The following is a 57671-nucleotide window of genomic DNA, read 5'->3' on the forward strand; positions in this document are numbered from 1 at the left end:
ATGCTTACGCAGATATTTTTCAGACTGATTTTGGATAACGCCTACAACTTATGGGTATGATACTGCGTATTGCCTCAAGTCGCATAGTGGGGCAAGGGGATATTGTGGGCAGAAGTGGGTATTTCAGCCTCAATTTATCTGCTAATTCAGTGATGAGAGGACGTTTAGACGCAAGAAGGACGCTGAAGAGCTTAGTTGCGGATTTGAGGTTTACCTTTTCCATATCGGGAATGGCACAAATAGAATATGGAAAAACAGTTGAAATAAGTAAAGATGTACTGCTCGACAAAATTAAAGGAGGCTGGGCCGGACAAACCATAGGATGCACCTATGGCGGTCCTACCGAATTTAAATACAGAGGAGCGATCATTCATGAGAAAACTCCAATAATCTGGTATGATGACTATTGCAAGGACATCTTTGCAGAAGATCCGGGATTGTATGATGATGTATATATGGATCTTACCTTTCTGGAAGTAATGCAAAAAGAAGGGATAAATGCCCCTGCCGAATCATTTGCCAAAGCCTTTGCAAATGCAGATTATAAATTATGGCATGCCAACCAGGCAGCCAGATATAACATATTACACGGTATTATGCCACCGGCATCCGGACATTGGAAAAATAATCCGCACGCTGACGATATTGATTTCCAGATTGAAGCAGACTTCATTGGAATGATATGTCCGGGGATGGTAAATACCGCCTCCGATTTTTCGGACAAGATAGGACATATCATGAATTACGGCGACGGATGGTATGGAGGTGTATACATGGGAGCAATGTATGCATTGGCTTACGTAAATAACGACATTTATACAATTGTCACGGAAGCTCTTAAAACAATACCCGAACAAAGTAAATTTCACCGTTGCATCACAGACGTTATTAAATATTGGAAACAATATCCCGATGACTGGCGTAAATGCTGGCTGGAAATAGAAAACCGTCATGCTTTTGAGATTGGCTGCCCGGAAGGGGTATTCAATGCATTTAACATTGACGCCACTATCAATGCGGCTTACTGTGTGATGGGACTTTTATATGGCAACGGCGACTTTTTCAAAACAATGGATATAGCCACTCGTTGCGGACAAGATTCCGACTGTAACCCGGCAACTGCCGCAGGAATTCTTGGAGTCATACAAGGCTACAAGGCTATCCCCGAATACTGGAAACCGGCACTCGAAAGATGTGAAAATATTAAGTTCCCTTACACAGATATCTCTTTAAGTTCTGTATACGACATTAATCTCAAACTATTGAGTGATGTATTAAAAGCAAACGGAGGAAAAATAAAAGGAGATAAATACTATACCACGATTCAGAAGCCAAAAACCGTAGCATGGGAAGTTTCTTTTGAAGGCTTATATCCTTCTGAAAGAAGAGTTATCAAATATGATCTCGGTACAGAAAAAACATTTGAGTTCAATGGCAAGGGAGTTGTTTTAATGGGGATGATCAGACAAGATGTTAAAGATAGTAATGACAATTACATCGCCATCCTGGAGGCCTACATTGACGGCAAGAAAGTAGAAACCATAGAAATGCCTTATGACTACATAAAAAGAAAGTATGACATTTTCTATAATTATGATTTAGAGGAAGGACCTCACAAACTGGTTATTAAATGGATTAATCCAAATGAAAAATATGCCGTTCAATGTAAAGACATGGTGGTTTATTCATCCACACCGGCAGAGCCAATCAATCCTTATAAATAAAAGAGAGAAGCCATGAATAAAAAACTACTCCTATTATTAGCCTTATTATTATTTTCCTACGGATTGTCATCATGTTCGTCTGATGATAACAGTCCGTCCGAAGGCGAACAGACCGATACACCGGAACTGTTTACCAAACGCTATAATCCCGATCAAAGTTTTTACAGCAAAATATTAGGACAAGAAATCAAATATTCCGTATTACTGCCTCAAGAGTATCTATCGGAAAGTACGGGTAAATATGGAGTAGTTTTCCTTCTACATGGCTGGGGAGGGAACCAAAGTTCATGGGGACCTTCAGGTCTGAATATTCAAAGCATAGCTGATGCGCAAACCAGCAATGGTAGTATTCGCCCATTGATCTACATCATGCCGGAAGGTTTCAACACTTATTTTTGCAACCGCTATGACGGAAAGTTCAACTATATGGATATGTTCATTAATGAACTCGTACCCCTGATTGATAAGCGGTTCCGAACAACAGCCAGTAAGACGGAAAGAGCTGTTGCCGGATTCTCTATGGGAGGTTTCGGGGCATTAAGTATAGCATCGCAACATCCTGAAACATTCTCGGTATCAATAGGATTAAGTCCCTCTCTAAATACAGATGAACAATACATCTCTTTGTCACAAGACGGTTGGAATCTTCAATGGGGAAACAACTTCGGAGGAAGCGGCCAGACAGGAACAGGCAGGCTGACAAGCTATTATAAAAGCCAATGTCCGCTACACTTTTTCAAGGATAAACCAAGTTCCACATTTCAAACAGTACGGTATTACATAGACTGCGGTGATGATGAAGAAAGACTATATGCAGGAAACGGTGAATTACATTCTCTATTACGGGACAAAAATATCAAGCACGAATATCGTGTACGGAACGGTGCCCACACTGACAGTTATTGGCGTGAATCCATGAAAGAGGCACTGCCTTTTATCGAACGTTCATTCAAAGGAGAAAACTATCCGCAGGAAACTCTGAAAAAATTCACAGAGGAATTACATGCTACTAATAAAAACATAAAAGTAGGTAATTCCAATATCGAACTATGGTTACCGGATGACTACAATTCCGAACTAACTTACAAAGTTCTTTATTACAGCAAAGGAGAAGGTAATGTTGATCTTACAACAAAGAAGGTGGCAGTGGCATTAGATTCTCTTATGCAAATCAAACGTATGATAATCGCAGGTTTTAATGTGAAAGAAATGATTCAAAATGAAACAATTTTTTCAGCTATTACCGATGCTGTGGAAAAGACGGTTCATACGGAAAGCAATGCAGATTTCAGATTAGGATTAACATACGGTTCAGAAGCTGATTACTTATACAATCAGTCAACAGGCAATGCCCCTGCTATCAACTTTTTCTTTGCAGAAGACGCAGATATTATCAACCTTTCTGCCGAAAATCGTGCCAAAATCTATTATTTGGACATAACAGACGAAGGCAGCAACTACAATAGCATCTTTACTCTGTTCAATGGATTGCGAGGTGCAGAAGCTCCGGTGCAATATCGTGTCAGAAACGGACTGGATAGTGAACAGTCCGCCCAAACAGGTATTTATTCAATGAGTTATTATATTGGTGAACAGTTAATAAAGAAATAATATGAAGAAGATACTGTTATATATTATCCTATTTCTATCAGGTATAGATGGAGCTTGGGCACTTCCCATAGAAAAAGAAGGGATGAGTATTTACAGTCCGTCCCTAAAGCAAGAAGTCTCCTACTCCATTATCTTACCGGAAGGTTATGAACATTCAGATACAGAATATCCAGTCTTATACATGTTTCATGGAATAGGAGGTGATTATACCAGTTGGCTCGAATACGGCAACGTTGCCCGTGTAATGGACAAAATGATAAAAGAAGGAAAGATTCAACCTTTCATTATGGTTATTCCTGACGGTTACCTGTCTTATTACAGTGACACTTATGATAGCAGCTCCCTTTATGAAACTTTCTTTATCAAAGAACTGGTTCCATATATAGATAACAACTATCGCACTCGCAAGGATATTAATGGACGTTCGATCATTGGTTTCTCTATGGGAGGATTCGGAGCATTATCCGTTAGTCTGCGCAACCGCCACTTATTCGGCTCTGTCGTTGCGTTATCGCCATCCATCCGTACAGAAAAACAATACATAGAAGAAGGGCCACAAAAAGGATGGGACAATCAATGGGGACGGATTTTCGGAGGAGTGGGAAAGAATGGTAAGCAGCGCCTAACCAGTTACTATAAACAACATTCACCCTACCACATTCTTTCCACCCTCCGCAATTCCGATTTAAAAGGATTTGGCATCATGCTGGATATTGGAGATAAAGAAGGTACTCTTTGCGAAAGTAATGAAGAACTGCACCGATTATTACTGGAAAGACAAATACCTCATGAATGGGAAGTACGTTCAGGAGGACATGATTTCACCTGCTGGAATACTGCACTGCCCAAAGCATTCAGATTCATAAACGAATATTTCAATGGGAAGCAGTCAGGAAATAGTGAGAGTAGTCTTCCGAATGAGACTCCGTTTATCCAAACAGCCAATGCAACGGTCTATTATCCGGAACAGGCTCAAGGAAGCACAAGAAAATATCCTATTATCTATGTACAGGGAGAAATTAACGAACAACAGCAAAAGGTTCTCGTCAGTCAGTTTCATCAAATGGTAGATGAGAATAAAACATGGCCTGCAGTTCTTAGTTTCGTAAAAGCTAACACAGACCTGTCAGAAACAATTTCTGATATAGAAAAGCAACTCTCCGGCATCAGAGGTTCCCAACGTATGCGGGCTTTAATCACTTTGGGAGATAATATCAAAGAAGGTATAGAAGCCATTCAGAGAGAAAATTTGTTTACCGGCATAGTCTGTGTTAATGCCATCGGCAACGAGAATGATGCTCAAAATCTTATAAAAGCAGTCAACTCTTACAAAAGATATCCCAGATGCTGGATAGAGATACTCCCCGAATCAAAAGAATATGGTTTTAGTAGTAATATACATATCCTTTTGAAAGAATCGGACCTGGAACATGAGTTCCGGTCAAGAAAATGTAAGGAAGCCAATGTTTTCACTTATTGGGAAGATTGGATACTATATTTAAATAACAGAATTCATGTTTAACAATTAAATACTAATAGTATGTTCACAGTAAACAGTTATTTATTGGCAGTTATATTCTGCATCGTAACCATGATTTGTTGGGGTTCCTGGGGTAATACCCAAAAACTAGTTTCCAAAAATTGGCGTTATGAACTTTTTTATTGGGATTATGTGATTGGAATGGTATTGTTCACCATCTTACTAGGCTTCACAATGGGTAGTCATGGAGATACCGGACGTTCATTCCTGGAAGATCTGGGACAAGCATCAGGAGACAGCATTGGTTGGGTTATCTTGGGGGGCGTAATATTTAATGCTTCAAACATTCTTCTTTCAGCGTCTATTTCCTTGGCTGGTATGTCTGTTGCTTTTCCTTTAGGAGTTGGCATTGCATTGGTATTAGGGGTAATCGTCAATTATCTGGGAATTCCAACTGGTAATCCTTTGCTTTTATTTGGCGGTGTAGCTCTCATTGTTATTGCTATCATTTGCAATGGAGTGGCTTCCGGAAAAATGCAAAAGGGAGAAGAAAGCAGGAAAAACAACAAAAAGGGAATTATCATTGCATTAATTGCCGGTGTACTGATGTCTTTGTTCTACAGGTTCGTAGTGAAAGGTATGGACGTAGAAAACTTCAATTCTCCTGCCATAGGAATGATGACTCCTTACTCTGCTATCTTTGTTTTTTCAATAGGCGTATTACTAAGCAATTTTGTTTTCAACACATTAGTAATGAAATATCCTTTTGTCGGAGAAAAAGTCAGCTACTCCGAATACTTTAAAGGAAACACGAAAACTCATATATGCGGAATGCTTGGTGGAGCGATATGGGGACTTGGTTCCGCGTTCAGTTATATCGCATCAGGCGAAGCTGGTCCGGCGGTATCTTATGCACTAGGACAAGGCGCACCACTTATTGCCGCTATTTGGGGAGTATTTATCTGGAAAGAATTTAAAGGTTCAACGAAATCTGTTAATCAACTACTGGCCTTGATGTTTATCTTCTTCCTGGTTGGTTTGGGAATGATAGTAGTTGCCGGAAACTAATTATTAACCTTAAATAGAACAACATGAAAAAGTATTTTTACTTATTAGCCATGCTGGCAGTAGTACTAGGTACGACTGCTTGCAGTGATGACGACAATCATCCCAGTACAAACGTTCTGGATAAACCGGAAGTTACTGTTCCTGATGTAAAAGAGAGTTCTGCTGTTATTACATGGAAAGCCATAGGAAACGCAACAGCTTATATTTATAGTTTGAACAACGGTAGTGAACAAAGTACTGACCAAAATACAATTCAACTGACAGGTTTAGAGCCGGAAAAAAGTTATACATTCAAAGTAAAAGCTCAAAAAACCGGATCAATCTATTTTGAAGATTCAGACTATGCAGAAATCACTTTTACAACAACCTCTGAAGTAACAGTTTATCGGATAGCCACTTTTGCGGACGACTGGGATAAATGGTATTACGAATATAATGATAATGGTACTGTAAAACGTGTATACAGGTTATATGAAGGAGAATTGGATAGAGAATGGCTCTTTGCTTATGACGGAAATAATATCACAGTGACAGGTAAGAACGCATATAACATGACTTTAAATGACCAAGGTTATGTTGCAACTTTTGTAGATGGTTCCAACACTTACGAATATACTTATGATGAGAATGGCTACATGACCAAAGTTGAAAAGAATGGTAATATTGCATCTAACATCACCATAGAAAATGGAAATATTATGCAATGGACCAGATTTTCAGATGGAGTAGAGCAGTTTAAAGTTCAGACCTATTCTGCCGTACCTAATGTAAGCGGAGCACATTGCATCTATGCGGAAAGCAGTGGAGCTAGTCGTTGGCTGATTGAAACTGGTCTCTTTGGAAAAGCTTCGGCTAATTGCCATACGAGCAGTGGTTGGCAACATTCATCCAGTACAGCTACTTACACATTTGAATATGACGAGAACAGTTGTATCAAAGAGGAAAGCAAAAACTATGACGGATATATAGAAAATTTCTATTATACATATTTTTCCGAATAGCACTTTATAAAATAACTAATTCATGGAGGTGCGTCTAAAAGTCTGGCGCACCTCCATTTTTTATAAAGTTATTAGAGACTTTAAACAGTTATATCCAGTAAAACCTCTCCCCTTACATTCAGCACCTTAATCCTCAATTCATCGTTCTTCTTCTCCAGAATCATCACCGTAGCACTGTCCATCTTATATCCTCCACCAATAATAACTGGATAATTATTACCCAGTTCCCCTTTCGGATGGTAAGCGTATTTATGGGTATGTGCATTCAGGCTGATATTGAAAGGTGCTTTTTCTAATAATTTAGTCCAAAGATTCGCACAGAGATTCTTTTCATAATTACCGTAAAGCGGAATATGATGAATAAGGACACGTTTCTTTGCTTTCTTGAATTCTTTGGCAGACAGTTCTTTTTTCAGAAAATCAACCTGTTCATTACGCAATTGGGTAAAATCGTTCAAGCCATAATATACCCAATGGTCGTCCGGTTTATCTTCTCCACAATCCAACATGACGATACGGGTGTCTCCCCAGTTAAAAGAGGCATAAGTTTTATCTCCCACATAATCAAAATGATCACGCAAACCGATAGAATAGGCATTGCGGATTTCATGGTTGCCACGCATAAAGAAAGTCGGTATGCGATCGCCACACACTCCTTCGGTCAGTTCACTGATAAATGTGGTTGCCTGCTCGTGATCCACAGGATCATCCACACAGTCACCATTGAAAACAACAAAATCATACTTAACATCCTGTATTTGTTTACATAGAGTACGGAAAGTATTGGCATGTTGATGCAAATCATTAAAAACAATAGCGGTAAAAGACTCTGTATCAGCAACAGGAAGAGTAAATTCACTGAAGGTCGATTGTGCTGTATTTCCAAATACCTTTTTATATGCCTGATAAAGCAACATCTCTTGCGAACACACACGATAATAATATTTCTGTCCGGGCTGTAAGCCATCTATACGTATTTTATGCAGCTTGTTATTGCAGACCACCTGACCGTCAACAATCATACGCGCACGTTCCAGCCGGGTAGTATCTGTACCATATTCCACCCAGCAATAAGAAGGAACGGTTGTCTCCCACATCACAGTAATGCCATTACCCACAGGATTCTGTAAATAAGGTTTAGTACGGAATATCTTGTCTGCCTTTTCAGCAGTACGCAATTCCACAAGTATGGGACGATGGTCGGAAGCCATTGGCTCATTAACTACTCTCGCAGATATGACAGCAAATCCGGTAGTGTTTTGCTTTGATGCGGCAATATAATCAATGGTTTCTTTTGGATCGGGAGCAGGATAAGTATGCTTTTCCGGATTGGAGAGTATTTGAAAATCCTTTTGCAATTCTTTGATGAAATCGGATTCCGGTTCAGCATTCATATCTCCGGCTAGAAAAAGAGGCTTTTTATAGGAAGCAATCAATGACTTCACTATTTCCAAAGATTTCATACGATCTTCTTCCGTTAATGACAGATGAGTACAACAATAAATATAATCCTCAAATTCTGCCAGAATCAAGGTGCGAGCCTCTTCTCTACCAGGCAAAGGGATAGCTTGTAAACGTAGCGGAACTTGCTTTGTCAACAGTCCGATTCCATATTTGCCTCCATCAAACTCTATGGCAGGTGCAAAACAGGCATGCATCTGTGTACGTTCAGCTATCTCACCCAGCACATATTTCTGTCCGCTCCGACAGGTCATACTGTCTACCTCTTGTATAGCCACGACATCAGGAGAAGCATTATTTATCACATTGGCTACCCGTTGAAAACTGCAAATATCATCCATGCCGTTCGCATTTTTAATATTATAAGTCATCAGTCTCAATGTATGTTGAGCCTGTACTGGAAAAATAAATAGGATGACGGAAATGAGTAAAAAGATCTTTTTCATGTTCTTCATTTTTGGGGGTTATGTTAAGTTCCCCCAAAAGTAAGAAAAAAATAAAAAGCCACAAAGATATGGATTCATACCTTTGCGGCCTCTTATTGTTAAGAATAACTTTTCTCTAAATGGGGGGATGAGAATAAAGCTATATTATTTACAAGGTCGATTTATTATCTTATTATTTCTTTTGCCACTTTGCGGTAGTATCCCACATTTGCGGATCTACGCTATTAAAGTGCCAAAAACCGATTTGAGAGATTCCCAGTTCATCAGCTAGTTCAAGTAGCGCTTCCGTACTTCTGGCATCACTTGCATAAAACAGATGCCGATTACCATCAGTACCATCATACAGATACATGTTTACCTTTTCATAACATAACCAGGTAGGAGAAGGCAAAATTCCATTTATACTGTCAGGCACAGATTGGTAAATCTGCCTTCCTTTGATGCCGCCAGTTACAGCATAATCATTTGCATAAGCAGGCAACGCCATCACTAATTTATCATTTGGAATATGTTTCATCCAGAAAAGCATCGCCTCTCTAGTCCATAGATAATTAGACGTAGGCCCAATGCCCATACAATCATCCCTATGTTTGAGCTCGGGCTTATCTATCCCAGGTGCAAAATACATATCGTAACACATCACTCTAACTAAGTCGCAGGTAGTATTCAAAACTGCCGGATCGTGAAACATCTTAGTTTCGTTATCCTGATACAAAGCCGGATAAAAACTAACGCAATGGCTTAATTTCTTTCCAACAGCATGGAGTTCTTTTGAAGCCAGTTTCAGGAATTCGGTATATGCATCCTGAATATCAGGGCTCAAATGTTCGAGATCAAGATCTATTCCATCATATCCGTTTGCATTGCAATCGCTTACATACTTTTCAACAAGTGCCTTTCTTTTCTGTGGCGTATCAATCGTTTCTTCATTCCCACCTACAGCCTGATATACTTCGATATGATTCTGATGACATTCATCGATAAATGATTTCGGAGGATTCCCGAAAACGCTAATGGAACTAATAATCTCTTTCACTGGCTCTATATCCTTAAAAGAGCTTCCATCTATATAGACATACCAAGGAGCTACTTTCTTCTCCAGGGTGGTGGAAGAGAGTGTTTCCTGCTTGCAGGAAACACTCGTCATTACCAACATTACACAGCATATAGCTGTTCCAATTATGCTTAAATACCTCATTGAATGTAAAGTAAACTGTTATTCTTCATCATAATTATACTTCTTATATTCTATATAGTCATATTTGACTGTATATGTCTTTGCAGTAGGCTTATCTCCTTGCCAGCCACCTCCATCAGCAAAGGTCATCATTGAGAATCCAAATTTAAACTGTGCCGGAGTATACCAAGTAGTAAATGTTTTCGCCACTTCACCATCTATAATCCATGCCGCCCAATATGCACCATCTGCATTAAGTCTAAGGTCAATAGTCAAAGTGTGTTTACCCGGATCAATAGGTACACCGTAAACTCCCATAGCTTCCGTATAACAACGTACCAGCATCTGACCTGGAACAGGAGGAACCGTACAAGCCGCACGATCATTTTCAGTACCCGAGAAAACAAACATAGAGAATGACCTTTCTTCAGCGTTAGTTGCAGCGATATTACCACCTGCCAACCACTTTTCACCTACCCCTACCAAAGGAACATCTATTTCCCATGTATATTTTCCAGCTCCCACTTCCGGACTATAAACGAAGTTATTTCCGTTAGATAGATTCAAACTTCCATCCGCAATCGTTCCTCCATTGTTAGTCCATCCAACAGGAACAAAACCAGCTTCCTCAAAGTCCCACTTCACTGTTGTTCCCTCTGGTTCGGGAGGAAGTTGACCTTCGATAATCGGCTTCATTGAATAATCATAAGGAACATATTCAAGATAATCAAATAAGGCATAATTTTCTTGAGTTGCCGCATGATCGCCCATACCATAAAGATTCTCGACACTAGATATAGCACGGAAATAAGCCTCTTCACCATAATCTAATTGTGCCCTCTTTAAAACCTTACCATCAACCGACCATTCCGCCAGATATTTCTTATTCTCTAACTTCAAATCCAAAACAAATGTATGCCAAGCATCCCCCTTAATAGGCGTGAATTCAGAGAAAAAAGGATTAGCCTGACTAGTCACAAGGCACAGCATATCATCTGGTCCGGCACTATGTGCTGCACGGTCTGCAGCTGTACCGGAACAAATTTCAAAATCCAATTCATGCCCATCGTCAAAATATAAAAATGCTCCAATACTAGCCCGGTCATTCATTCCGAATTTAGTGACATATATCCTCCATTCATAACGACCTGATCCGAATTGCGTTGTTGTCTGCACCTTGAAACGGTCCCCATTAGTACCTTCATACTCTTCACCTGCCCGGGTATAGATTCTTAACGCTTTTCCATCTTCACATTCGTCATTATCTACGATAGTGATCGGATTGATCCCTGCCACAAGCCCCGTCTTTTGCAATCCAGTAAAGTCACCGTAATTATAAATGGTTCCTTTATAGCCATCCTGAATAACTGTGATAGTTCGAAGTTCAGCACCTTTCGCCGCTATGGTCAAGGTTGCACTGCGTTTTGGGCCGTTATTCTTATCAGCAGCAATTGTTAGCGTACCATTACCAGTTCCTTTCAAGGGAGAAACTGTAAGCCAATTACCACCTGCCTGATCCACTGCTACTTCCCAAGCTGCTTCTGACGTAATATCTACAGTCTGAACTTCAGTAGAAGAGACTCCGAATGTTAAAGCATTTGTAGAGATTCCGCATGCAACAATCTCTGTTTTCTCTTTGAAGCTATCACCGCATGATACTAAAGAGGCATTACATAATACACCTATTGCTAAATATAAATATCTTAGTTTCATAATGATTGTTTTTATTGTTTCATTCAGTTCTTCAAATTCGGATTAATAGACGAATCTACAAAAGGACGGGGAAGATACATTTTACTGTCATTCCACGTACCTGATACAGAAACAGCTTCTTTCCTGAAGACTCCGGGAGCCACTTCAATCTCCGGATTTAATTTTCTGTATTCAAAATGATCTTTAATGCGATTCATGCGAAACATATCCCTCGCTCTAGTGGCAATATTTCCCCAATAATATCCGGCTATTTCCCAACCATGTTCATTATAGGCAGCTTCTGCCAGTTCATCATACGACATGGTTGTCTTATAGATATCCCGCTCTGCAACAACAGATCCATTGGCACGGTTACGTACCTCATTCAATAAGTTGACAGCTTCCGTGATACTACCTGTTTTGGAACGACCTACAGCTTCGGCATACCAGCAATATACTTCTGCCAAGCGAATAATCTGATGCGTCTTTTCTCCATTCTGATTCATCGAAATCTTCGGATTCGTATAATCGAATTCTTCTCCAGTGGTCGTTTCTACTTTCTTCATGAAACAGGGAGCAACAACCACACGCGGCGCTTCCGGATTGGGGTCTTCCCACCAATCACGCAACTTCGTTTCATTCTTCAGTATGATTTTCGGGAAATAAGATGCATCTTTGCGTGAGCCTTCCGGGAAATCATACCAGAATTTAATTTCTCCGTTCGTATCTCCCCATCCACCGCCACCATAAGCATAGTCTGCCAGGAAATCAGCTAAAGGGGCATTGGTAAGTGCATCTATTCCCAAATTATAGTAAACGCCAAGTAACACTTCAGGATTATTTTTATTATACTCCATCGAATATACTTGCTTGTAATCAGGTAATAATTTGTAGTAGTAAGTACCTTTCTTCGCAGCATCGATTACTTCTTTTGCCTTTGCAGCGGCCAGTTGATAATATTCTGTTCCTTTGTTCAACGGCCATCCCGCCATTGCCATATACACATAAGCCAATGTTGCTTTTACAGCTCCTTGACTAACAGCAATGTTTACCCCATTTCTTGCGTAGGGTTCTTTAGTATAATTAGCAGGGACCATTGTTTCTGCCTTTTTCAGATCAGATACAATCAGCTCGTAAATTTCAGGAACGGTTGCCAATGGCATGTTGTAATTGATTTCATCTTTCACAACCATAGGTACCTCTCCCCAAGCCATTACAAAGTAAAAATAAGAATAGGCGCGCCAATAATAAGCTTGTCCAATGGCTGCATCTTTCTCTTCCTGGCTCACCTCCGGAGTTCGTCCGGCATTATCTATAATGAAATTAGCAGCTTTTACTAATCTCCAACGAGCTCCCCACAATTCAGTCACCCAAGTGTTATTGTCCGAAACATTATAAGTATCTACCTCACGCAACCCCTGTTTATTAGCTGCAGGGTGTGTAGAAATATCATCACCCATCACTGATTCGAAACCTGCCCAGATATTTGCATACATATCACTCGCAACTTTGGAATACATTCCATTCAGAGCCAAGTCCAGATCACCTTTTGAATTGAAGAAATTAGTTACCGCCAACTGCCCTTTAGGATCTTCTGTCAGTAAATCCTGGCAAGACACCATCCAAAGTGCTATCAATGCTAGTCCGACAGATTTGAATATTCTATATATTGTTTTCATATCCATGTATAGTTAAAAGATTAAAAGTTAAGTTTCATACCAAAAGTGAATGTTCTTGGAACAGGATAAGATCCCATATCCACACCATTAAAGCCATAATCGGATTCACTGTACACTTCTGGGTCCATACCTGTGTATTTCGTTAATGTAAACAGGTTTTGAGCACTGACCGACAGTTGAATATCGGCTACTTTCGTTATCTTCTTAGGAATATTATACGTAAGGCTTATATTTTTCAGTTTCACAAATGATGCATCTTCAAGCCAGAAATCGGAATCAGGATAGTTTCTATTATCTGAATTTTTATGACTTGCATACACAGCATCTGCTTTATTGGCTACTTTATCCCAACTTTTGTAATAAGCATCGGATAAAGAGATGAAGCGATATACACCTGTCATAGATCCCATCGCATAGCGGCTTACGTTCAGTCTATCTTGTCCTAATGCAGCATTGATAAAGAGATTGAGCGTCCAGTTTTTCCAAGTGAATGTATTATTCCATCCGAAAGTCCAATTAGGCTCGGCCTGCCCTTTAGTAACCAGATCGTCAGCACCCGGATTGGTTGTCAAACTTCCATTAGATTGATGTTTATACAAGTTGGCGCCCTGATCATTAAAGTTTGCCCATTCATAAAGATAGAAAGAACCAATCGGATACCCTACTTTCTTAATTTGAATGGGACCACCGCCAATACTTGTATAATTCTCCCCAACGATAAAATCACTACCTGCCAGATCGATTATCTTATTCTTTAAATAAGATGCATTCAGCGATGTTTCCCAACCAAATATATCTTTGTCTGTCAAAGGAGTAGCTGTAATGGTGAATTCAACACCAGAGTTTCTAACTTCACCTTGGTTGACCCAGAAAGAGCCACCTCCGTTATACTGAGGAGCAGGTTTGCGAAGCAACAGGTCCTTAGTATCCTTTCGGAACCATTCGGCTGTAAAACTCAAGCGACCGTCTAAAACACTGGCGTCCAAACCTATGTTATACTGATAGGTGCTTTCCCAAGTTACATCCGGTGTAGCGAGATTTCCAGTCCAATAACCGGTATGGATTGCATCGCTACCATAACCGTCATAATTTGTAGGAGCCAACATACCCAATGTTGTGTAAGCACCGATACTTTGATTACCAACAACACCAAAACTGGCTCTTAGTTTCAATTGCTGGACAATGTTTTGTTTGCTCATAAAGTTTTCTTTAGCAACATCCCAAGCAACAGCTGCTGACGGAAAATATCCCCATTTATTCTTCTTCTGAAACTTAGATGAACCGTCGGCACGGAAAGTACCTGTCAGCATATACTTCCCTTTGTAATTGTACATAATTCGACCAAGCCCGGACACAATAGCTTCTGCGGAATAGCCATTTTCTCCATCGCGTGTCTTTGCATTTTTTGCATTCCAATAACCAACAAATTCATTGGCTAAATCACTACCGGTCAGTTTTAGATTTCTGCCTTCGGCACCACTTGCTTCAAATACAGCGGTTGCAGTCAAATGATGATCGCCGAAACTTGTATTATAAGTCACATTATTGGTATTCTGCCAGAATAGATTCATCCTGCTCGCATTTTCCATACCACTAATTTGTCCGGGTTTTGCTAACGACGAGGTGAAAGAGTAACTCGGAACATGAGAGTAATTAGCGGCACCCTGTACAGACAATGTCAACCCTTTCATTATTTTGAAAGTCAAATCCATATTAGTATTCAAAGCATACACATATGAATCGCCATAATTTGCCACACGGGCACCATAAGGGTTTCCGTTTACTGAATTATAAGGGTCCATATTATAAACGCCCGTCACCGGATCTTTCATTTCCATCGTAGGAGAATAGTTCAGAAAGTTCATAATGTCAATGCCCCCATTGTGACTGTGAGTACGTGAAGCATTAATTTTGGTAGAAAGTGTCAACCACTTAGTGAGTTCATTATCCAAATTTATCCGCAACTGTGCACGTTGATACTTGGTCGTGATGGTCATGGCTGTCATATTCAATACATTGGCTGAAATAAGATACTTATTTTTAGCCGTTCCACCCGAAATACCTAATTTATAATCTTGGCTAATACCGGTCTGCAACATCAAATTCTGCCAGTCAATGCCTTTGGAACCATTCTTATAGGCTTCCATCTCATCATCTGCAAATGAGATACCATTATACTCCTTCAATGCAGTCGCATATTCATAAGCATTCAGTAAGTCATATTTTTTAAGGATGTTCGATACACCTATAGCCACATCTGCATAAATCTGCACTTTACCTTCCACCCCTTTTTTAGTAGTTACCAACACCACACCATTAGCGCCGCGTGAGCCATAAATAGCTGTTGCCGAAGCATCTTTCAGAACTTCAATAGATTGAATGTCGGCTGGATTTACATCCAGTCCACCAGACATAATACCATCAATGACATACAGGGGGTCATTGCTGGTATTAAGAGAAGTGGTACCACGAACACGAACTTTAACTGTACCACCAGGTAAACCATTTACGCTCGTCACTGCCACACCTGCAGTACGTCCTTGCAGAATATCTTCCACCCGCTTTACCGGCTGATCCTTAAATTGTTTGGAAGAAACAGAAGCCACAGCACCGGTTATATCTGATTTTTTCACTACACCATATCCGATGACCACTACCTCACTCAATTGGTTCTGATCCTCCTGCATTGTAATCTTCAAACTGGTATTCGTTCCCAGTTTAACCTCTTTAGTCACGTATCCGATATAAGAAAACAATAGTGTAGACCCAACAGGAGCACTAATCGAGAATTTTCCGGAAAGATCCGTTACGGTACCTGTTTGTGCGTCTTTAAGGGTTACGTTGACACCGATGACAGGTTCATTGCTGTCGGCATCCGTAACCGTACCCGAATACTGCTTTGCAACCTGTGCATAAGTAGATGTAACTGCTGCAAAAAGAAATAGTAGCAAGCAGCCAAGCGTTTTTCTTAGATTCTCCATATACTTTTCATTTAGTTAGAATATAATGATATTAGATTTTTAGGAATTTTAGATACAAGTCAAGGCATTTAAAATGTTCCCAACATTACTCCGCCTCTTCATTCTACAGTTTTAGGATGTATTCATAGTAAATAGTCTTTTTTTAAGGTTCAATACGTTTCGTATTTAGTGTTAACTGTGCAAATATAGGCGCAAAGCATGGAAATAGAGATCAAATAACATCCATAATTAGTCCGCTACTGTTCAAAAGGATCATTCTGAATATCCTTTCTAGCTATCTAATGAGCTTTGTGGACAAAAGAAGATGAAATCTATTGTACAGTTTCATAACTTCTTTTATATTTGCTCTATCAAAAGAACATAACTATGTCAAAAGCACACGTACTAAAGAGGTATTCTTTTCTAATCTGGATATTATTCTTTGTTCTTTCTACCAAGGCTGAACAACAAGACTACTACTTCAGACAAATTTCTTTGGAACAGGGATTGTCACAATCAAGAGTGCAGTGCATTTACAGAGATCATCAAGGAGTCATATGGATAGGTACCAAATGGGGATTAAATAGTTATGACCAATCTGAACTGAAAAGTTATTTTCATGACCGGGAGCAGCCCAACTCATTGCCCGACAATTTCATTCGTTTTATTACAGAGGATCGTTTAGGCGATTTATACGTTTCTACCAATAAAGGAATTGCCATCTACAATAAAGCAGAAAATCAGTTTCAGCCATTGAAATATAACGGGAAGCCATTTAACGCTTGGTCTTATCTTCAAATAGGTGACAATTTCCTGTTTGGAGGAGAAGAAACTTTATACCAATACAATCTGACGGATAAAAGTATTACGACGATCTTCCCCGACATCGATGGAGACAAGTTAAAATGTATCAACCGCATCTTTCAGTGGAGTCCCGATGTGCTGATAACCAGCAGTAAAAAAGACGGGCTTTGGATGTACGACTTGACAAAAAAGAAAATGTATCGATGTCCATTTGTAAAAGAGCGCGAGATAAACACCATATTTGTTGACTCTCAAAACCGGCTTTGGGTATCATTCTATGGCAAAGGAATAGCCTGTTACTCGAAAGAGGGGAAAAGGCTTTTCAGTTTATCCACCAAAAACTCCGGGCTCAACAACGATATCATTTTTGATTTTCTTGAAAAAGACAACCAACTTTGGATAGCTACTGACGGAGGAGGTATCAACATACTTGACTTCCAGACTATGAAGTTCTCTCATCTTAAACATATTTCCGATGATGAACAATCCTTGCCAAATAACTCTATCTACCGGCTTTATAAAGATCAGATGGACAATATATGGATAGGCAGTATACACGGAGGATTATTCGCCATTAAGAAAGTGTTCATCAAAACCTATAAAGATGTTCCACTGAACAATCCCAATGGAATTAGCGAACGTACCGTGGTTAGCATCTTTGAAGATAAGGATACATTGCTCTGGATTGGAACAGACGGAGGAGGTATCAACTCATTTGACCAAAAAACGAATACATTTCATCATTACCCTACTACATACGGGGAGAAAGTTACCTCTATCACAGATTTTTCTGAAAATGAGCTCTTATTATCATGTTTTAATAAAGGGGTATTTACCTTTAATAAGAGAACCGCACAGATGCAACCTTTTCCCATTATCAATGACTCTATTTCGAAAAGAGAATTTTCATCCGGTGATTTGGTAAATCTATATGCTACAAAAGATAATATTTACATATTAGGAGCAAAAGTCTATATCTACAACAAGCATACCCGGCAAACATCTATTCTCTACGCACCCCAAATAGACATTCAACGCCAAATAGCTATGCAGGCAATTTATTCCGACGATACGCATCTGTATCTAATGGGAACCAATAACCTGTTTAAACTAAACTTCAAAACTAACGAACTATCTTCATTAGTCAATATGAAAGAGGGAGATGATTTCACATCGGCCTGCCGGGATGATAAAGGTAACTTCTGGATAGGAAGTAATTTCGGACTGCTCTTCTATAATAAACAGACTGGAAAAACAGAAAAAATACATACCAACTTGTTCAACAGTGTATCCAGCCTTGCCTATGATAAAAAAGGAAAAGTCTGGATAGGAGCGCAGAACATGTTCTTTGCGTATATTATCAACGAAAAACGTTTTGTTATCCTGGATGAATCCGATGGAGTTCCTTCCAACGAATTGATATTTACCCCTATTCCTGCTCTTCGTACTCCCAATCTGTATATGGGAGGTACTATGGGACTGGTACGCATTAATACGGATATTATTTTCGAAAGTAATTCGTCTCCTATTCTCAAGCTACTTGAAGTAAAACTGAATGGTAAATCAACTCTGAAACAGGTTAATAATAACTGTATTTCGATTCCTTGGAATCATTCATCGTTCAACATTAAAGTGATTGCTGACGAAAAGAACTCCTTCCGAAAACACCTTTTCCGGTATGTCATCACAGGAAAAGACAAAATGGTGATCGAGAGTTATCTCCAGACACTCGAATTGGGTACATTAGCATCAGGAGAATATACCATCAGCGTATCCTGCGACACCTCCAACGGTGAATGGAGCCAGCCGATAGAGATCTTAACTATTATAGTCTCACCTCCTTGGTGGAAATCTATCTGGTTTATTATACTATGCATTTTCTTTGCATTTTTAGTGGCAGGAGTGGTCTTCTTTAGTTTGATAAGAAAAAAAGAAAATCGGCTGAAACGTGAGATGCGGGAACATGAGAAGAAGATATATGAAGAGAAAATACGCTTCTTAATCAATATCAGCCATGAGCTACGTACCCCTTTGACACTCATCTATGCTTCCCTGAAACGAATTCTAAATAAAGAGGTGAAGCAAGACGAGCTACCGGAATATCTACAGGGGGCATTCAAACAGGCAAATCAGATGAAAGATATTATCAACATTGTGCTTGATGCACGCAAAATGGAGGTAGGACAGGAAGTGCTACACATCTCTTCGCATCCTTTACACAAGTGGATACAGGAAGTGGCAGAAACATTTCAAACTGCATCTAAAGCCAAAGAAATTGAAATTACATACGACTTTGACGACAGTATACAATCTATCGCGTATGATGACACTAAATGCAAAGTTGTTCTTTCCAATCTGATTATGAATGCTTTGAAATATAGTCCTAATCAGACTCGTATTGTTATAAAAACCATCCGTACAAATGAAAGTATACAAGTACACGTACAAGACCAGGGAATCGGATTGGATAATGTAGATATAAAGAAGCTCTTTACCCGTTTCTACCAAGGCAAACATAATGAGGGAGGAAGTGGTATCGGTTTATCTTATGCTAAAATGTTGATTGACTTACATGGAGGTAGGATGGGCGCTTTCAATAATAAAGACAGAGGGGCCACATTCTTTTATGAAATACCGGCTAATCTACAAGAACAAGAAGTATCATGTCCTCAACATTCCTACCTCAACGAACTTTTAAGTTCTCCGGAGGAAGAAGAGAAAATAGAATCCGGGGCTTTCTCTCTACAAGGATACTCACTGTTGATTGTAGAAGATAAACAGGACTTAAGAGAATTCTTAAAAAATGCTCTTAAGGATAAATTCAAGAAGATCTATCAGGCAGAAAATGGATTGGTAGCGCTGGAAGTTATTAAGCAACAGCAACCGGACATTATAGTAAGTGATGTAATGATGCCACAAATGAATGGCTATCAGCTATGCAAGGAAATTAAAGAGAATCTGAATATTAGCCATATCCCTGTTATTCTACTTACCGCCAGAGCCGATTCTGAAAGCCAGATGTTAGGATACAAATTAGGAGCCGATGCCTATTTGCCCAAACCATTTGAAATGGAAATGCTCCTTAGCGTGATCCAGAACCAGATGAGAAATCGTGAATATATTAAATCCAGATACAGGGGCAATCAATTCATTCTGTCTCCGCAAGAGGCTACTTTCAGCAATGCGGATGAACAATTTATGATCAAATTGAATGAAATGATCGATCAGAATCTGTCTCAACCAGATTTGGACGTAAAATTCCTGACTGCCCAAATGGCTATGAGCCGGACATCCTTATATAATAAGGTCAAGGAACTGACCGGCATGGGAGCAAACGATTATATCAATCGTAGAAGAATCGACAAAGCAATCATTCTTTTAACTCAGTCTGACATGAGCATTACTGAAATATCAGAGCAGGTAGGTTTCACTTATCAACGATATTTCAGTACGTTATTTAAAGAAATGAAAGGAATGACTCCTTCTCAATTCAGAGCACAACATGGTTCCACCCAACAACAATCAGAATAGATTCAGCACTTTAGTTTATCATTTATATAGAAATTATACTCCCCGGAACAGAGCGATTAGGATTTCCAGTGCAGATTTGGACGTTTCATGATTTGAAATGACTAAAATCTGATGAGTAGAATAAAGCATTCGACTACTTTTGCAGCAAGCAATTGATAGAAAACGAATACACTTAAATTCAATTATTATGAGAAACTACTATTTAACTCTGTTACTAATATGCATTTGCGGCCTTTGCTTTGCACAGCAACAGACCAATGACATCAGTACTAAAAATCCGCCAAACAAAGAATGGAACTTCAACAATCTGGATGGATGGAAATACGGACATCAGGATAACAACCCGGATAATCAATGCATATTAGAGAATGGTTACTTACGGATCTTTACACGGGCTAACTCGGTGGATCGGAAAAAGGTTCACACTGTAGAACGGATTTATACAACAGGAAGATATACCTGGCGTACTCATATCCCGCAAATGGGAATAGGAGATCAATGTAGCGTGGGTTCGTGGATATACCATGACGACCAACATGAATTGGATTTTGAAGTCGGATATGGTAAAGATACAGTTCGCAAGGAGTTAAATGCAACTCCCGACGAAATGATTGCTTATATGACATCGCAGGCATATCCTTTTTCTTCCGTTCCTGTAGTAATCAAGACCGGATGGCATCTGTTCGAAATTGATCTGACATTAAAAAACGGGAACTATTACATCACCTGGTTAATAGACAACGAGCCCAAACATGAACTTCAACTGGAATTTGGGAAAGACATTGCATTCCATATTTTTTGCAGTGTAGAGAATCTTAAATTTATTGGAGACCAACCGGCACAGCAGGAAAATTCCGGATTGTTTGATTTCGTCAGATATACATATCATGACTAAATAAATGAACTTAGCACACATTTCTTAAAATCCCCCCAATTACATACCATGAGAACAACGTTCATTTCACTTTCTCGGATATTCATGAACATTTGTCTCAATGCGCAGGATAGAGCAGTTGATGAAAGTCATGCTCTCTAAATATAAAATAGCCCTCGCTACAAATCTGTAACGGGGGTATTTTTTAGAGGAGTCATTTCTCCTCTTGCTAATGTTTTGTTTATGTGCTTTTTATATCTGAATACATCAATCAGATAATCCCTCTCACTCTATCGTCAAATGCAGAAAGCGCAGCTTTCGCTCCTTCGCCCATAGAGATAATAATTTGCTTATAAGGAACCGTAGAAACATCTCCGGCTGCATAGATACCCGTCACATTCGTACGGCAATGTGCATCAATCATGATTTCGCCCGGACGGTTGGTTTCCACTATGTCGCGGAATACACTGCTATTCGCAGAAAGCCCAATTTGTACAAATACACCATCCAACTCAACCAAACGTTCCTCTTCCGTTTTGCGATCTTTGATGCGCAGGGCAGTCAGTTTATCACCATTTCCTATCACTTCCGTAGTCTGTGAACTTACAAACACTTCCACGTTCGGCAATGATTTAAGTCGATCTTGAAGTACACTGTCTGCTTTCAACTCATCCATAAATTCAAAAACAGTGACTTTGGAGCAGATACCAGCTAAGTCAATGGCTGCCTCAATGCCGGAATTTCCTCCACCTACTACTGCTACATGCTTTCCCTTATAAAACGGTCCATCACAATGAGGGCAGAAAGCAACACCACGACCGATATACTCCGCTTCTCCCGGAACATTCAGTTTACGCCAGCTTGCACCGGTTGCAATAATCAGTGCCGGAGCCAGGAATTTCTCCCCAACAGAGGTAATGATCTGCTTTTGTTTTCCAATCACTTCTACTTTTTCTACTTTACGATGCTCCAGCAAATCCACCGGATAACGCAACAAGTGTGTTTTCAGATTACCAGCAAGTTCATTTCCTGTCGTTTCCGGAACAGAAATTAGATTTTCAATACCCACCGTTTCTTTTACCTGTCCGCCAACACGCTCGGCCACGATAGCTACACGGAGTCCTTTACGGGCAGAATAAATAGCTGCCGATACTCCTGCAGGTCCTCCACCGGCTACAATCACATCATATTCTTTCACCTCTGCATTCGCTTTGATTTCGTCAATACCATATTGTTCTTCCAACTTGGCAAGCAATTCGCCAAATTCACCACGGCCTACATGAAGTAATTTTCCATCTGCAAAGACAGAGGGTACTCCTTGTATCTTCAGCGCATCTACTTCATCCTGATAAAGCGCACCGTCTACCATTTCATGCGCAATAGCCGGATTCAAAGTAGTCATTGCATTCAGAGCCTGCACTACGTCAGGGCAGTTCGTACAAGTCAACGAAACATAAGTGGTTAGATGTATCGGGCCTTTCAGTGCTTTCACACGGTTGCAAACAGCCTCATCAGGAAAGTTCTTTCCTTTGCCGTCCAGATTCAGGATAGCCAAAAGCAATGACGTGAACTCATGTCCGTTAGGAATACCCCGGAATGTGATTCCGGTACGATCACCATTCTTTAATAAAGTAAACTTCAATGCTTCTCCCTCATTCACCGAGCAAGTGATATGATCGGAACAATCCGCTACATCTCCCAGCAGCTCCAATAATTCTGTTTTGTTTTCGTGGCTGGATGATACGGATATATCAAAAGTAAAATTTGCCTCCAGCCCAGCAAAAATACCCTTTAGTTGTTCTTTTAATGCAGATTCTAACATACCTTTTTTCCTTTCATTTTTTTAAAAGAAAGGCCAGTAGCGTCTCCCGTTACCGGCCTCCCATAATCACCATTATCAAGATCTATCAAATCTTACCTACCAGATCAATGCTTGGTTTCAGGGTAGATTCACCCTTCTTCCATTTAGCCGGGCAAACTTCTCCGTCATGGCTGGCTACAAACTGTGCAGCTTCCACCTTACGAAGCAATTCACTTGCATCACGGCCAATATTGTTATCATTCAGTTCCACCACTTTAATCTTTCCTTCCGGATTGACAACGAATGTACCGCGATAAGCCATACCTTCTTCTTCGATATATACACCCAGTGCACGGCTCAAAGCGCCAGTCGGGTCTGCCAACATCGGGTATTGAATCTTGCGAATACTTTCAGAAGCATCATGCCAAGCTTTGTGCACGAAATGAGAGTCAGTACTTACCGAATAGATTTCTACACCCATCGCCTTGAACTGATCGTACTTTTCAGCCATATCCACCAATTCAGTAGGACATACAAAAGTAAAATCAGCAGGATAGAAGAAAAGAATCGCCCATTTACCTTTCAGGTCATTGTTGGTTACAGTCTTGAAAGCTCCGTTGTGAAAAGCCTGAACACTGAATTCAGGAAGTTGAGAATTTAAAATTGGTTCCATAATCTTTATTGCTTTTATTGTTATTAATTGGTTTGACTTATAACATCAGAAACAATCTTTTGTTTTTTGTTTCTGATGCAAAGATAAAGGCAGAAGTCCCGCCTTGCAAAAAATGTCCAATCGAATAATTCTATGTGGCGATAGATGAAACCGATAAGCAACTCTATTATTTAATTTCCAATTATCACATAGCATTATATCAACATACTAATGCAAACAATATGATATAAAAATCAATCAGCAGTCATCGCACGAAAATTTTCAATTCTATGAAAAGTGATAAAATTCGCATCATGATTATTTTTGGCTCCTCCTGTATTATCATCATAAGCAGTACGAGATACAAATATTATATCATTCTTTTCAAACAACCAATCAACATACTGGAATCCATGTCGTAAATGATCCGGATGAAACAATACCACTTTATGCCTTTTCCATTTTTTAAGGTCTAAAGATGAAACTAATGTCACCATATTACGAACAGAATTGGGAGATATTTGCTGCAAGGAATCCGGAACTTCATTTACCAAACTCCAGTAGCGTTGAGTAACGGTGTCATAACGAATTGTAAATTTCTTTGCAGCCCCGGGCATATCATAAAAATCAGAAGAAGCAAATGAGACAGAATCGCCAGACAAATTTACTTTAACCAATGCCATCACTTCTTTATGTCCTTTGGGTACTTGCACACGTAATACATCTACAACTTCCCCCGAAGGAGTTGCAACCACATTCCCTTCAAGCCAAGCCTGAAAACTACCATTCAAATAATCTGGGTTATAATACAAATGATTAGTTCTCGTCCAGTTTCCAGCATTCATCAAATCTGAATTCAAAGGAGCAGAAACAACCATTGCACTATAACGTTCTCCCCATTTCGTAGTTCGTGCCGTAGCATACTCTACAGCACGCCAAATACGTCCTTTATGAATAAGAACAGGAGTAGGAGCCGTATGATACTCCCCTTCTAATAAAAGTCCATTCTTTCCATCATAAGGAATCGTCCATGTTTTCCCATAATCATCCGACCTGCGTAACACTAAATTGCCATGATGCTTATTTGTACCTATAATATATAATGCTCCATTCAAGTAAAATAAAGTAGACCAAAATTGACCATTAATTTGTGAAATTCTTTTCCATGACTTACCTTTATCTACAGATACATATATTCTAGTAATAGCCGACTTAAACTCAGTAGAAGTAGGACCAAATTCATCATGAGAAACTATATAATTACCATCGGGTAAAATGCAGATACTTGGTGAACCAATGAAGCGGTCCAGATTAGCCGGAATATGGTTGATGACAACCCCGGGGGGAGAGTCAACCGGTTGTGCCCTCAAAACTTTTAGAGGAAACACTAAAATGAGCAACAAATAAATATACTTCATTTTCATACACACTAGCTATTTAAAATTAATAGAAAAGAGCCGGATTATTCAATCTATTATTGAGAAATGTATTTCCTGAAATTCTCTACTCTATGGAATGTACAATAATTAGCATTATGATATGAATCTGCCCCTCCATATTTATCATCGTAAGAAGTTCTGGAAACAAAGACAATATCATTTCCATCCACATGCCAGTCAATATACTGGAATGCGTGATATTTTACATCTTCATGGAACAGTACTTCTTCATGTATTTCCCACTCCCTTAGATTTTTAGAACTGCACAGAACCAGTGAATTACGAACATTACCAGGAACCGTAGTAAAAAACTCATCTCTGACATTATTAGACAAAGTCCAATATCTCGCCGTAGCTTCATCATACCTGATAGTAAACTTCTTCGCTCCTCCGGGCATTTGAGCAAACCCCGTTTCCGGATTAAAACTAATTTGTGTACCATCATCACTTACATCAATAATGGCAACCTCTTCTTTTACACTTGCAGGAACTTCAACACGCATAATCAATTTCATCTTCCCATCAGGTCCGACCACTGCATTTCCTTCAAGCCATCCACCAAAATATCCATTCAAATAAGTCGAATTATAAGGTAATGAGTTAGATTGCTGCCAACTGGTTGCTTTCATTAAATCAGAGCCGACCGGAGCAGACATCATCATAGCGCAAAACTCTTTCGGCCATCCTGATATAACAGAACTATAACACTCCATCGCCCTCCAAATCCTATTATTATGTACAACTACAGGAACCGGAGCTGTATGGTACTTACCCGTAAAGATTAGTCCATTATCCGATGAGACATTACTTGTCCACGTTGTACCATTATCTGTTGATTTTCTTATAACCACATTTCCTGATGGTGCATCAACTCCCATGATATATACTGCACCTTCATAAAGAAACAGGTTCGACCAAGCTTGTCCATTAGTTATAGATGCTATCTTGTCCCATGTATCTCCTTTATCAGTTGATTTAAATATATGAGTAACTTTTGGAACCGGACAATTTGGCCCGCCCTCTTCACACGAAATCAAATAATCCCCATTTGGCAGGATACAAATACTAGGCGAACTAGGATAAATCCTGGACGATTTCTTATAATGGCAAACAATGGTTCCCGGAAAGTTTTCACTCGTTTCTTCAACTACAGAAGTAAACTGTCCGAACTCATGCTCACCACAACAAATTATTGACATGGCAACAAGTGCCAATCCTATACTTTTAATCATATTCTTTAATATTTTTCCCATACCAATATGCATTTTATTTTCCTATTCTACTACTTCTTCTTCATAACCAAATTGCTTCACTCTGGCCTGTACAGTAGTGTGATTATACTGCTTCGAATCCTCAAACTCAAAAAAGATAGTCTTTACCTCTTTAGGCATCAAAATAATATAATCATCACTTTGAATTACAGGTAAGATTCGCTTGCCACTTTCTTTTTCAACCAAACGGCTACGTACAGCAAAGGCAGGTACATCACTTTTATTAGTTATACGCAGGTCTAAATAATAACGTCCCTCTTTAGCCTCTCTTCGCGAAATATAATAGCTCAATTGCGCTTTAGGTAAAGAAGTCAACGCCCTACAATTTCCTTTCTGCTTTCCAAACCAATAATCATTTGAAGAAACGGTTTTGCCTTGTGAATTTTTTAAAGCCAGACGTAAGAAATTTACATCTGTCAATTCTTCCATTCCTGTTGAGTCAGAGAAAAGCCGGAAACAATTCATGGCACTATTCTCCAAGACATTCATCTTCTCAGATAATCTCAACGAAGTTATTTGTTTGCCATGTTGGTTAAACACCATCGCAACAGCTGTCATATCATCATATTTTTTATATGTAGAATTAGTAATCATAATATTATCCGTATGGCTATCCCATAAAATATGTAAAGGTTCACAACCTTTTTTCGCTCCCCAATATGCACCTGTCAAGTCATAATAATAATCATAAGTTTGCCATACAAACGAAGGATATGCAGACTGGCTCATCCAAATCATAATGCCTGACGCATCATTCCACATCTTACTACTCCATGCTTCAAACATCGCTTTATTGGTTTCTATATTAACGAGTTGTGCCTTCTCACAAAAATCTTCAATACTCGTAGGAGAGCCATAAGTCTCAACAATAGTTTTCTCATACACATCCGGTCCGCCATTTTTCGCCAGTGAGCCAAAAAAATGTTTATTCCACATTTCCGTTTTAGGCCACCAATCCTCTTTGGGCATAAATTCTTTAAAGCTTTCAAATGTTGTGAAAACAGCTGTTCCAATCTCACTACGAAGTCCCCAACCTCTATTTTTAGGATATTTATCACCTAAAAAACTATTGCTTGCATCTGCAAAGTAGAAACTCGGCTTATAGTTTTTCCAAAGCCCACTTCCCGACAACCCATTCCCTTTTCTGGAATCAGATTGATAATGCCTGCTTGAAGCATCGTAGACTGCAATATATTCTGCCAAATTCCTATCTAAGGATTCCCCGGTACCATAATTACCGGGGGTTCCCTCATTCTCACCACACCAAACAACAATACTCGGATGATTCCTAAAACGTTTGATTTTCTCTACTGCATTTCTATTAAAGTCATCAGGAAACTCGGGAACTCCAAATTTAGAATTCAGCCAGAAATCATCCCAAACCATAATACCGTATAAATCACATGCTTCATAAAACTCTTTATCAGTCGTAGACCCCATCCAGTTACGGATTATATTAAAGTTCATTTCCTTATGAAGACGCACTTTTGTAAAGTACTCTTTTCCACGACAGCGTAGAAGATATTCAGACATTCCCCAATTACCACCTTTCAAAAAAGTCCGTTTGCCATTGACATAAATATTAAAAACACCATTTTCATCTGTACGATATGTATATTCCCTAATACCAAACGTTATTTGTTTTTCATCGGATATTCTTCCATTAACCGCAATAGCCAATTTACATTCATACAGATTAGTTTCTCCCATGCCATTCGGCCACCATAAACGAGGCTCCTTTATACGCAGTTCTTTAATTACGCGACCGTCTAATATTATAGTTTGAGCAGTATCCGCTTCCAGCAACAGCTCTTTGCGAAACTTTATGTTTCCCGGAGTAATCACTCCCGATAATTCAACAACTACTTTACGAGAAGAACAATTCTCTATTTCCGTCGAAATTTCAACTTCGGCGAATTCTGCCCGATTATGTAATTTCGTACGAATCCACGGATCTTGCAGAGTCACATCCTGAGTAAAAGTCAAATATACATTATCTGTAATACCTGTATTAAGTCCCGGGACATAGGGCATCCAATCCCAACCTGCACTTGACAAGTAAGTAGGACTTGCCAAATTTGCAAATTTCTCCTCCGGATGCCGACGCTGATTAGGCAATGAAACGATAACTGATAAAAGATTCGTCCCCTTCTTATTGATTAGTTTAGTCACATCAAACCGCCCCCGCATCATCATTCCCTTTAACGAACCTAACAAATTGTTATTCAAATAAATCTCCCCAGAACGATTAATTCCATCAAAGTTCAACCATATTCTTTTCTGAGCCAAATCTTTATTCTCCGGAACGTTAAACTCAAGCCTGTAAATATGATCTTTATTATATTTATCCTTATCCACTTGATAGATATTATCTCCGAAATTAGGTTCTTTTTCAAGTCCGGCATTAACCGCATCAACAAAAATGGTACCCGGCACTGTGGCCGGTATCCATTCTGTCTCATTAAAAAATTTCGTCGATAAATCATCCTTATGATAATCCTTCACATACCATAATGCATTATTTTCCCCGCTATTCAGAGAATACTTCATTTGAGAGAAGCTCTGGAGAGAGAAACATAATGTTATAAATAAACAAATAAAATTCTTCATTTCTTATTCTATTAGTTACAGCGATTCATCATTTCTTTTCATATCCAGGAGTTTGCTTTATCTTAGGATTACGGCTGATGGTATCATCATTGACCGGCAATAAGAGAATATTACCTTGATTATCATTTTCTCGTCCAGCTAATGTGGGCACCCTATTGAATACCTCACCGAACCGAATCAAGTCAAACCAGGATTTACATTCCCCTGCAAACTCAATCATACGCTCATCCAATAAAGCAGCCTTAAATTCCTCTCCTGCCAAAGTTTTCGGGTAATGCTCCTTTTCATTATAAGCACGTGCAACCACATCATTCAAATACTCCACAGCTTTCGGATAGTTACCCTGTTCCGCCAATATCTCAGCTTTAAACAGATAAGCTTCGGCCAAGCGGTAAATACGGGTGTCAGTAGTAAACACGCGGGTAACTCCATTCATCTCTCCCATGTACTTCAAAGTATACCGATAATTAACTCCACCGGATTCTATATCCGAACTTATATATCCAACACGGGTATCTCCAGATGTGCGATTACGATAGTTATCATAAAATAACTTCGAAAAATTCATACGATTGGCAGAAGTTGCAACCGGAATCGGGTTGTTCCTTAAAGCGGCAGGGACTAAAGTAGAAGATTGAGCCAATAAAGAACCATATTGGCTTGAATTTTCATCCTTATCATAATAGATTGAAAAAATAATTTCCGTATTTCCCTCTTTGTCGAAGACATTCTTATAGCTGCCTTGTAAACTCAATGCCGTTTTTGGTAAAGCCAGTATCTCATCAACAGATTTCTCTGCTTTAGTCAAGTAATCCGCATTGGCTTCTTCAACTTTATACATCCATAAGTAAATATCAGCGCGTAACATTAAAATTGCCGCTCTTGATATTTTACAACGGTCTTTTATTTCGTTCGAAAGATATAGTTGTTCTGCATTCTCTATATCTGATTTTATAGTCTCATATACAGTCGATTTAGGAGAACGTTCCGGATACAATTGAGGATCATCCAAAGATGATACAAAGTTAGTGATCAAAGGAACATCTCCCCATAAACGTACCAGATTAAAATAACACCATGCTCTTACCGCATATGCTTCGGCCAAGAGTTCATCATGTAAAGTCGTATTATGGAATGTAACCCGGTCAATATTAGTAATTACAGCATTAGTCTGAGAAACAATATTATATAAATTGGCCCAGTTTGTATCATTCAGATTGGACGTTATCTGGTTATTAATATAAGAACCTATACCACTGGATGTAAACCCCGGTGCTATATTTCCAGAACGGGCTTCAAACCAATACATCCACTTCCAAGCATCCAATTGGCCTCTCATTTTGGAATATATTCCATCAACAGCAGACTGGACATCACTCTCTGTTTCCCAGTATGACTCATTAGATACGACACTGTCCGGCAGAATATCCAAACTGCATGAGTTTAATACAGATAAACTCACAAATAAACAAATTAGTTTTATTTTTTTCATGACTATATACATATTAGAAAGTTAAATTAAGTCCTAATGTCCATATCCTTGGTTGAGGATAATTACCATCGCTCAAATTTCTGCTGGCCGAGCTATATTCAGTCATGTAACCCGGATATTGAGAAAAGCAATATATATTCTGACCTGAAAAATAAACTTGCGCAGCTTTTATCTGCGTTTTATTCAGAATTGTCCTTGGAAAATTATAACTGACTTTCAATTCACGGAATGACAAATAATCACCTTTATAAGTATTCTCATCTGAAGTTCTGTAATGATTCCACTGACCGTTATCGCTGCCATCTTCCACATCGAAACGAGCATAGCGTGTTTTAGCTGCATCACCAGGAACAGACCAGTAATTTAAGACATCCTTAGTCGGATTCAGATAGCCAGATTGTGCCCCAGAATTTACCAGACTTATCTGCCGGTCATAAATCACATGCCCCAATGCATAATCAAAACTTGCATAAATCTCAAAATCCCTGATTTTTACCGTAGTATTAAAACCACCAGTCGTTGTAGGAACCAAATAACCTAACACAAATTGGTCTTTTGCAGTAATCGTACCACTACCGTCCTTATCAACCCATTCATAGTCTCCCGCTATTTTACGACCTTTCTCATAAGTTTGAGTTACCGGATCATAACCAGCTGCACGTTCATCATACATAGCTTCTGAAGCTGCCTTATCATTATCTAAAATATGGCTGACTTTATATCCTATAACACTATACAGACGTTCCCCTTCAGCGATACCACCAATGCCGGCATAATAATCATCTGCAAACAAAGTCCCGTTCATCCTATTTTTATAGTTACCATTCTCCGGTAATTTCAGGACCTTATTCATATTATAACTGATATTACCTCCAACGTTCCAACTAAAATCCTTTCCTGCAAAAATATTCCAATCAGCTTGCACTTCGTACCCCCAGAATCTGACTTTTCCAACATTCTTATCTACCGTACCAAACCCACTTGTATTCGGCAACTTATCATTGAACAACAAGTCACGTGTCACCTTATTATAGTAATCAAATGAAAAGTTTATACGATTATTGAGAAATGCCAAATCAAAGCCTATATCGACTTGCCCTGAGCTTTCCCAAGTCAGACTTGTATTAGGAAGAGCACTTGGCATATAGGCACTGGAACCCTGATAAGCTGTAGTCGGAGCCCACAAACCTTGATAATCAAAACGTCCAATTGAATTATTACCAGTCATTCCGTAACTAGCACGAATTTTCGCCAGAGATAACCATGAAAGGTTCTTCATAAAATTTTCCTCACTCATAATATATCCAGCAGAGATTCCAGGAAAATACCCCCACCTATTACCGGCTGCGAAACGAGAAGAACCATCAGCCCGCAAAGAAGCGGTTAATAAGTATCTTGATTTATAACCATAAGTTACACGTCCAAAAAAACTGTTCATGCGTTCACGTTGACGGGTTGAAGATGCCTTAGTGTATTCTGAAGCTCCATTCAATGTTATAATATCATCACGGCTTCCACCATATGCTTCTGCACTATAATCATACAAATTATAATATAAACTTGATGCACCAATTACTGATTGAATCTTATGTTCAGAAGCAAACTCTTTATTATAGCTCAAGGTAAAATCTAATTGGGAAGTCTGATTATTACTACCATAATAATTCGCATCTCTCAGATTATTATAATAATTATTTTTCTCGAAATATTCACGATGCATAACTGCAACATTATAAGAGCCCTCTACTTTAGCTGTCAAACCATTCAGTATTTCCCATGACAAACCTATTTTTCCTTTTCCACCCCAATCTGCACGTTCGTTTACAATGTTGTCAATCAAATAAAGTGGATTTCTATAATCCTTATCTTTTCCAGGAGAATCAGTTCCATCCGCCATCAACCCTCGAATTGTAGGAGCCAAGTGTACACCTCTGGAAAAAATAGCAGACTCACTGGCATAGGGAGTGGAGTTAATCTTATGAGCAGATAAATTGGTTGTTAATTTTAAATTCTTAGTAATAGCATAACTATGATTCAATCTTAAAGTTATATTATCCCATGAGCGCTTGGGAGTGTATCCATTATCACCGACATACCCCAAACTAACCATATACTTCATTTTCTCCGTTCCCCCATTAAGCCCCACATAAGCATTGACAATATTGCCACCTTCAAACAGTTCATCTTCAATATCATTATCCTCAAAGATAAGCACCTTATTGGGAGAAATAGGATCCCACATCCAGTTCCATCCGGGTGCTAAGCTTTCTCCATGTTTCAAGTAACGAGTCGAGAATGAACTATTATCCAGATTTCCTGTACCTGCCGGATGAGCCTTTTGGAGCAAATTTGCATAAGGACTGCGTGCGAGTGCCGGACGCATAACACTTAAATATTCTGTAGAGTTCAACCGGTCAATCTGTTTGGATGCATTTTGGAACCCGTACGATACATTTACCGTTACCGTTGGTTTAGAAGATTTTCCCTCTTTAGTTGTTATCAAAATGATACCGTTTGAGGCTCTCGAACCATATATCGAAGTTGAAGCAGCATCCTTCAAGATTTCAATAGATGCGATATCCTGGGAATTCACATTCGATAATGCCCCGGGTACTCCATCAATCAAGATCAAAGCATCATTACTCTTATTTATAGACGAACCGCCACGAATAGTAATCGAAGCTTGACTGCCCGGAGCACCCGAAGTACTAAAGACTCGCAGACCAGTCGTTTTACCTTTCAATGCATTTGATACTGTTGTACCGACCACCTTGTTCAAGTCTTCTCCCGATACCCTTGAAATAGAAGAAGTAACTTCTCGCCGACTTAATGTTCCATAACCGACTACTACTACCTCATCAAGTAATTGAACATCTGATTTTAATATAATTTCCAACGGTTTGGAATCTGCGACAATTAATGAATACTTCTCATATCCGATATAAGTAACAGATATCTTTTCACCCTTATGAACCAAGACCTTGAAATTTCCGTCAATATCAGTAATAGTCCCTTTAGATGTACTTTCCAAATAAATAGTTGCACCGATAATGGGATTCAAGTCTTCATCCAATACACGCCCTGTTACAGTAAAATTTGAGTTTCCAGTCTGAGCCCAAAGACCTAAAGTAGGGAAAATCAACATAAAAATACCTATACAACAAAAATATTGTAGCTTGGACTTATATATATTATAGCTTTTCATAATCTTTTTATTCTTCATTTATGTATTTAATCAAGGTTACATCATCTATCAGCATCGTTGAGTTCTGCGCATTATTCTGCAAACAAAGCACTATATCGGTACGATCAACTAATGAAGCATTAAGAGCACTCTCATAGGTAATACTAGCCTTTTGGTCGGTAATTTTGGAAAAGTCTATAACATAGGAGAATTCTACCCATTCAGAAGACAAAAGACAATTCTTACAATAAGCCCAGTATTTTCCTGTGGGAGAAGTCGGCTTTTCCGTATCATAAATAAAATAACGTTCCACAACATTTCCCGCAGCATCAGTGGCTTTTATAAATATACGGCAAGTCGGGGTCCCACCACTACTTTTTCCCTTAAAAGAAAATGTGTATAGCGCCGGTTCTACCACACCTTTAATCCGTTGGGCAATAAAAGCTCTAGTCGGATCCGCATTAGGAATAGAAGTTGTGGTATTCATCATTTTACCGACTGTTTCCTGTTCGCCGTCATAAGCCGTAGAAAAAGAAATTGTACTGGGGTAATTATTCAGTACAACCCACTCATTATAAATAATTGGAGAATCTGTTAGCTTACGTTCCAGGTCGGCAGTCTCAAAATCAGCATCATGTATAAGATTTACAGGAATATCCCCACCTGGAGTATCTTCTACATCTTCTTCAAACTCTGTAGGAAGAGGCGCAATTTCTTCTTTATCCTCACAAGATGAAAGTCCTACAATAAGTGCAAAAAGCATTAAAAAAAAGGTTCTTTTCTTCATAATACAAATGTAATTAGGTTGACATTATTTTTCTTAAATCAATATAATTCCGCACATTCAAAAACTTCTAATCCATCTCAAAATACTTATCCGTATTTCCTCCTCATATATAAACTTATTACGCATCCACCATCCATGGCCGCCTTCTGACAGGATTCGTATTTCCGATTTAACGCCATTATTTAATAACGCATTATAAAAATTCAGGCCATTTAAATAAGGTACTGCCTGGTCATCCGATGATAATATGATAAAAGTCGGGGAAGTATCAGCAGACACGTGTTTATCCATCGAATAAATATTTCTCCATTTTTGCTCATCTGCTTTAACTCCCAAAAGATGTTCACGAGTCTGAAAATTAGAGTATGACATAGATATAGCCGGATAAACCAATATTCCAAAATTGACCATATTCTTTTTTGAAGTAAACCCGGTCAATAAAGCAGCAGCTAAATGCCCACCGGCGGAAAATCCCATGACTCCAATCTTATCTTTATCTATACCCAATTTCTCAGATTGTTCGTGAATAACTTCCAAAGCTCGTATGCCGTCATTTATCGTTACCTGTGGATCACCTTTTGGCAATCGATACTTAAGAATAAAAGCTGCAATCCCATTCTTGGCCAACCATTTTGCACTTCCATAGCCTTCGTGAGAAATAGCTATATAAGAATAAGCTCCACCGGGGATAAGCAGTACAGCATGGTTCAGACCGGTTCTATTCTCAGGCAGATAACCTAATAATTCAGGAGAAAACACCTCGCGAATATATCCTGAACTATCAATTTTGTCAGTTTTGGGTTCTTGTTGTTCATAAAGTTTTAAATGTACATCTTGAGCATACACCCTACATGTAAGTAATAAAAGGAACAGAAATACATGTTTCTTATACTTCATAATCCTAGAAATCATTTTTTAGTTGGTTATTGTCATTTCTTTGCAATATCACCGTTCTCTATTTGTAGAGCGGACCATATGTTGCACATGCCTTGAAATCGGCACTTTCTTTATCCATCCCAAATGATGCCCATGCAGTAGGACGGAATATTCTTTCTTTAGATACGTTGTGCATACATACCGGTATTCGCAACATAGAAGCGAGAGTGATAAGCTCCGCACCAATATGCCCATAACACAAAGCACCATGATTAGCCCCCCAATTTGCCATTACAGAATAGACACTATCAAATGCTTCATGACTGGTGAGACGTGGAACGAACCAGGTTGTAGGCCAAGTTTTATCCGTTCGTTTATCAACAGCTTCAGCCACCTTATCAGGAAGTTCGACACTCCATCCTTCTGCTATCTGCAAAACCGGTCCCAAGCCATCTACCATGTTTATCCGGGACATTGTCATAGGCATGCCCCCTTTGCTCATATAATTGGAAGAATAACCGCCGCCTCTGAAGTATTCCAATGAAGCCGGATACCATTGAGTAGCATCAAGACATCTCTGTACGTCTTCATTCGTTATTTCCCAGTAAGGTTTCATCACCGGACATCCATTTTCAGTCATCTGCCCCGACCCGTCGAGTGTACAAGAACCTGAATTGATTAAATGAATAAAACCATTTGAGGCAGTACCTTCCAGTTTAATTCCCGTAACCCGTTCTATAGCCTCAGGACTCCAGTAAGTACGGACATCGGCAAAAAGTTGGGAAGTATTAGTCAACAGATGCCCCAGCAACATTGCAGTCGCATTCAGATGATCATTTTCTGTAGCAACAATAAAAGCCTTACGAATGCCATTCCAGTCGAAAGAAGAATTTAAAATAGCTTCACTAAAATCGCCATTAGGAAGAAAGTCAGTCCATTGCCGCTGTCCTTGGAAACCACCCATAATCGCATTATGCCCCATAGCTTCTTCCTCATACCCCATTTCCTTCAGAATCGGATTTCCAATCATCATATCACGGATAATAAGCGTCATTTTCACCACAAATTCCCATTCTTGCTCTTTTTGCTCACGAGTATGTTGTAAGTGAGACGGATTATAATCTGTTCCCTCTTTGCAATTTATCCGAGTCCATGCCATTGCCTTTTCAAACTCCGTCCGGTCATAAATTCCCAATTCTATCCGGCGCAGAATTTCAACTGATTCCGCATATTCAGTACGCATACCCAAATATTTCTGCAAGAACATCGCATCTACCTGCGAACCGGCAATTCCCATTGAACAATACCCGACAGATAAATAAGATTTCCCTTTCATTTGTCCGACAGCCAAGGCAGCACGGGCAAAACGCAAAAGCTTCTCTTTCACATCTTCCGGAATCGTATTATCAGATGCATCTTGTACATCTTTTCCATAAATCCCAAAAGCGGGCAATCCCTTTTGATTATGTCCGGCCAATGCAGCAGCCAGATATACTGCCCCCGGACGCTCCGAACCATTAAATCCCCAAATAGCTTTTGGCAAAAGCGGATCCATATCAATTGTCTCAGAACCATAGCACCAACAGGGAGTAACCGAAAGTGTAGCACAGACATTCTCATCTGCAAATTTGCAGGCACATGCAGCAGCTTCTGCAACACCTCCTATTGTAGTATCAGCAATAACGCACTCTACAGGAGCGCCATCTATATAGCGCAGATTTTCGCTATACAAACGGGCTACGCTACGAGCCATTTCCATTGTCTTTTCTTCCAAGGATTCACGGATTCCTCTCCTTCTGCCGTCAATAATCGGACGGATTCCGATTTTCGGATGATTTGTTTTCATATTCCTTATTCTTTGATATTTAATCGACTTTCATTTTAACCACCAGCTTTTTCACAGTTACTTGTTCTTTTTCTTTCACACATGGACGATGTACATCCTGGGGGAAGAAAATAAAGAAATTTCCCGGAGTAGCCTTTCTTAATGTACCGCCATTAGAAGTATAAAAAGCAATATCTTTCTCCTCATTATATGGCTGCATTTCTTTCAATAAAGTAGTATCTCTTAAAATGCCAATATACTCACTACCGGAAATCAGATACTGTATATCAATGTACTTTCTATGTGCTTCATAAAGTGCATCCCCCGGTTCTTTCGTTTCATATTCACTAATCGTGATATAGACATCTTCACTCAATTCAATTCGTCCTAAAGGCAAACTATCCAAATTGGTATGAGCTAAATAATCAAAAGTTTGTTCCCAACGTTCGGGATACATCTGATAGTGTTTCTCCCATTCGACCAAATCAGTCATAGAATCAGGCAAAGCAGCAAACAAAGTGCTGACACTATTTCCATCAAAAGTGACACATTTCATCGTTTTCTCCTTTTCATTCTGTTTCTTCTTAGAAGCTGTATTACATGCACACAGCACCCCAACTATCGATATCAGATAAATTATTTTCATCATTTCTTCATTTTTACTAAATGCATACTGATAAATCCAACCAAGAAAATTACAATTGTTCCGAAGACAATCGTCAGGTTAGCATGGAAAGGACTTGCATATTCTCCCATAAAACCATCTGTAAAGAAAATAGGAGACAAGCTCATCCATACTACCACGATAATGCCACAGATTACTCCCAGGACCGCATCCACATTGCGGGACTTTTTTGAAACATAGCCCAACAGAAAGAGCCCCAGCATTCCCCCACTAAAAATAGAAGATAAAGCCCACCAGGCGTCTAATGCACTTTCTACATTCAAAAATGCCAATGCCACAAAAATGCCGATTATCCCTACCAAGACATTAAAAAAATACAAAGCCTTCACCGACTGCTTCTCCGTCGGTTGCCTATTCACATAGCGGGCATAATAATCAGTCAGAATAATTGTGGCAGAACTAGTGATGCTTGTAGCTACCGTACTCATTCCCGCAGCAAAAATTGAAGCGATCAACAATCCGGTAAGCCCCGTGGGAAGCACATGAACTATAAAGTACGGAAAAACTGCATCCCCTTCCATCCCTACTGGAAGTGTTTCCGGAAATGCCTTATAATAGGCATATAATGCAGTACCTATCAGAAAAAATACAGCCGAAACAGGAATAAACAAATACCCCCCAAAAAGAGCAGAGAATTTTGCTTGTTTCTCATCTTTAGCTGTCAGATAGCGTTGTACGTAGTTTTGGTCTATTCCGTAATTTTGCAGGTTAATAAATATCCCATAAACAAGGCATACCCAAAAGGTAGATTCCGTCAAACTACTTCCAAAACTTCCCAAACTGAATTTATGGTCGGTAACTGCAATCCGAAAAACTTGAGCCGGCCCTTCCGGCATTTTAAACATCAATACACAAAGACACGCTAAAGCACCGCCAATCAAAATAAATCCTTGTATAGCTTCTGTCCATATTACAGCTTTCAAACCGCCCAACATTGAATAAGCAATAATAGCAATACTGGTTATTACAATAATCGTTTTGATATCCCAGCCCAATAACGCGTTCATAGGCAGCGCAAGTAAATACAAAATAGAACCCATCCGGGCAAATTGTGTCAACAGATAACAAACAGAAGCATAAATTCGAGCCCAGGGACCGAACCGTTCCTCCAAAAAGCTATAAGCCGACACACTTCCAATCGAACGATAGAAGGGGACGAAGTACTTGGCGGCAAAATAGGAAGCGATCGGGATAGACAGACTAAATACGAATGCATTCCAATCCGCCATATATGCTTTACCCGGATAAGCCAAATAACTGATACTGCTTACATAAGTCGCGAAAATAGACATTCCTACAACCCACCCCGGAAGGGCACGCCCCGCGGAAGTGAACTCTTCAGACGAACGTTTCTTGCTGAAGAAAGAGCAGCCAAAGACCACAACCCCTCCCGTAAAGAATAAAAATATAATAATATCGAGAATAGACATAGCCGTTCTTTTTACCAGGTTTATCTAAGTACTACATTAATCCCCAATTTCTGAAGTGCCTTCCATATCTTCTCCCTTTCGCGTTGTTCAAACTTATGAAAAGGTGCGGCAACATAATCACTACATATTCCCAATAAATTGAGAGCACATTTCAAACCCTTCAAATAGCTGGATCCATGCTGTCCTACTGTATAAATAGTGGCACTGATCTGCATAATTTTTTCCTGTAAACGTTTCAGTTCTTCCAGATTTGTATTTTTTGCGGCATTATATAACTCCACATACAATTCAGGAAACATGTTAGCCCCTCCATTTACTCCACCGTGAGCACCGAGAAGTACCGATTCCGCCATAATCTCTTCCGGACCGACCAACATAGAGAAATCCTGACGTTCTTTCATCGCATACATTACGGACTGAAAATAAACAGCATTGGCTGAACTGTCTTTAAAGCCAATAACCCTTGGATCCTCCGCTATCCTCTGAATAGTGGCCGGTGCGAAATTCACTTTTGTATGGGTAGGCATATTGTACAAAAACAACGGCAACGGTAACTGAGGAGTCAGATTCTCATAAAACTCGATCAATTCAGGCTGACCTGCGGCAAAATAGTAAGGAGGCGCAGAAACTACAGCATCCGCTCCATTGTCTGCTGCAATACGAGCCAAGTTTACACTTTCCACAATTGAAGTGTCCGAGATACATACCAATACCGGTAAACGCCCTTTCGTTATCCGACATGTATTCTTTATCATCTCCACTCTCAATTTGTAGCTTAGACTTTGGGCTTCGCCAGTAGTACCCAATACAAAAAGAGCATGTACGCCTCCTGCTATCAAATGTTCTATCAATCTGTTCAGACCTTCAACATCAAGTACATCATCGTCCAATAAAGGAGTCACCAAAGGGGGAATAATCCCCGACAAAGGAGCATTCATCTTGCAATTCATAGCTAGAAAAAAATTAATTTATTAGTATTTTGTTATTTAATGACAATACGGGCAGGAATAATCACCTGCATAAGTTCATCGCTTTCCTTATTTATTTTTTTCATCAATATTTCAACCGCTTTTTCACTTATTTCGGGAATAGGCTGTTCCACACAGGAAACCGGACAATAAGCTAACTTGAATTCATCTGGATTATCAAAACTAACCACCGTGAAATGTTCCGTCAATGTTGTATTTCTTTCTTTAAGAGCAATCAGCACCTGAGTCCCGATACGATTCGACGCACAATAAATTGCGTCAATCCCCATGCGTAAAAACTGATAAACCCCTTCTCTTACACTCTTTTGAAAATTAAAGAAATCAACTTCATAGAACAAAGAAGAATCAAAAGGTATATTATGTTCATCAAGTGCCTGCTTAAATCCAAGGTATCGCTCCTGAAAGTTGGACAAAGTATGAGTGACCGTCATGTAAGCAATCTTTTTAAATCCTTGATCAATAATCAGGTTCGCTAACCTGTAAGTCGCGTCTTTATTATCAATCTGCACATAATCAACTGGCACCTCTTTCACTATACGGTCGATCAACACTACAGGCTTTCTATTCTTCACAATATCCATTATGATTTTTTCGCTATTTTCTGTCGGAGCTACAATTAGCCCATCCACTTGTTTTGATAAAAACATCTGTGCCGCTCTCTCAAACTTTTCCGAAGATTCATCAGAACTTGCAAACATCACTTGATAATTATATCTGGCAGCCTCTTTTTCCACACAAGAGGCTATTTTAGAAAAAAACGGATTGGAAACATCTCCAAGAATCAACCCTATTGTACGTGTTTTCCCAGTTCGTAGCCCTTGGGCCAAGCTATTGGGTTGATATCCCATCTCTTTCGCCTTCCGTCTCACATTCTGTTCGACAGCCTCACTTATCCTATATTTCTTCGCTCTACCATTCAAAACCATAGATACGACAGTAGAAGAAATATTCAATTCAGCCGCAACATCACTAAGCGTTATTTTTTTTCGTTTATCCATATTATTATATTAAGGTAAAGAATAAATCAATTTTTATTTAATAAATAACGTTTTATAACACTTTGTACATTCAATGATAGTGAATTACTAAACGAAATAATAATGTGAATAAATCACAATTAATAGAGAACCCCATAAACACTTCCAATAGACTCAATAAATCTTTTCTTCAGCAATAGAATTCATAAGCATTCACCTTCCATTTCAAGCATCAGATTAGCTAATTCGTTTTAGCATAACAAGTAAAAAAAATAGCAAGCACTATATTTCTTCTTTCTTTTTATTTTTGTATCTTTGCTAAAACGATACAGCAAATATAATACTTATTCAATTCAATTATTCAAAGCGCATACTTATTTATTATATTTTAACTATATGATTTCATTCAAGAAGTTATCAGAGATAGGTTAACCCACAAATTTTTAGCATCTTTTTTATTTACATAAAAGCTACATACAAACAGATAATAGCTCCGTATAATGTTACATATTATAACAAGTATAACTTAATTACAGAGTTTGCTATGATCTATTCAATTATAAACAGAACTGAAGTGCGATAGAGATTTAAAAAAGAAATTTACATTTTACAAACACATTCCATAGTTTTAGCAAAAATAAAAGAAAAGCTTCACTATTTTTTCATATTTTTGTGGTCAAACAATTTTTAATTCCTATAAAGCACTTTATAATAATGAAACATCCTCTATCCCAATTCCAATATTGTCCCAAATGTAGTTCCCCATATTTTGCAGTCAACAATGAGAAATCAAAAAAGTGTGCAGATTGTGGTTTCGTTTATTATTTCAATCCCTCTTCCGCCACAGTAGCATTAATTCTAAATGAAAAGAATGAATTGCTAGTCTGTCGACGTGCCAAAGACCCCGCTAAAGGTACGCTCGATCTTCCCGGTGGATTTATCGACATGAACGAAACCGGTGAAGAAGGTGTAGCCCGCGAAGTATTAGAAGAAACCGGGTTGAAAGTAAAGCAAGCTATTTATCAATTTTCACTTCCCAATATTTACGTCTATTCCGGCTTCCCTGTACACACTCTCGATATGTTCTTTCTCTGTATTGTAGAAGATATGAGTCACTTTTCAGCCATGGATGATGTGGCGGATTCATACTTCTTGCCTCTTGGTGAAATAAATCCGGACGATTTCGGTTTGGATTCTATCCGACGGGGCCTCATCTCATTCTTAGCCCGACATATAAAAAATAACTTGGTATAGTTTTTCTGAGAATAAGACAACCACATCGATAGTTTAATTCATAATTGTGCAGCTATGAATATATTCTTCTATTAACGAATCTATAAATAGCCTGAAAAAATGACTAATCTGAAAAAATGCATATTTTCTTTCTTCTGCTTTTCGTCATTGCGATTTACGTTAAATGTAAAAGCAAAAATAGCCTGCATTTTCGATGAATAAAATGCTTAGTGACACAAATAGAATAACACTTCTACCATTTTATTACTTCAAAACCCATTTTACATAAAAACGATCCAATATTTCTAGCATTTGACACAAAATAGACAATATTTGTTTGATAAAACAAAACAGTCAATCAGACTAATAATCCCCCTTTGAAACAAATTTTTAGCTTCTTTAAAACAAATCAATCGTTTCTTGGTAAGAAACGAAGTGTTCCACACCGAGAAACGATTGGTTTCACTACGGGAAACACATCGGATAGTGACGCTATTTTTCTGTATATATCAAGAGAATAAATACAAAATCAGCTTTTAGTTTGTATATTCTTGCAATAATTTATTCACTCATTTTTCTATTTACAGCTTTTTCTTTCCATTTGATTCCACCACAATCTTAAAAATAGAACATTCCTACAAGACAATTCCGATACTTCAGAAGAAAGCAAACTGTACAATAATGAAATAAAATATACGAGAACCCGTTCTCATGAAATGTGTACCAACTTATTTTTCTATGATTGCTTAAAGCTATGCCACATAATCAACCCGAAATCTTAAATAAGTATATTATACTACTAAAAATAAGAAGAATACGACAGTTTTCATTATTTTTGTAATCACCATTAATTTAATAGCCATTAAATTAACCGCCATTAAAAGAAACCTATGTATGAAATTTTATGACCGAAAGAAAGAATTAGAAATACTTTCCGCAGCTAAAGAGCAATCACAAACGAGCGCTTGCTTTACTGTAATGACCGGACGCCGACGAATCGGAAAAACAGCTCTACTCTTAGAGTCTGTCAAAGACACCCGATTCGTATATATATTTGTAGCAAGAAAGAGTGAAGTCCTGCTTTGCGCACAATATCAACCTGTCATTCAGGAAACGCTTGGCATTCGTATCTATGGAGAAATCAGAGAGTTCGCACAGCTCTTTGAACTGCTGATGCAACATTCCCAAAAGGAAAATTTCACATTAATCATTGACGAATTTCAAGAATTTCTCTATATCAATCCGTCTATCGTCAGTGACATACAACGTATTTGGGACCAATATCACGCGACTTCCAAAATCAATTTCATTGTATGCGGTTCCGTTTATTCAATGATGAAAAGAATATTCGAAGACCGCAAGGAGCCACTATACGGACGCCTTACCGCCCGAATTGCCCTGCATCCATTCACCACCACCGTTATCAAAGAGATTCTAGCAGATCATGCCCCCCAATTCACATCGGAAGATTTGCTTTGCTTGTATTTGCTGACAGGTGGAGTAGCCAAATACATCACCCTATTGATGGAAGCGAAAGCATTTAATAAAACTGCCATGATAAATTATGCGCTTTCCGAAGGCTCACCATTTCTGACAGAAGGCAAAGACATGTTGATTTCCGAGTTCGGGAAAGACTATGCCAATTATTTTTCTATCCTATCTCTCATTGCAGAAGGAAAAACAACACAACGAGAGATTGATTCCATCATCAATAAAAACACCGGTTCCTATTTAGCCAACCTTGAGGATGAATATTCATTAATCAAAAAAGTGAAACCGATGTTCGCTAAACCTAATAGTCGTGCTACCCGTTATTGCCTGCAAGACAATTTTCTACGATTCTGGTTTCGCTTTATTTTCTCAAACAACGCAGTACTGGAAATGGGGAAAAACCATTTACTGATAGAATATGTAGAAAAGAACTATGAACAATACAGCGGCCTATTGTTAGAAAAATATTTCCGTGAACTTATCGCTGAAAAAGAAGAAGTTACCGACGTAGGTAACTATTGGGACAAAAACGGAGAAAATGAAATAGACCTGATCGCCCTCAACCGGTTTAACAAAACAGCACTTATCGGAGAAGTAAAAAGAAATCCGAGAAAAATAAGTATCCCGGCATTGGAAAAGAAAGGAGAAACTTTACATAAAGAATTAAATGATTATAAAATAACTTTCAAAGGATTCTCATTGAAAGATATGTAGTACTTTTGCATAAACACCCGATTATGAAAAAAGAAATTACTAGACTCATTTGTGCCGCCATCTGCTGCACGCCCATTATAGGATTTGCCCAGACAGGTGACAAGTTCACTTCGACTGACAACCTTTATAAAGAAGGGAAAGAACTTTTCCAGGAAAAGAATTATGCAGCTGCTCTGCCGGCATTGAAAGCATTTGTAAAACAAAAGCCTGCAGCCAGCCTTCTTCAGGACGCAGAGTATATGCTAGTCAGTTCGGCTTACGAACTGAAAGACAAAAACCGCATCGAACTCCTCCGCAAATACCTTGACCGTTATCCTGATACTCCATACGCTAACCGTATTTATGCGCTGTTAGCCTCCTGCTATTTCTACGAAGGAAAATATGATGAAGCACTGGCACTCTTCAACTCTGCCGACCTCGATTTGCTAGGTAATGAAGAACGGGACGACTGCACCTACCAACTAGCTACCTGTTATCTGAAAACCGATAATCTAAGAGAAGCAGCCATCTGGTTTGAAACTTTGCGTGCCAACAGCCCCAAATACGCCAAAGATTGTGATTACTATCTTTCCTACATCCGCTATACACAAAAACGTTATACTGAAGCGTTGAAAGGCTTCCTCCCCTTACAGGACGACTCAAAATACAAAACCCTCGTCCCCTATTACATAGCCGAAATTTATGTGCAGCTCAAAAACTATGATAAAGCACAGATTGTAGCCCAAAACTATCTGTCAGCCTATCCGAATAATGAATACGCAGCAGAAATGTACCGTATTCTGGGAGATGCCTATTACCATTTCGGACAATATCACCAAGCCGTAGAAGCATTCAACAATTACCTGAATAAGGATCGCTCGGCTCCCCGCCGCGATGCCCTTTATATGCTGGGTCTCTCCTACTACCAAACAAAAGTCTACTCCAAAGCAGCCGAAACATTAGGTAAGGTGACAACTGACAACGATGCCCTTACCCAAAATGCATATCTCCACATGGGACTCTCTTATCTGCAACTGGCAGAGAAAAACAAAGCACGCATGGCTTTTGAACAGGCAGCCGCCTCCAATGCTAATATGCAAATCAAGGAACAGGCAGCTTACAATTACGCTCTTTGCCTGCACGAGACTTCTTTCTCCGCTTTCGGTGAATCAGTTACTGCCTTTGAGAAATTCCTGAATGAATTTCCGACTTCTCCATACGCTGAAAAAGTCAGCAGCTACCTGGTAGAAGTTTACATGAATACACGTAGCTACGATGCAGCTTTGAAATCAATCGACCGGATTGCCAAACCAAGCGCACAAATATTGGAAGCCAGACAGAAGATACTGTTCCAATTAGGAACTCAATCTTTCGCTAACGCCGACTTCGAACAAGCTCTGAAATATCTGAACCAATCCATTGCCATCGGACAATACAATCGTCAGACCAAGGCAGACGCTTACTATTGGTGCGGAGAATCCTATTACCGTCTAAACCGAATGGTAGAAGCCGCGCGTGATTTTAATGCTTATCTGCAACTCACCACCCAACCCAATAACGAAATGTATGCGCTTGCCAATTATAACTTAGGATATATCGCTTTCCACCGGAAAGACTATACGCAAGCAAGCAATTACTTCCAAAAATACATTCAACTGGAGAAAGGTGAAAATGCAACCGCACTTGCCGATGCATACAATCGTATTGGTGACTGCCACCTGCATGTACGTAACTTCGAAGAAGCCAAACATTACTACTCACAAGCGGAACAAATGAATACTCCTTCCGGCGACTATTCTTTCTATCAACTCGCTCTCGTATCGGGATTACAAAAAGACTATTCCGGCAAAATCACTTTGTTAAACCGACTGGTAGGTAAATATCCTTCTTCTCCTTATGCAGTAAATGCCATTTATGAGAAAGGGCGTTCTTATGTCCTGATGGATAACAACAATCAAGCTATTACCTCTTTCAAAGAATTGCTAAGCAAATACCCCGAAAGTCCTGTCAGCCGGAAAGCCGCTGCAGAAGTCGGATTATTGTACTATCAGAAAGGAGACTACAATCAGGCTATCGGAGCTTACAAGGAAGTGATCGAGAAATATCCGGGAAGCGAAGAAGCGCGCCTTGCCATGCGTGACTTGAAATCTATTTATGTAGACCTGAACCGCATCGAGGAATTTGCAGCTTTAGCAAATGCCATGCCGGGACATATTCGTTTCGATGCCAATGAACAAGACTCACTTACGTATGCCGCTGCAGAAAAGATTTATACAAAAGGCCGGATGGAAGAAGCCAAAACAAGTCTCAACAAATACTTGCAGACCTTCCCGGAAGGTGCTTTCAGCCTGAATGCACATTATTACCTCTGCCTGATCGGTAACGAGCAGAAGAATTACGATATGATTCTTCTCCATTCCGGTAAATTACTGGAATATCCTAACAATCCGTTTGCAGAAGAAGCACTAATCTTGCGTGCTGAAGTGCAGTTCAACCAACAAAATATGCCCGAAGCATTGGCCAGCTATAAAATGTTGAAAGAAAAAGCAACCAACGTAGAACGTCGCCAACTTGCCGAAACAGGTATTTTGCGTTGCGCCTTCCTGTTGAGAGATGATATAGAAACCATCCATGCAGCTACCGACCTGCTTACAGAAGCCAAACTTAGTCCGGAGTTAAGGAACGAAGCTCTTTATTACCGTGCTAAAGCCTACACCAAGCAAAAGGCTGGCAAAAAAGCACTGGAAGACTATCGTGAACTGGCTAAAGATACACGTAATTCTTACGGTGCCGAAGCAAAATATCAGGTTGCACAATCACTTTACGACGCAAAAGAATATGCCGCTGCAGAGAAAGAGTTGCTCAACTATATAGAACAGAGTACGCCACATGCTTATTGGCTAGCACGTAGTTTTGTCCTTCTATCCGACGTCTATCATGCTACGGGTAAAGATCTGGACGCACGCCAATATCTGCTAAGTCTGCAACAGAATTATCAAGGGAATGACGATATTGAAAGCATGATTGAAAGCAGACTTAGTAAATTGAAAGTTGAGAATTGAGAATAAAAAAATAGAAAAGTATGAAACGATCTCATTATATAATAGGAGGACTCGCATTGGCAATCTCAATGCCATCCTGCCTTCAAGCCCAAACCACCCAACCGAAGGATACCACAATGACCCGCACGGTCGTTGTGGAACAAGAATATAACCCGGACATTATGGACGCCTCGAAAGTAAACGTCCTGCCTAAAGTAGAAGAACCGACAGTGAGCAAGAAAGAAGTAGAGTATGCTACAACATTCTTTCCGGCCACTTCCGTTCCGGCAGGCCTGATGCGCCCCTATACCGGAAAAGAAGTTCAACCCGGCACTACCCCGGGATATGTACGTGCCGGATATGGTAATTATGGCAATTTGGATATTCTTGCCAATTATCTATTCCGTCTGTCGCAGAAAGACAAATTGAATGTACGTTTCCAAATGGATGGAATGGATGGTAAACTAACGCTTCCTTTCACAGACTCCAAAAAATGGAATGCATTTTATTATCGCACACGTGCTAATGTGGATTACACACACCAATTTAATAAACTGGACTTAAATATTGCCGGAAACTTCGGATTGAGCAACTTCAACTTCCAACCGGAAAGCGTAAACAGCAAGCAGAAATTCACATCCGGTGACTTCCATGCGGGCATTCATTTCACTGATGAGACTGCACCACTGCGTTTCAACGCAGAAACAAATCTGTTGATGTATGAACGTCAGCATAACATGTTCAATGAATCTGAAGCCAATACAGGTATCAAGGAAACAATCATACGTACCAAAGGCGATGTCACGGGAGCTATCGGCGACCAACAATTAATAACTATCGCTTTGGAAATGAACAATCTTCTCTACAACGGATATACAAAGAATGTTTCCACCGGAGATGAATACTTCAAAAACTACACAACGCTTCTTTTAAATCCATATTATGAACTGGATAATGATGACTGGAAATTGCATATCGGAGCCAATGTAGATTTATCTTTCGGATTTGATAAGTCTTTCCGTATTTCACCCGATATCACTGCACAGTATATTTTTTCTGATAGCTACATTGTTTATGCAAAAGCAACCGGCGGTAAGCAATTGAATGATTTCCGTAGATTAGAAAGTATCTGTCCTTACGGTGAACTGCCGGAGGCAAATACCACTGCTACTTTGGGATACGTACAACGTCCTTATGATACTTACGAGCAAATCAACGGTAGTATCGGATTCAAAGCAAGCCCTTATCCGGGACTTTGGTTCAACGTGTTCGGTGGTTATCAGAATCTAAAGAACGACTTATCTTATTTAGGTTTTGACCCAAGTAATATTCATTCAGGTTCTTATCTTTCTTTTGCTCAAGACAATACAGACAATCTTTACCTTGGAGGTGAAATCAGTTACGATTACAAAGATATCCTTGGAATATCAGCTAAATATACTTACCGTAATTGGGACAGCAAAACAGAGGAATATCTGTTGGCTGTGAAACCGGTCAGTGAAATGTCTTTCAATGTACGTATTCATCCGATCTCTGCTTTTAACATAAATCTAGGTTATGATTACATCAACCGGAAAGAAGTGAAAGAGTATGCAAAAATGACTGCAGTGAATGATTTGCATATCGGAGCCAGCTATAATGTATTCAAAGGAGTATCTGTCTATGCCCAAATACATAACCTGCTGAACAAGAAATATCAATATTATTTAGGTTATCCTACGGAAGGATTCAATTTCTTAGGAGGATTGAGTTTCCGATTCTAAATTAATGAAAGGGGCGTTTCCATTTCCGGATAACGCCCCTTCTCAAAAACTTAAACTTCAATTATTTTGTTGTCTTCACTACAAATCCGTCACCAATAGATTTACAAACCTTGTATTTCTTCTGCCGACAGACCTGTTATCTGTGAAATAGTATTAATAGGAATATTCAAAGCCTTCATATTACGTGCTGTTTCTCTTTTTTCTTCCGCACGGCCTTCTGCGCGACCTTCCGCACGGCCTTCTGCACGTTCTGTCAATATATTATCTTTCAATATTACAATATTATCCAAATGACGATAATATGCTTCAAGTTCAGTTTTCGTCATTTTATCGAGTTTCAATCGTTCGCGAGCCTCCGTCAAACCGGGAGCAGTAGCACTATCTGGTATATCACCTGTATTCAGATAACAAATCCATTCTTCCAACGGACTCTTGGCAACCTGATTAAAGTCATTCACCTTTAATATATAATATTCAGGATAAAGCTGACTAACAGCATCGACCTTAAACGTCTGTTTCTGAAATGGAGTTAACTCCAGCACATCATTCTGATGAATCCCTCTGAACTCCGTTTTACCATGATATACTATATCCTTTCCATTGCCTAATGAAAAATAGACAATATTGACGCTATACACTTTACGGACTTTATCATAACCTTCTCCACGATTGATGTACTCGGTCACCAATTTAGAAGTACCAAACAACATACGTTGGAAATAAGCATACTCATTGTTATTCTGAACTTCAATCAGAATAAGTTCTCCTTTAGAGTTCTCCGCAAGCATATCAACACGATTATACTTATCAAACTCATCTTCTTGATTTCCTTCACTTTCCAACAATTTCTGAATGACAATCTTTTCATTGAGAAGAGTAGTCAGAAAGCCTTCAAGAACTGCAAAATTGGCTTTATTACGCAATAAGCGTTTCATAGCCCAATCGAAACGAATATAATTACTAGCCATAGGTTCGTCTCCTTTCCCATTTTCTTTTTTCATGCAAACAAAGGTAAGCAGAAAATGTTTAATATCAAGTATATATATCCGAAAAATGACTCATCCTACCTTTATATAGACTACCGATCGTCCTGCTCCATACTTTTTTAAAATCCCTTTTTCAATAAATGCATTAATATCCTGCAATGCCTGTGTTTTTGTCTTTCCAACAAGTAAGGCATAATCCTGCCGATTAATACATGGATTCTTTTCCAAGAATTTATTTAATCGCTGCAAGCATTTTTCTTCTGCTAATGGATTCTTCACACGAAAAGGCGAATGATAACGTTGTAATACCAATTCAGTCTCAATATCCTTCTTAAACTGACGGTTGATTCTCAAATTAATATCTTTAAGAGATACTGACGGTGAACGCAAGTCTTTTGAATCAGTCACTTCTTTGTTCACATTCAAAGAAAGAGTAAAATAACCAATATCACCCAATTCAACGGAAAATCCCTTCAAAAGCAAATGTCTTAGTTCTTTCGAGATAGCTTCTATGACACCTACCACTTGCGCATGAGGCATATGCTGAAATGCAGTCACTTGTTCTACAAATTCTTCGGCTGTATAACTGCCTTTCAAAACGACACGTGCATGCAGTGGTAGTTCTTCTCCACTCTTATCAGGGTTGGGAGTCTCATAAAGGTCATAATTAACACTCATTACTTATTAGTTTTTCATTGGAAAAGATTAATTTCTCTCTTCCAATATATTATTTATTCAATTTACTATTCAGTTTCCGTTTGACAGTTGTCAAGCGATAGCTCAACAGTTGTCAGGCGTTCGTTTGACAACTGTCAAACGAAAACTAACTTACTAATGAGACAAATGTACGTAGAATATAGAGAAACTAACCTATACCAATTGATATTTTATTTCCTGCAATAAAATGTAAATCTTAAGATTTTATTAAATTCTCCTTATAATATAAGGTAGGGAGAATCTTTTTTTTTACTTTTGTCCCCGAATATTGTGGTACAAGCCATTATAAAAGAAAGAATTATGCAGAAAAACCTTGTCATTGTCGAGTCTCCGGCAAAAGCAAAAACGATTGAAAAGTTTCTGGGGAAAGATTTCAAAGTCCTTTCTAGTTACGGACACATACGCGATCTGAAGAAAAAAGATTTCAGTATCGACGTAAATAATGATTTTGAACCCAGCTACGAAATCCCGGCAGACAAAAAGGCGCTGGTTAGCACACTAAAGACAGAAGCTAAAGAGGCAGAAACCGTATGGCTCGCATCCGATGAGGACCGCGAGGGAGAGGCAATTGCCTGGCATCTGTATGAGGTCTTAAAACTAAAACCGGAAAACACAAAACGAATCGTATTTCATGAAATTACGAAGAGCGCTATCTTAAAAGCTATTGAACAACCACGCGACATTGACCTCAACCTCGTAAATGCACAGCAAGCACGACGGATTCTGGACCGTATCGTAGGTTTCGAACTCTCTCCCGTACTTTGGAGAAAAGTGAAACCGGCACTCTCTGCCGGACGTGTTCAGTCTGTTGCCGTCCGTCTGATCGTTGAACGTGAACGTGAAATACATGCCTTCAAAACGGAAGCTGCTTATCGCGTCACTGCCGTATTCCTCGTCCCGGACGCGGATGGAAAGCTGGTGGAAATGAAAGCCGAACTAGCTCGCCGTATCAAAACAAAAAAAGAAGCAAAGGCTTTCCTCGACGCTTGTCAGGGAGCGAGCTTTGCAATCGATGATATTACCACCCGCCCGATCAAGAAAACGCCTCCTGCTCCGTTTACAACATCTACTTTGCAACAGGAAGCCGCACGCAAACTGGGATATACCGTAGCGCAGACCATGATGCTCGCGCAGCGTTTATACGAATCGGGATTCATCACTTACATGCGTACGGACTCTGTCAACCTCTCGGAATTTGCAACGGCTGGCAGTAAAGACGCTATCATCAAAATGATGGGCGACCGCTATGTACATCCCCGCCATTTCGAGACCAAGACCAAGGGTGCACAAGAAGCTCACGAGGCCATCCGCCCTACTTATATAGAAAACCAATCCGTTGAAGGAACAGCACAGGAGAAAAAACTGTATGACCTGATCTGGAAACGCACCATTGCTTCACAAATGGCAGATGCGGAACTGGAAAAGACGACTGCTACCATAACGATAAGTGGCAGCAGCGACGTATTTACAGCTATCGGTGAGGTGATTAAGTTCGACGGTTTCCTGCGCGTGTACCGTGAGTCTTATGATGACGACAACGAACAGGAAGATGAAAGCCACCTGCTTCCTCCTTTGAAGAAAGGCCAGAAGTTGGAACATGGCCCTATCATCGCAACCGAACGTTTCACCCAACGCCCTCCACGCTATACGGAAGCAAGTCTTGTACGTAAGTTGGAAGAACTGGGCATCGGACGCCCGTCTACGTATGCGCCTACCATCTCTACCATCCAGCAACGTGAATATGTAGAGAAAGGCAATAAAGACGGTGAAGAACGTCAGTTTAATGTCATGACATTAAAGGATCATCAGATTAAAGACGAAAATCATACTGAAATTACCGGCGCAGAAAAAGCTAAATTACTACCAACGGATATTGGCACTGTGGTAAATGATTTCCTTACCGAATATTTCCCGGACATTCTGGATTTCAACTTTACCGCCAGCGTAGAAAAGGAATTTGACGAAATTGCAGAAGGAGAAGTAAAGTGGACTTCTATCATGAAGAATTTCTATGATAAGTTCCACCCGTCTGTAGAAAGCACGTTGGCTATCAAGACAGAACATAAAGTAGGCGAACGCATCCTGGGAGAAGACCCGGAGACAGGAAAACCCATTTCCGTTAAGATTGGCCGCTTCGGTCCTGTTGTACAGATTGGTACTGTAGAAGATGAAGAAAAACCACGCTTTGCACAAATGAAGAAGGGCCAGTCCATGGAAACCATTACATTGGAAGAAGCACTGGAATTATTCAAATTACCTCGTACATTGGGCGAATATGAAGGAAAGACAGTCAGTGTCGGTGTAGGCCGTTTCGGTCCGTATATCCTGCATAATAAGGTATATGTATCGCTCCCTAAAGGACTCGACCCGATGGAAGTTACTTTAGAAGAGGCGGAACAACTCATTTTAGACAAACGCCAGAAAGAAGTGGAACGCCACATCAAGAAGTTTGAAGAGGAACCGGAACTCGAGATTCTGAACGGACGCTATGGACCTTATATTACCTATAAAGGTTCCAATTATAAAATCCCCAAAGATATTGTCCCACAGGATTTAACGCTGAAAAGTTGTCTCGACTTAATCAAGCTTCAAGACGAAAAAGGAGCGAATCCAGCACCAAAAAAGAAGTTTTCGAAAAAGAAGTAAGAAAATAAAATAAGAATGATGGCAGATATATAAATCTTTTTATATATTTGCCATTTATTTTACTTATTTTCAAAAACTTATGAGACAAACAATATTTGTAAAAACATTAATGGGTCTATTTTGTGCCCCATTAATATGTGGTTGTGTAGACGACCAGCGTGATTTATTTCAAGAGCCGGAAAAACTTCCCAAAGAAAGCTTTTTTGATTTCAACATGAACCAGAATCTGGCTATAGACATTGACTATGGCTTCAAGGAAGATTATGTGGTTCTTTTTGAGATTTATGATCAAGACCCGATTGAAGTAAATGATAAAGATGGTAGCTGGAAGAAAAAAGACATAGAACCTTTCTACCGTGCCGCCACCAGCAAAAAGGGAACGTTCAATGAAGATGGAATAACTATACGGGCAGATATTTCAGAAGTATGGTTATCATCCGACTATTTAGGTGCAGCATCGCCTGTAAAACTCACAATTGGCGAAGACCATCGTATTTCTTTCAACCAAAATGAGTATATTCAATCTCTACTCGCAAAAGCATCAACACCCGTCAGCAGAGGAGTGACAACCAATCAGCATAAATATCAGGATGACTGGATGCTTCTACCCAATGTAGACTGGAACGACAACGGACGTCCCAATAACTTATCTGCAGAAAAAAATATTCCGCCTGCCAGCGTACTTTATAATATAAAAAACGTTTTTAGAAAAACGGACGGGAAAAGCATTCGTGACAACTATCCCGAATTCTTTAACGGAAAAATGATATCAGACATCCCTATCACTAAAGAAACCGAAGTAAGTCTTGTATTTGTCAATAGTACTGCCGCTTGGTACAACACTGTGGGATATTACACTTATCCTACTGGCGAAACACCCACTCTGGAAAATATCCAAAAGGTACTGGCATTTCCAAATGCTTCTCCTGTTTATAAAACAGCCGGAGTGGGTGCTTTAGTTTGTGGCGATGAAGTTAAATTGAAATACTGGAACGAAAAAGAAGGTAAATTTGAAGAAAAATTTCCTGCTGGGATCACTATTGGTTGGTGTCTGCAAGGCATGGGATTCAGAAGCAAGCCTTTAGATGAATACGTTCAAGGTGACCTTGTTCAAGGCATGGGAACCCGATACTCTACTACCATTTTGAACAAAGCGGGAAGTGATGGCATAAAGAGACAAAGAACCGTATCACTGCGAGATACAGAATCCAATCAAATTGTAGCAATAGGATTTGAAGATAATATAGACTTAGATTATTGCGATGCCATTTTCTATATCCATACTTCCGAAAAAAATGCGATTGATGAAGAAGTAGTTCCTCCTTTGCCCGAAGATCCTGAAGTTCCAACTGATGAAGACAACTACACCACTTACTCCGGAATATTGACATTTGAGGACTTATGGCCGGAACAGGGAGATTATGACATGAATGATGTCATGATACGATATAAGAGTAAAGTATATAAATCCATACTGACAAATCGGGTATACAAAATTGTTGATGAATTCACTCCGTTTCACCGAGGAGGTTATTTGATAAACGGCTTTGGCTATCAATTACATAACATCGCTAACAGCGATATTAGTGATGTTTCTATTGAAGGGCCTTCTTATGCCTCCAAATCTCAATATATGCCTGGGAAAACAGAGACCGGCCAATCTCATCCTACAATTTTATTATTTGATAACATGAGGATTTTTGACGGAAAAGAAGAAGCAGACAAAAAGTATACTGTAACAATTCAAGTGAATGATGTAAGCTCAAAAAACGTATTACCACCTTATAATCCGTTTATTTTCGTAGAGTCAGATAAAACCAGAGGTAGAGAAGTGCATTTGGTAAAATATCCCCCTACAGATAAAGCCAATCCATCACTATTAGGCACTGGAAAAGATGTTTCCAGACCTGACGAGGGATTATATTATGTTTCGATAGACTTAATGCCATTTGCTCTCAATATGCCAATTAGCGAATTCCCTATCCCTGAAGAAGGCGTAAGGATAGACGAATCATATCCGAAATTTGCAACATGGGTTAAATCTAATGGGGCACAAGCCAAAGACTGGTACAAATACCCTAAAAAATAACAGTCATCAACAATAATGAAAAGTCAGACTAGGGTTAAACTTAGTCTGGCTTTTTCATTTGATCTTAAAACCTTTATCAGGAAATAATATATCAAACACAATCACAAATATAAAAACGGATGTCACCAGGATATTCATTGTCAATAAAGAAATGTGATAAGGCCAGGAAAGCAGTAAAGCTAAAGCAACCACAGCAATAATATGCGATAAAAAGAAGAATACGAATCGGCCTGGTATCCGAATTAAACCGGTTAGTCACCCAAATGGTGTGTTACCACAACATCCAGACAGCAAACCACAAGATGGTTTCTTTCAATAATCCTGCCCAAGTAAGATTATGGAGCAAATAATGTGAAAGCTGCGTGACCGAGAAAACATAGATCAGGTCAAACAGCAGTTCGGAATAAGAGACAGTAGCAGTTTCCGTTTCTCTCTTCCGAAGTAAAGGATGGGGGGGGATAAAACATACGGGATTCCTTTTATATATAAAAGAAACCCCGCAGAAGTATATTTTGTTCAGAGAAAGTCTTACATTCTGGAAGGAACCTCAATACCCAGCAAGTTCATTCCCAAACGAACAACTTTGGCTACATTAGCAGACAGAGCGATACGGAATACTTTCACCGCCTCATTCTCTTCACGCAAAATGCTGAAGTCGTGATAGAATTGATTGTATTCTTTCACCAAATCATAGGTATAATTAGCAATAATAGACGGGCTATAATCTTCACCGGCTTGTTTTACAACAGCCGCAAAGTCAGCCACCATCTGAATCAAGCCTTCTTCTTTCTCGCTTAATTCAATGCCAGACGGAATCTGTTCAGGAATAACAATACCCGATTCTGCCGCTTTCCGGAGCACCGACTGAATACGTGCATAAGTATATTGGATAAATGGTCCTGTGTTACCGTTGAAGTCGATAGATTCTTTCGGGTTGAACGTCATGTTCTTACGGGCGTCCACTTTCAGGATGAAATATTTCAAAGCTCCCAGACCAACGATACGGGCAATATCATCCGCTTCTTCCTGTGTCAAACCATCCAGTTTTCCGAGTTCTTGTGAAGTTTCTTTAGCAGTGGAAATCATTTCTTCCATCAAATCGTCAGCGTCCACCACAGTACCTTCACGGGACTTCATCTTACCTTCCGGCAGTTCCACCATTCCGTAAGAGAAGTGAACGAGGCTCTTACCCCATTCGAAACCAAGCTTATCAAGCAAAATAGAAAGTACCTGGAAGTGATAATTCTGTTCGTTACCCACTACATAAATCATCTTATCAATCGGATAATCAGCAAAACGAAGTTTAGCTGTACCAATATCCTGCGTCATATACACAGAAGTACCATCACCACGGAGAAGTAATTTGTGGTCCAGTCCTTCGGCAGTCAGGTCAGCCCATACGGAACCATCCTCTTTTTTGAAGAAGAAGCCTTTTTCCAGTCCTTCCATTACCTTTTCTTTTCCTTCGAGGTAGGTATTGGATTCA

General features: G+C 39.3%; 35 protein-coding genes and 1 pseudogene (1 of these 36 only partly in view). 13 read left to right on the forward strand and 23 right to left on the reverse strand.

All coding sequences use genetic code 11. From position 1 onward, the window contains the following. Window positions 1-152: 152 nt before the first annotated feature. The 5 genes from HMPREF9009_RS01970 to HMPREF9009_RS01990 are packed head-to-tail and all read left to right on the forward strand — an operon-like array spanning window position 153 to window position 6884. The gene (locus HMPREF9009_RS01970) at window positions 153-1724 is read left to right on the forward strand and encodes an ADP-ribosylglycohydrolase family protein (protein WP_198154751.1); all 1572 of its coding nucleotides are present in this window, start codon (window positions 153-155) and stop codon (window positions 1722-1724) included. Window positions 1725-1736: 12 nt separating this feature from the next. Then, window positions 1737-3335, forward strand: a complete 1599-nt coding sequence (locus tag HMPREF9009_RS01975; RefSeq protein ID WP_049701295.1) for an alpha/beta hydrolase — start codon at window positions 1737-1739, stop codon at window positions 3333-3335. Between the two features lies 1 nt (window position 3336). Next, window positions 3337-4857, forward strand: coding sequence for an alpha/beta hydrolase (locus tag HMPREF9009_RS01980; protein ID WP_049701296.1), 1521 nt, complete (start codon window positions 3337-3339; stop codon window positions 4855-4857). A gap of 18 nt (window positions 4858-4875) precedes the next feature. Further along, on the forward strand, window positions 4876-5883 hold the full coding sequence (locus HMPREF9009_RS01985; protein WP_008642584.1) for a GRP family sugar transporter: 1008 nt from the start codon (window positions 4876-4878) through the stop codon (window positions 5881-5883). A gap of 23 nt (window positions 5884-5906) precedes the next feature. After that, complete coding sequence (locus tag HMPREF9009_RS01990; protein WP_049701297.1) at window positions 5907-6884, forward strand: fibronectin type III domain-containing protein; 978 nt, start codon at window positions 5907-5909, stop codon at window positions 6882-6884. Window positions 6885-6964: 80 nt separating this feature from the next. On the opposite strand, the gene HMPREF9009_RS01995 is transcribed toward HMPREF9009_RS01990, so the two are convergent. The 5 genes from HMPREF9009_RS01995 to HMPREF9009_RS02015 all read right to left on the reverse strand — a co-directional run bounded on the left by HMPREF9009_RS01995 (window position 6965) and on the right by HMPREF9009_RS02015 (window position 16320). Beyond that, the gene (locus tag HMPREF9009_RS01995) at window positions 6965-8791 is read right to left on the reverse strand and encodes an endonuclease/exonuclease/phosphatase family protein (RefSeq protein ID WP_049701298.1); all 1827 of its coding nucleotides are present in this window, start codon (window positions 8789-8791) and stop codon (window positions 6965-6967) included. Between the two features lie 172 nt (window positions 8792-8963). After that, window positions 8964-9947: a glycosyl hydrolase family 18 protein gene (locus HMPREF9009_RS02000; RefSeq protein ID WP_049701299.1), complete on the reverse strand. Its 984-nt coding sequence runs from the start codon at window positions 9945-9947 to the stop codon at window positions 8964-8966. A gap of 60 nt (window positions 9948-10007) precedes the next feature. After that, complete coding sequence (locus HMPREF9009_RS02005) at window positions 10008-11681, reverse strand: BACON domain-containing protein (RefSeq protein ID WP_049701300.1); 1674 nt, start codon at window positions 11679-11681, stop codon at window positions 10008-10010. Window positions 11682-11704: 23 nt separating this feature from the next. Then, on the reverse strand, window positions 11705-13339 hold the full coding sequence (locus tag HMPREF9009_RS02010; RefSeq protein WP_049702207.1) for a RagB/SusD family nutrient uptake outer membrane protein: 1635 nt from the start codon (window positions 13337-13339) through the stop codon (window positions 11705-11707). A gap of 20 nt (window positions 13340-13359) precedes the next feature. Further along, window positions 13360-16320 (reverse strand): SusC/RagA family TonB-linked outer membrane protein, encoded by a 2961-nt coding sequence (locus HMPREF9009_RS02015; RefSeq protein ID WP_049701301.1) that lies wholly within the window; start codon window positions 16318-16320, stop codon window positions 13360-13362. A 366-nt stretch (window positions 16321-16686) separates the two neighbouring features. Here HMPREF9009_RS02015 and HMPREF9009_RS02020 point away from each other — a divergent pair, with 366 nt between their 5' ends. Beyond that, the gene (locus HMPREF9009_RS02020) at window positions 16687-20634 is read left to right on the forward strand and encodes a hybrid sensor histidine kinase/response regulator transcription factor (protein ID WP_049701302.1); all 3948 of its coding nucleotides are present in this window, start codon (window positions 16687-16689) and stop codon (window positions 20632-20634) included. Between the two features lie 187 nt (window positions 20635-20821). After that, window positions 20822-21529, forward strand: coding sequence for a LamG domain-containing protein (locus tag HMPREF9009_RS02025; RefSeq protein ID WP_049701303.1), 708 nt, complete (start codon window positions 20822-20824; stop codon window positions 21527-21529). A 250-nt stretch (window positions 21530-21779) separates the two neighbouring features. On the opposite strand, the gene ahpF is transcribed toward HMPREF9009_RS02025, so the two are convergent. The 14 genes from ahpF to HMPREF9009_RS02095 form a co-directional block, all read right to left on the reverse strand. Next, entirely contained in the window at window positions 21780-23330 is a 1551-nt protein-coding gene (gene ahpF / locus HMPREF9009_RS02030; RefSeq protein WP_049701304.1) for an alkyl hydroperoxide reductase subunit F, read from the reverse strand. Between the two features lie 85 nt (window positions 23331-23415). Beyond that, window positions 23416-23982 (reverse strand): alkyl hydroperoxide reductase subunit C, encoded by a 567-nt coding sequence (gene ahpC, locus HMPREF9009_RS02035; RefSeq protein ID WP_004307892.1) that lies wholly within the window; start codon window positions 23980-23982, stop codon window positions 23416-23418. Between the two features lie 233 nt (window positions 23983-24215). After that, window positions 24216-25385 carry an exo-alpha-sialidase gene (locus tag HMPREF9009_RS02040; protein WP_232313560.1) on the reverse strand — a complete coding sequence of 390 codons (1170 nt, stop codon included), beginning with the start codon at window positions 25383-25385 and terminating at the stop codon, window positions 24216-24218. A gap of 50 nt (window positions 25386-25435) precedes the next feature. Continuing rightward, window positions 25436-26653: a sialidase family protein gene (locus HMPREF9009_RS02045; RefSeq protein WP_147393824.1), complete on the reverse strand. Its 1218-nt coding sequence runs from the start codon at window positions 26651-26653 to the stop codon at window positions 25436-25438. A gap of 21 nt (window positions 26654-26674) precedes the next feature. Continuing rightward, window positions 26675-29281 carry a glycoside hydrolase family 2 protein gene (locus HMPREF9009_RS02050; protein WP_049701306.1) on the reverse strand — a complete coding sequence of 869 codons (2607 nt, stop codon included), beginning with the start codon at window positions 29279-29281 and terminating at the stop codon, window positions 26675-26677. A gap of 28 nt (window positions 29282-29309) precedes the next feature. Continuing rightward, the gene (locus HMPREF9009_RS02055) at window positions 29310-30773 is read right to left on the reverse strand and encodes a RagB/SusD family nutrient uptake outer membrane protein (protein ID WP_162487396.1); all 1464 of its coding nucleotides are present in this window, start codon (window positions 30771-30773) and stop codon (window positions 29310-29312) included. Between the two features lie 13 nt (window positions 30774-30786). Further along, window positions 30787-33978, reverse strand: a complete 3192-nt coding sequence (locus HMPREF9009_RS02060) for a SusC/RagA family TonB-linked outer membrane protein (protein ID WP_162487397.1) — start codon at window positions 33976-33978, stop codon at window positions 30787-30789. 7 nt (window positions 33979-33985) lie between these two features. Further along, window positions 33986-34744: a DUF4627 domain-containing protein gene (locus tag HMPREF9009_RS02065; protein ID WP_049701309.1), complete on the reverse strand. Its 759-nt coding sequence runs from the start codon at window positions 34742-34744 to the stop codon at window positions 33986-33988. A gap of 57 nt (window positions 34745-34801) precedes the next feature. After that, the gene (locus tag HMPREF9009_RS02070; protein ID WP_049701310.1) at window positions 34802-35641 is read right to left on the reverse strand and encodes an alpha/beta hydrolase; all 840 of its coding nucleotides are present in this window, start codon (window positions 35639-35641) and stop codon (window positions 34802-34804) included. 58 nt (window positions 35642-35699) lie between these two features. Continuing rightward, on the reverse strand, window positions 35700-37466 hold the full coding sequence (locus HMPREF9009_RS02075) for an L-fucose isomerase (RefSeq protein ID WP_118218628.1): 1767 nt from the start codon (window positions 37464-37466) through the stop codon (window positions 35700-35702). 19 nt (window positions 37467-37485) lie between these two features. After that, window positions 37486-38094, reverse strand: coding sequence for a NanQ anomerase/TabA/YiaL family protein (locus HMPREF9009_RS02080; RefSeq protein ID WP_049701312.1), 609 nt, complete (start codon window positions 38092-38094; stop codon window positions 37486-37488). Then, complete coding sequence (locus tag HMPREF9009_RS02085; RefSeq protein ID WP_049701313.1) at window positions 38091-39560, reverse strand: sodium:solute symporter family protein; 1470 nt, start codon at window positions 39558-39560, stop codon at window positions 38091-38093. Before HMPREF9009_RS02085 ends, HMPREF9009_RS02080 begins: the two co-directional genes overlap by 4 nt. A 20-nt stretch (window positions 39561-39580) precedes the next feature. Continuing rightward, window positions 39581-40510, reverse strand: coding sequence for a dihydrodipicolinate synthase family protein (locus HMPREF9009_RS02090; protein WP_049701314.1), 930 nt, complete (start codon window positions 40508-40510; stop codon window positions 39581-39583). 32 nt (window positions 40511-40542) lie between these two features. Then, window positions 40543-41547, reverse strand: a complete 1005-nt coding sequence (locus HMPREF9009_RS02095; protein ID WP_049701315.1) for a LacI family DNA-binding transcriptional regulator — start codon at window positions 41545-41547, stop codon at window positions 40543-40545. A gap of 693 nt (window positions 41548-42240) precedes the next feature. Here HMPREF9009_RS02095 and HMPREF9009_RS02100 point away from each other — a divergent pair. From HMPREF9009_RS02100 to HMPREF9009_RS02115, 4 genes are all read left to right on the forward strand, one after another. Further along, the gene (locus tag HMPREF9009_RS02100; protein ID WP_049701316.1) at window positions 42241-42780 is read left to right on the forward strand and encodes an NUDIX hydrolase; all 540 of its coding nucleotides are present in this window, start codon (window positions 42241-42243) and stop codon (window positions 42778-42780) included. Window positions 42781-43653: 873 nt separating this feature from the next. After that, the gene (locus HMPREF9009_RS02105) at window positions 43654-44964 is read left to right on the forward strand and encodes an ATP-binding protein (protein ID WP_049701317.1); all 1311 of its coding nucleotides are present in this window, start codon (window positions 43654-43656) and stop codon (window positions 44962-44964) included. A gap of 23 nt (window positions 44965-44987) precedes the next feature. Then, window positions 44988-48005, forward strand: a complete 3018-nt coding sequence (locus tag HMPREF9009_RS02110; RefSeq protein ID WP_049701318.1) for a tetratricopeptide repeat protein — start codon at window positions 44988-44990, stop codon at window positions 48003-48005. Window positions 48006-48025: 20 nt separating this feature from the next. Further along, the gene (locus HMPREF9009_RS02115) at window positions 48026-49747 is read left to right on the forward strand and encodes a TonB-dependent receptor (RefSeq protein ID WP_049701319.1); all 1722 of its coding nucleotides are present in this window, start codon (window positions 48026-48028) and stop codon (window positions 49745-49747) included. Window positions 49748-49848: 101 nt separating this feature from the next. Here the strand turns inward: HMPREF9009_RS02115 and HMPREF9009_RS02120 are convergent, their stop codons facing one another. Continuing rightward, window positions 49849-50748: an Rpn family recombination-promoting nuclease/putative transposase gene (locus HMPREF9009_RS02120; RefSeq protein WP_004323868.1), complete on the reverse strand. Its 900-nt coding sequence runs from the start codon at window positions 50746-50748 to the stop codon at window positions 49849-49851. Window positions 50749-50805: 57 nt separating this feature from the next. Beyond that, window positions 50806-51411, reverse strand: coding sequence for an HU family DNA-binding protein (locus HMPREF9009_RS02125; RefSeq protein WP_004323869.1), 606 nt, complete (start codon window positions 51409-51411; stop codon window positions 50806-50808). 339 nt (window positions 51412-51750) lie between these two features. Between HMPREF9009_RS02125 and topA the strand changes: the two genes are divergently transcribed. Together topA and HMPREF9009_RS02135 are read left to right on the forward strand one after the other, a co-directional pair. Beyond that, window positions 51751-54096, forward strand: coding sequence for a type I DNA topoisomerase (gene topA, locus HMPREF9009_RS02130; RefSeq protein ID WP_049701320.1), 2346 nt, complete (start codon window positions 51751-51753; stop codon window positions 54094-54096). 79 nt (window positions 54097-54175) lie between these two features. Further along, on the forward strand, window positions 54176-56185 hold the full coding sequence (locus HMPREF9009_RS02135) for an LruC domain-containing protein (RefSeq protein ID WP_049701321.1): 2010 nt from the start codon (window positions 54176-54178) through the stop codon (window positions 56183-56185). Window positions 56186-56387: 202 nt separating this feature from the next. Here HMPREF9009_RS02135 and HMPREF9009_RS26300 read toward each other — a convergent pair. Together HMPREF9009_RS26300 and argS are read right to left on the reverse strand one after the other, a co-directional pair. After that, window positions 56388-56672, reverse strand: a pseudogene (locus HMPREF9009_RS26300) (low temperature requirement protein A); the annotation flags it as partial. 41 nt (window positions 56673-56713) lie between these two features. Then, window positions 56714-57671 carry the 3' portion of an arginine--tRNA ligase gene (gene argS, locus HMPREF9009_RS02140; protein WP_049701322.1) on the reverse strand. The gene runs 860 nt beyond the window's last position, so the window shows 958 of its 1818 coding nt (coding positions 861-1818); its start codon lies beyond the right edge, outside the window — the gene reads right to left on this strand; it ends in the stop codon at window positions 56714-56716.

Source organism: Bacteroides sp. 3_1_13, assembly GCF_001185845.1.
Classification (GTDB): domain Bacteria; phylum Bacteroidota; class Bacteroidia; order Bacteroidales; family Bacteroidaceae; genus Bacteroides; species Bacteroides xylanisolvens.

Coding starts and splice junctions, on each gene's coding strand:
- HMPREF9009_RS02115 (WP_049701319.1), top strand. CDS start 48,026: ATGAAACGATCTCATTATATAATAGGAGGACTCGCATTGGCAATCTCA.
- HMPREF9009_RS02095 (WP_049701315.1), bottom strand. CDS start 41,547: ATGGATAAACGAAAAAAAATAACGCTTAGTGATGTTGCGGCTGAATTG.
- HMPREF9009_RS02065 (WP_049701309.1), bottom strand. CDS start 34,744: ATGAAGAAAAGAACCTTTTTTTTAATGCTTTTTGCACTTATTGTAGGA.
- HMPREF9009_RS02045 (WP_147393824.1), bottom strand. CDS start 26,653: ATGGGAAAAATATTAAAGAATATGATTAAAAGTATAGGATTGGCACTT.
- HMPREF9009_RS02000 (WP_049701299.1), bottom strand. CDS start 9,947: ATGTTGGTAATGACGAGTGTTTCCTGCAAGCAGGAAACACTCTCTTCC.
- HMPREF9009_RS02070 (WP_049701310.1), bottom strand. CDS start 35,641: ATGAAGTATAAGAAACATGTATTTCTGTTCCTTTTATTACTTACATGT.
- ahpF (WP_049701304.1), bottom strand. CDS start 23,330: ATGTTAGAATCTGCATTAAAAGAACAACTAAAGGGTATTTTTGCTGGG.
- HMPREF9009_RS01980 (WP_049701296.1), top strand. CDS start 3,337: ATGAAGAAGATACTGTTATATATTATCCTATTTCTATCAGGTATAGAT.
- HMPREF9009_RS02080 (WP_049701312.1), bottom strand. CDS start 38,094: ATGATGAAAATAATTTATCTGATATCGATAGTTGGGGTGCTGTGTGCA.
- HMPREF9009_RS02085 (WP_049701313.1), bottom strand. CDS start 39,560: ATGTCTATTCTCGATATTATTATATTTTTATTCTTTACGGGAGGGGTT.
- HMPREF9009_RS01975 (WP_049701295.1), top strand. CDS start 1,737: ATGAATAAAAAACTACTCCTATTATTAGCCTTATTATTATTTTCCTAC.
- HMPREF9009_RS02025 (WP_049701303.1), top strand. CDS start 20,822: ATGAGAAACTACTATTTAACTCTGTTACTAATATGCATTTGCGGCCTT.
- HMPREF9009_RS02055 (WP_162487396.1), bottom strand. CDS start 30,773: ATGAAAAAAATAAAACTAATTTGTTTATTTGTGAGTTTATCTGTATTA.
- ahpC (WP_004307892.1), bottom strand. CDS start 23,982: ATGGAACCAATTTTAAATTCTCAACTTCCTGAATTCAGTGTTCAGGCT.
- topA (WP_049701320.1), top strand. CDS start 51,751: ATGCAGAAAAACCTTGTCATTGTCGAGTCTCCGGCAAAAGCAAAAACG.
- HMPREF9009_RS02100 (WP_049701316.1), top strand. CDS start 42,241: ATGAAACATCCTCTATCCCAATTCCAATATTGTCCCAAATGTAGTTCC.
- HMPREF9009_RS02090 (WP_049701314.1), bottom strand. CDS start 40,510: ATGAATTGCAAGATGAATGCTCCTTTGTCGGGGATTATTCCCCCTTTG.
- HMPREF9009_RS02075 (WP_118218628.1), bottom strand. CDS start 37,466: ATGAAAACAAATCATCCGAAAATCGGAATCCGTCCGATTATTGACGGC.
- HMPREF9009_RS02050 (WP_049701306.1), bottom strand. CDS start 29,281: ATGAAGAATTTTATTTGTTTATTTATAACATTATGTTTCTCTCTCCAG.
- HMPREF9009_RS02120 (WP_004323868.1), bottom strand. CDS start 50,748: ATGAAAAAAGAAAATGGGAAAGGAGACGAACCTATGGCTAGTAATTAT.
- HMPREF9009_RS02060 (WP_162487397.1), bottom strand. CDS start 33,978: ATGAAAAGCTATAATATATATAAGTCCAAGCTACAATATTTTTGTTGT.
- HMPREF9009_RS01985 (WP_008642584.1), top strand. CDS start 4,876: ATGTTCACAGTAAACAGTTATTTATTGGCAGTTATATTCTGCATCGTA.
- HMPREF9009_RS02015 (WP_049701301.1), bottom strand. CDS start 16,320: ATGGAGAATCTAAGAAAAACGCTTGGCTGCTTGCTACTATTTCTTTTT.
- HMPREF9009_RS01995 (WP_049701298.1), bottom strand. CDS start 8,791: ATGAAAAAGATCTTTTTACTCATTTCCGTCATCCTATTTATTTTTCCA.
- HMPREF9009_RS01990 (WP_049701297.1), top strand. CDS start 5,907: ATGAAAAAGTATTTTTACTTATTAGCCATGCTGGCAGTAGTACTAGGT.
- HMPREF9009_RS01970 (WP_198154751.1), top strand. CDS start 153: ATGAGAGGACGTTTAGACGCAAGAAGGACGCTGAAGAGCTTAGTTGCG.
- HMPREF9009_RS02040 (WP_232313560.1), bottom strand. CDS start 25,385: ATGAAAATGAAGTATATTTATTTGTTGCTCATTTTAGTGTTTCCTCTA.
- HMPREF9009_RS02135 (WP_049701321.1), top strand. CDS start 54,176: ATGAGACAAACAATATTTGTAAAAACATTAATGGGTCTATTTTGTGCC.
- HMPREF9009_RS02125 (WP_004323869.1), bottom strand. CDS start 51,411: ATGAGTGTTAATTATGACCTTTATGAGACTCCCAACCCTGATAAGAGT.
- HMPREF9009_RS02110 (WP_049701318.1), top strand. CDS start 44,988: ATGAAAAAAGAAATTACTAGACTCATTTGTGCCGCCATCTGCTGCACG.
- HMPREF9009_RS02020 (WP_049701302.1), top strand. CDS start 16,687: ATGTCAAAAGCACACGTACTAAAGAGGTATTCTTTTCTAATCTGGATA.
- HMPREF9009_RS02105 (WP_049701317.1), top strand. CDS start 43,654: ATGAAATTTTATGACCGAAAGAAAGAATTAGAAATACTTTCCGCAGCT.
- HMPREF9009_RS02005 (WP_049701300.1), bottom strand. CDS start 11,681: ATGAAACTAAGATATTTATATTTAGCAATAGGTGTATTATGTAATGCC.
- HMPREF9009_RS02010 (WP_049702207.1), bottom strand. CDS start 13,339: ATGAAAACAATATATAGAATATTCAAATCTGTCGGACTAGCATTGATA.